This window comes from Nitrosomonas marina, assembly GCF_900110145.1.
In the GTDB taxonomy this organism is placed as follows: Bacteria; Pseudomonadota; Gammaproteobacteria; order Burkholderiales; family Nitrosomonadaceae; genus Nitrosomonas; species Nitrosomonas marina.
In genome coordinates, this window is sequence record NZ_FOCP01000006.1 from 115,344 (window position 1) to 173,014 (window position 57,671).

The 57,671-nt window shown below is 48.2% G+C and carries 46 protein-coding genes (2 of these 46 cut by a window edge); 25 read left to right on the forward strand and 21 right to left on the reverse strand.

Annotation, left to right across the window (positions count from 1 at the left end; all coding sequences use genetic code 11):
• Together BMX44_RS06025 and BMX44_RS16770 are read right to left on the reverse strand one after the other, a co-directional pair.
• Positions 1 to 2,799, reverse strand: the 5' portion of a protein-coding gene (locus BMX44_RS06025) for a beta strand repeat-containing protein (RefSeq protein ID WP_143056894.1). The gene continues 810 nt to the left of window position 1, outside the view; 2,799 of the gene's 3,609 nt are visible here — the first part of the coding sequence; its start codon is at positions 2,797 to 2,799; the stop codon falls past the left edge of the window.
• 507 nt (positions 2,800 to 3,306) lie between these two features.
• Positions 3,307 to 3,474: a hypothetical protein gene (locus tag BMX44_RS16770; RefSeq protein ID WP_177167689.1), complete on the reverse strand. Its 168-nt coding sequence runs from the start codon at positions 3,472 to 3,474 to the stop codon at positions 3,307 to 3,309.
• An 87-nt stretch (positions 3,475 to 3,561) separates the two neighbouring features.
• On the opposite strand from BMX44_RS16770, the gene BMX44_RS06035 reads away from it, so the two are divergent.
• From BMX44_RS06035 to BMX44_RS06090, 12 genes are all read left to right on the forward strand, one after another.
• On the forward strand, positions 3,562 to 4,314 hold the full coding sequence (locus BMX44_RS06035; RefSeq protein WP_090629737.1) for an ABC transporter permease: 753 nt from the start codon (positions 3,562 to 3,564) through the stop codon (positions 4,312 to 4,314).
• Positions 4,304 to 5,623, forward strand: coding sequence for an ABC transporter ATP-binding protein (locus BMX44_RS06040; RefSeq protein WP_090629517.1), 1,320 nt, complete (start codon positions 4,304 to 4,306; stop codon positions 5,621 to 5,623). The genes BMX44_RS06035 and BMX44_RS06040 overlap by 11 nt, the downstream gene beginning before the upstream one ends.
• A gap of 8 nt (positions 5,624 to 5,631) precedes the next feature.
• The gene (locus BMX44_RS06045) at positions 5,632 to 6,615 is read left to right on the forward strand and encodes a GNAT family N-acetyltransferase (RefSeq protein ID WP_090629520.1); all 984 of its coding nucleotides are present in this window, start codon (positions 5,632 to 5,634) and stop codon (positions 6,613 to 6,615) included.
• Between the two features lie 41 nt (positions 6,616 to 6,656).
• Positions 6,657 to 7,709, forward strand: a complete 1,053-nt coding sequence (locus BMX44_RS06050) for an acyltransferase family protein (protein ID WP_090629524.1) — start codon at positions 6,657 to 6,659, stop codon at positions 7,707 to 7,709.
• 204 nt (positions 7,710 to 7,913) lie between these two features.
• Complete coding sequence (locus tag BMX44_RS06055; protein ID WP_090629528.1) at positions 7,914 to 9,011, forward strand: glycosyltransferase family 2 protein; 1,098 nt, start codon at positions 7,914 to 7,916, stop codon at positions 9,009 to 9,011.
• 35 nt (positions 9,012 to 9,046) lie between these two features.
• Positions 9,047 to 13,654 (forward strand): rhamnan synthesis F family protein, encoded by a 4,608-nt coding sequence (locus tag BMX44_RS06060; RefSeq protein WP_143056895.1) that lies wholly within the window; start codon positions 9,047 to 9,049, stop codon positions 13,652 to 13,654.
• Between the two features lie 168 nt (positions 13,655 to 13,822).
• Positions 13,823 to 15,931: a glycosyltransferase gene (locus BMX44_RS06065; RefSeq protein ID WP_090629537.1), complete on the forward strand. Its 2,109-nt coding sequence runs from the start codon at positions 13,823 to 13,825 to the stop codon at positions 15,929 to 15,931.
• A 64-nt stretch (positions 15,932 to 15,995) separates the two neighbouring features.
• Complete coding sequence (locus BMX44_RS06070; RefSeq protein ID WP_090629540.1) at positions 15,996 to 16,940, forward strand: glycosyltransferase family 2 protein; 945 nt, start codon at positions 15,996 to 15,998, stop codon at positions 16,938 to 16,940.
• Positions 16,930 to 17,820: an NAD-dependent epimerase/dehydratase family protein gene (locus tag BMX44_RS06075; protein WP_090629544.1), complete on the forward strand. Its 891-nt coding sequence runs from the start codon at positions 16,930 to 16,932 to the stop codon at positions 17,818 to 17,820. Before BMX44_RS06070 ends, BMX44_RS06075 begins: the two co-directional genes overlap by 11 nt.
• Positions 17,821 to 17,890: 70 nt before the next feature.
• Positions 17,891 to 19,684 carry a type I secretion system permease/ATPase gene (locus tag BMX44_RS06080; RefSeq protein ID WP_090629548.1) on the forward strand — a complete coding sequence of 598 codons (1,794 nt, stop codon included), beginning with the start codon at positions 17,891 to 17,893 and terminating at the stop codon, positions 19,682 to 19,684.
• Positions 19,685 to 19,740: 56 nt separating this feature from the next.
• The gene (locus BMX44_RS06085; RefSeq protein WP_090629552.1) at positions 19,741 to 21,093 is read left to right on the forward strand and encodes an HlyD family type I secretion periplasmic adaptor subunit; all 1,353 of its coding nucleotides are present in this window, start codon (positions 19,741 to 19,743) and stop codon (positions 21,091 to 21,093) included.
• 57 nt (positions 21,094 to 21,150) lie between these two features.
• Positions 21,151 to 22,443, forward strand: a complete 1,293-nt coding sequence (locus tag BMX44_RS06090; RefSeq protein ID WP_090629740.1) for a TolC family outer membrane protein — start codon at positions 21,151 to 21,153, stop codon at positions 22,441 to 22,443.
• Here BMX44_RS06090 and BMX44_RS06095 read toward each other — a convergent pair whose 3' ends face one another.
• Positions 22,444 to 22,650, reverse strand: coding sequence for a DUF6447 family protein (locus tag BMX44_RS06095; protein WP_090629555.1), 207 nt, complete (start codon positions 22,648 to 22,650; stop codon positions 22,444 to 22,446). It lies immediately after the preceding gene.
• A gap of 61 nt (positions 22,651 to 22,711) precedes the next feature.
• Entirely contained in the window at positions 22,712 to 23,185 is a 474-nt protein-coding gene (locus BMX44_RS06100; RefSeq protein ID WP_245738848.1) for a DUF5658 family protein, read from the reverse strand.
• A gap of 261 nt (positions 23,186 to 23,446) precedes the next feature.
• Between BMX44_RS06100 and BMX44_RS06105 the strand changes: the two genes are divergently transcribed.
• Positions 23,447 to 23,995, forward strand: coding sequence for an LPS-assembly lipoprotein LptE (locus BMX44_RS06105; RefSeq protein ID WP_090629562.1), 549 nt, complete (start codon positions 23,447 to 23,449; stop codon positions 23,993 to 23,995).
• 9 nt (positions 23,996 to 24,004) lie between these two features.
• Positions 24,005 to 25,033 (forward strand): DNA polymerase III subunit delta, encoded by a 1,029-nt coding sequence (gene holA / locus BMX44_RS06110; protein ID WP_090629566.1) that lies wholly within the window; start codon positions 24,005 to 24,007, stop codon positions 25,031 to 25,033.
• Positions 25,034 to 25,109: 76 nt separating this feature from the next.
• Here the strand turns inward: holA and BMX44_RS06115 are convergent, their stop codons facing one another.
• Complete coding sequence (locus BMX44_RS06115) at positions 25,110 to 26,627, reverse strand: protein adenylyltransferase SelO (RefSeq protein ID WP_090629571.1); 1,518 nt, start codon at positions 26,625 to 26,627, stop codon at positions 25,110 to 25,112.
• Between the two features lie 213 nt (positions 26,628 to 26,840).
• On the opposite strand from BMX44_RS06115, the gene BMX44_RS06120 reads away from it, so the two are divergent.
• Together BMX44_RS06120 and BMX44_RS06125 are read left to right on the forward strand one after the other, a co-directional pair.
• The gene (locus tag BMX44_RS06120) at positions 26,841 to 27,428 is read left to right on the forward strand and encodes an NAD(P)H-dependent oxidoreductase (RefSeq protein WP_090629574.1); all 588 of its coding nucleotides are present in this window, start codon (positions 26,841 to 26,843) and stop codon (positions 27,426 to 27,428) included.
• 211 nt (positions 27,429 to 27,639) lie between these two features.
• Positions 27,640 to 28,023, forward strand: a complete 384-nt coding sequence (locus tag BMX44_RS06125; protein ID WP_090629581.1) for a hypothetical protein — start codon at positions 27,640 to 27,642, stop codon at positions 28,021 to 28,023.
• A 101-nt stretch (positions 28,024 to 28,124) separates the two neighbouring features.
• On the opposite strand, the gene BMX44_RS06130 is transcribed toward BMX44_RS06125, so the two are convergent.
• The 3 genes from BMX44_RS06130 to BMX44_RS06140 form a co-directional block, all read right to left on the reverse strand.
• Positions 28,125 to 29,591: an amidohydrolase family protein gene (locus BMX44_RS06130; protein ID WP_090629585.1), complete on the reverse strand. Its 1,467-nt coding sequence runs from the start codon at positions 29,589 to 29,591 to the stop codon at positions 28,125 to 28,127.
• Positions 29,592 to 29,793: 202 nt separating this feature from the next.
• Positions 29,794 to 31,584, reverse strand: coding sequence for an ABC transporter ATP-binding protein (locus BMX44_RS06135; protein WP_090629745.1), 1,791 nt, complete (start codon positions 31,582 to 31,584; stop codon positions 29,794 to 29,796).
• 376 nt (positions 31,585 to 31,960) lie between these two features.
• A complete protein-coding gene (locus tag BMX44_RS06140; RefSeq protein ID WP_090629590.1) occupies positions 31,961 to 32,785 on the reverse strand; it encodes an NAD-dependent protein deacetylase in 825 nt (274 codons plus the stop codon).
• 164 nt (positions 32,786 to 32,949) lie between these two features.
• Between BMX44_RS06140 and BMX44_RS06145 the strand changes: the two genes are divergently transcribed.
• On the forward strand, positions 32,950 to 33,363 hold the full coding sequence (locus BMX44_RS06145; RefSeq protein WP_090629594.1) for a surface-adhesin E family protein: 414 nt from the start codon (positions 32,950 to 32,952) through the stop codon (positions 33,361 to 33,363).
• Between the two features lie 380 nt (positions 33,364 to 33,743).
• Here BMX44_RS06145 and BMX44_RS06150 read toward each other — a convergent pair whose 3' ends face one another.
• Together BMX44_RS06150 and phnD are read right to left on the reverse strand one after the other, a co-directional pair.
• A complete protein-coding gene (locus tag BMX44_RS06150) occupies positions 33,744 to 36,104 on the reverse strand; it encodes a putative bifunctional diguanylate cyclase/phosphodiesterase (RefSeq protein WP_090629598.1) in 2,361 nt (786 codons plus the stop codon).
• Complete coding sequence (gene phnD / locus BMX44_RS06155; RefSeq protein WP_090629601.1) at positions 36,101 to 37,009, reverse strand: phosphate/phosphite/phosphonate ABC transporter substrate-binding protein; 909 nt, start codon at positions 37,007 to 37,009, stop codon at positions 36,101 to 36,103. The genes BMX44_RS06150 and phnD overlap by 4 nt, the downstream gene beginning before the upstream one ends.
• A 696-nt stretch (positions 37,010 to 37,705) precedes the next feature.
• Between phnD and BMX44_RS06160 the strand changes: the two genes are divergently transcribed.
• Together BMX44_RS06160 and BMX44_RS16520 are read left to right on the forward strand one after the other, a co-directional pair.
• Entirely contained in the window at positions 37,706 to 38,473 is a 768-nt protein-coding gene (locus BMX44_RS06160) for a sulfite exporter TauE/SafE family protein (RefSeq protein ID WP_090629605.1), read from the forward strand.
• 175 nt (positions 38,474 to 38,648) lie between these two features.
• Complete coding sequence (locus BMX44_RS16520) at positions 38,649 to 38,864, forward strand: hypothetical protein (RefSeq protein ID WP_143056896.1); 216 nt, start codon at positions 38,649 to 38,651, stop codon at positions 38,862 to 38,864.
• Here BMX44_RS16520 and BMX44_RS06165 read toward each other — a convergent pair.
• The gene (locus tag BMX44_RS06165; RefSeq protein WP_090629610.1) at positions 38,816 to 39,970 is read right to left on the reverse strand and encodes an acyltransferase family protein; all 1,155 of its coding nucleotides are present in this window, start codon (positions 39,968 to 39,970) and stop codon (positions 38,816 to 38,818) included. The two genes, BMX44_RS16520 and BMX44_RS06165, sit on opposite strands and share 49 nt — an antisense overlap.
• 589 nt (positions 39,971 to 40,559) lie before the next feature.
• Between BMX44_RS06165 and BMX44_RS06170 the strand changes: the two genes are divergently transcribed.
• Entirely contained in the window at positions 40,560 to 41,351 is a 792-nt protein-coding gene (locus tag BMX44_RS06170; protein ID WP_177167690.1) for a formylglycine-generating enzyme family protein, read from the forward strand.
• Between the two features lie 648 nt (positions 41,352 to 41,999).
• Here BMX44_RS06170 and BMX44_RS06175 read toward each other — a convergent pair.
• Positions 42,000 to 43,319: an ammonium transporter gene (locus BMX44_RS06175; RefSeq protein WP_090629618.1), complete on the reverse strand. Its 1,320-nt coding sequence runs from the start codon at positions 43,317 to 43,319 to the stop codon at positions 42,000 to 42,002.
• Between the two features lie 272 nt (positions 43,320 to 43,591).
• Positions 43,592 to 43,765: a hypothetical protein gene (locus BMX44_RS16775; protein ID WP_177167691.1), complete on the reverse strand. Its 174-nt coding sequence runs from the start codon at positions 43,763 to 43,765 to the stop codon at positions 43,592 to 43,594.
• Between the two features lie 94 nt (positions 43,766 to 43,859).
• Here BMX44_RS16775 and BMX44_RS06180 point away from each other — a divergent pair, with 94 nt between their 5' ends.
• Both BMX44_RS06180 and BMX44_RS16780 read left to right on the forward strand, forming a co-directional pair.
• Positions 43,860 to 44,597: a UPF0149 family protein gene (locus BMX44_RS06180; RefSeq protein ID WP_245738849.1), complete on the forward strand. Its 738-nt coding sequence runs from the start codon at positions 43,860 to 43,862 to the stop codon at positions 44,595 to 44,597.
• 229 nt (positions 44,598 to 44,826) lie between these two features.
• Positions 44,827 to 44,979 carry a hypothetical protein gene (locus tag BMX44_RS16780; protein ID WP_177167692.1) on the forward strand — a complete coding sequence of 51 codons (153 nt, stop codon included), beginning with the start codon at positions 44,827 to 44,829 and terminating at the stop codon, positions 44,977 to 44,979.
• A gap of 18 nt (positions 44,980 to 44,997) precedes the next feature.
• On the opposite strand, the gene BMX44_RS06185 is transcribed toward BMX44_RS16780, so the two are convergent.
• The 3 genes from BMX44_RS06185 to hisI all read right to left on the reverse strand — a co-directional run bounded on the left by BMX44_RS06185 (position 44,998) and on the right by hisI (position 50,501).
• Complete coding sequence (locus tag BMX44_RS06185) at positions 44,998 to 48,075, reverse strand: eCIS core domain-containing protein (RefSeq protein WP_218143925.1); 3,078 nt, start codon at positions 48,073 to 48,075, stop codon at positions 44,998 to 45,000.
• Between the two features lie 611 nt (positions 48,076 to 48,686).
• Entirely contained in the window at positions 48,687 to 49,790 is a 1,104-nt protein-coding gene (locus BMX44_RS06190; protein ID WP_090629627.1) for a CobW family GTP-binding protein, read from the reverse strand.
• Between the two features lie 210 nt (positions 49,791 to 50,000).
• Positions 50,001 to 50,501: a phosphoribosyl-AMP cyclohydrolase gene (hisI, locus tag BMX44_RS06195; RefSeq protein WP_090629631.1), complete on the reverse strand. Its 501-nt coding sequence runs from the start codon at positions 50,499 to 50,501 to the stop codon at positions 50,001 to 50,003.
• Between the two features lie 134 nt (positions 50,502 to 50,635).
• Between hisI and BMX44_RS16525 the strand changes: the two genes are divergently transcribed.
• Entirely contained in the window at positions 50,636 to 50,896 is a 261-nt protein-coding gene (locus BMX44_RS16525; protein WP_143056897.1) for a hypothetical protein, read from the forward strand.
• 26 nt (positions 50,897 to 50,922) lie between these two features.
• On the opposite strand, the gene thrS is transcribed toward BMX44_RS16525, so the two are convergent.
• The 5 genes from thrS to BMX44_RS06225 are packed head-to-tail and all read right to left on the reverse strand — an operon-like array spanning position 50,923 to position 56,373.
• Positions 50,923 to 52,947, reverse strand: a complete 2,025-nt coding sequence (gene thrS, locus BMX44_RS06205; RefSeq protein WP_090629641.1) for a threonine--tRNA ligase — start codon at positions 52,945 to 52,947, stop codon at positions 50,923 to 50,925.
• Positions 52,947 to 53,591, reverse strand: coding sequence for a 6-pyruvoyl trahydropterin synthase family protein (locus BMX44_RS06210; RefSeq protein ID WP_090629645.1), 645 nt, complete (start codon positions 53,589 to 53,591; stop codon positions 52,947 to 52,949). The genes thrS and BMX44_RS06210 overlap by 1 nt, the downstream gene beginning before the upstream one ends.
• A 2-nt stretch (positions 53,592 to 53,593) precedes the next feature.
• The gene (yidD, locus tag BMX44_RS06215) at positions 53,594 to 53,839 is read right to left on the reverse strand and encodes a membrane protein insertion efficiency factor YidD (RefSeq protein ID WP_245738850.1); all 246 of its coding nucleotides are present in this window, start codon (positions 53,837 to 53,839) and stop codon (positions 53,594 to 53,596) included.
• Positions 53,836 to 55,245 (reverse strand): cysteine--tRNA ligase, encoded by a 1,410-nt coding sequence (cysS, locus tag BMX44_RS06220; protein ID WP_090629649.1) that lies wholly within the window; start codon positions 55,243 to 55,245, stop codon positions 53,836 to 53,838. The genes yidD and cysS overlap by 4 nt, the downstream gene beginning before the upstream one ends.
• Positions 55,246 to 55,257: 12 nt before the next feature.
• Positions 55,258 to 56,373 carry a CobW family GTP-binding protein gene (locus tag BMX44_RS06225; protein WP_090629758.1) on the reverse strand — a complete coding sequence of 372 codons (1,116 nt, stop codon included), beginning with the start codon at positions 56,371 to 56,373 and terminating at the stop codon, positions 55,258 to 55,260.
• Between the two features lie 206 nt (positions 56,374 to 56,579).
• Between BMX44_RS06225 and BMX44_RS06230 the strand changes: the two genes are divergently transcribed.
• Both BMX44_RS06230 and BMX44_RS06235 read left to right on the forward strand, forming a co-directional pair.
• Positions 56,580 to 57,485: an all3515 family Zur-repressed PEP-CTERM protein gene (locus BMX44_RS06230; protein WP_090629654.1), complete on the forward strand. Its 906-nt coding sequence runs from the start codon at positions 56,580 to 56,582 to the stop codon at positions 57,483 to 57,485.
• Position 57,486: 1 nt separating this feature from the next.
• Positions 57,487 to 57,671: the 5' portion of a hypothetical protein gene (locus BMX44_RS06235; protein ID WP_218143926.1), read on the forward strand. 25 nt of this gene lie beyond the right edge of the window; only the first 185 of its 210 coding nucleotides appear in the window; the start codon lies at positions 57,487 to 57,489; its stop codon lies beyond the right edge, outside the window.

The window sequence follows — 57,671 nt, forward strand, 5'->3', positions numbered from 1 at the left end:
TTGCGCGTTCAGCGTACGTGCATCAATGGTTACACCCGACTCCGCACCTGTGCCAGCCGTATCGAGCCAGAATGTTCCGGTTGAAACACCAGACTGGTCGTTGTTGGCATCGTTGTCGTTGATGATGTTCAACATGCCGCCACCGTTGGCCTGAATCAGGTCGTTGGTCAATGTCAGGTTGTATGCGTTCTGTCCCAGCAATGTAGAAACCGGAGCAGCACTTGTTCCAATGATCTGCAGGTGTTCGAAATTGCTGACATTGGTCCATTCAGACGCGCCCAGTGAAATACGTACACCGGTACCATCGATCACCAGCGTGTCATCGCCATCGCCTGCATTAACGCTGTCAGAGATGGTCAGGCCTGCACGGGTACCGTTGAGGTTATCAAAGATTACCGTATCGTCACCCGTACCTGTTGAAATATCCTGCGCACCGACCGGAGACGCTGCATTGGTGCCAACACGCAGAATTACATCAGCTGCCGAACCGCTTGCGTCGATGGTCGCCGCACCCAGTCTGACCTGTGTCGCTACGCCGCTGACATCGAAGAAGTGTCCTGCTGTTGCATCAACCGCGGTTCCGTCTGTATCCAGGCCAAGCAGACCTTGCTGAACTTCACCGGTATCGGCCGTAGCGCCAGCGACGTTTGTACCGCCATCACGAACCGCAGTAAGGTCCGCGCCTGCTGTATCAACGTCAAGGTTAAAGAAGTCACCCGCTTCACCACCGGTGATGGTAACCGTGCCGGTATGTGCTGCAAAGCTGGTCAGCTCAACCGAGTTGGACTCGGTATCGTCATCACCCAGTGTTACATTTTCAATCGCTGACGGATTGCTTGGCAATGCTGTCACAATCGAGAAGTTAAAGCGTGGATCGACGTTGGTACCGTCATTCAGCGTAATACCCAGTGTGTCGTCTGAGGTGTCACTCGCAACAGCTGCATTGATAATGGTATTCTGAATCTGGTTGTTCGCTGTGGTTGCGTGATGAACGGTGATACCTGTCGCCTGCGTATCGGTCAGATTTGTCAGCGTGAATGACACTGGCGCATTTGCCAGGTTTTCAAGTACGGCGTCCAGATCGCTACCGGCATCGGTGAATGTTCCGTTAGGTGCGAGTTCCGTGCTGATGTTTCTCAACGATACTGCTGTCACATCCGGCAGATTGTCAAAATCAGCCGCGAGGTTACCAATTGAGCCATCACCAAACATGCTCGCGTTATCGATATTGGCCGCCATGCTGTTCAGGGCAGAACCTGAGTAGAACAGCAATGTGTCGTTGCCGCCGGCGCCACCGTCAATGGTATCGCCTGTTTGAACCACATCGTACAACACAAATGTATCGTCGCCGTTACCACCGGTAACGGTTACATCCTGATCAACACTGGATGTACCGGCCTTGCCGACATCCAGAATGTTATCGAGCACAACGGTGAAGTTACCGTCCAGCGCAGAAGCATCGATTGTCGCGATGCGGCTTCCAGCCTGTGCAATACCTGTACCCGCGACAAACAGATTTTCGACCTCAACCAGGGTATTGTTATTAACGTTGACAGCATTGATTGACGCGCCCAGTGTCAGATCGGTATCACCGGTGATGGTCAGCACGCCGGCTGTGCCGGTATCCATTGGAATATTGAACGTACCGATTGCGTTCGTTGCGCCGGTGCTGTTCAGGGTAATGTTTTCATAACCCTGCGTGCCCACGCCTCTGGCTGCAATACCGGACGTATTTTGACCGATATTCAACGCAGCAACCTGAACGTTATCCACTTCCAAAGACACTGAATTGTCACCAGCCAGTGTACCTGCACTGTAGGAGAATTCTACGATGCCGGCATCGTTTGCGTTGGTGTCTCTAACGGCAAGATTGTTGACTGTTGAATCTTCGATGTTTCCGATCTCGGCAGTATTGACTGCTTGTGATACACGGTTGATATTAACGGACATCAGGCCGTTGGAATCCTGCATATCCAGTGCTGTAACCGCGCCACCACCTGAACCTGTGAATGAGGCATTCAGTGTTTCGAGACCGATAAGTGTCGGGGTAATAATTGTAGCGCCGTTATCGTTTGCGTTACCCAGAGTTGCGGTCAGGCTTGGGTTAGGACCTGCGCCCGTCAGGATGTCCTCATCCTGCAGTGCATTGATACGATCGTTACCACCCGGTGTGAAGACCAGACCGGATACGAAATGATTCGCTGTTGCAATATCGGTCTGATTCGTCAGGGTAAAGCTGTCAGGGATGCCGACACCTGCATTGGCCAGAACCTGATCGATGTCGTCCTGTGAAATAGGGCCGGAACCGTTGATCAGTGGATCATCAAGTACGGCCTGCATGGTCGCCAGATCGGAGCTTGACGCTTCCGCATTGTATGCTGCAGCTACAGCCGCCTTGTTATCCAGCAATTGCGCCGTTTCAGCAAATTCTGCAGGCAGATCCGAACGCATCAGGTAAACGACTGCCTGGTACACCAGCGTGCCTATTTCAGTACCAGCATCAATACCGTCTTCAAAAAAATCAATTGCCTGCGTTGCGGGGCTTCCCTCAACGCCATCCGCCGTCAAACCAAAGTTACCGGCCAGTACGGCAGCCTGTTCTGCTGAAGTGGTTGCAGAACCCATTACACCGTCCGTAAATTCCGTTTTGGTGGTCAGGATATTCAACACTTCAGGAATTGACAAACCATTATCGACAGCATTTTCCAGCTGCGCGTTGATCTCCATTCCTGCAGCAGCGTCAAAAAGCCCTATAACACCTTTCAGAAGTTTAGTTTGGTCTTCACTAGATATAGCCATGGGAGCTCCCTTGTTAAAAAAATTAAAAAACATTATTTACTTCAATATAGATAGTAAATCACTTGCAAGCTTTTCACTTATCTTTTAAATCCATCATTCAGACCTCGGATTTATATCAGCAATATTGCCTCTCTGTTAATTAGCTGCCTGTTAAAGCTTTGTAACAATTCTGTAATATGAGATTACTATATAGCCAATATTAACCCATAAGCCGAGTCAAGCTGAATTCTGCACAAAACCGGCCTAGTTTGCAAGTAAAATACCCTAGTCGCCATTTTTAGTTGTTGCATCTTTACAACAACCTGACAATCTGTAACTGATTATCTTTTGACAGGTCGATCAAATTAGAAAGCGGTTTATATTTCAAAACTAATTATCTGATTACACGCCACAACACTGAACAAGCCACAGCGATCATTGAATCCAGCCGTCACACAACACACCGAAATAATGATTATTTTGCCCGCCACACACGTTACGAAAAATGTGATTATTATCCCAAAACAATTACAAACCCATGATATTTAGAATCATTATTAAACTTACTGTTACGCCGGCAGCTGGCAGCATTGATATGACGCCAGCATTCAGCAGTTGCTTGACATAATACCGCAATAACAAACCTGCGAAGCCCGGTTTCAAATCTGCGATAATTGTTTTTTTCAATTCAACCATTTTATATATCTCTTGCATCCCGGAAGAAAAATCACAATTCTTGATATATTTTTATGCCTGACACAGCATTATCAACTGGCACTGCAAATGATCAGGCGCGAAATAATCAGCCGTTACCGCGGCTCGATCCTCGGCCTGCTCTGGTCTTTTGTCACGCCATTACTAATGCTGGCCATTTACACATTTGTCTTTAGCGTGGTATTCAATGCCCGGCTGGAACTTGCGGATGGCACAGACAACAGATTCGAATTTGCCATGGTCCTGTTTGCCGGCCTGATCATATTCAATTTATTTTCCGAATGCATGACTCGCGCACCCGCACTGATTCTGAACAATGTCAATTATGTCAAACGAATCATTTTTCCGCTGGAAATTCTCCCCTGGATTACCCTGGGCGCAGCGCTTTTTCACACCTGTATCAGTTTTCTGGTCCTGTTTGCGTTTTTATTATGTATCGGTCAACCCCTGTTCTGGACGGCCCTGCTGCTGCCTGTTGTCATACTCCCTTTCATACTGCTGACAATGGGGCTGTCCTGGTTCCTTGCATCTATCGGCGTTTTTGTCCGCGACATTAGCCAATTCATCGGTCTTGTCCTGACCATGCTGTTATTTATGAGTCCTATTTTTTATCCTGCCTCCGCCCTGCCGGAATCGGTCCGCACCTATTTGTTCCTGAATCCGCTGACATTTATCATAGAACAGACACGCGCGGTTGTTCTGTTCGGACAATTACCGGACTGGACGGGCATGGCCGTTTATTATGCAGTCGGTTTTCTGGTTGCGTGGAGCGGCCTGGCATGGTTTCAGAAAACCCGCAAAGGTTTTGGCGATGTCTTGTGATACCGGTTTAGAAGCTGCATCCGGCCCGGCAGCTTCACAAAAAAATTTCGCAACAGCGATACAGGCAACGGGCCTCTCCAAATGTTATCAGCTGTACAACAACCCTCGCGACCGGCTCAAACAGTTTTTGTGGCGCGGCCGACGGCAGTACTATCGTGAATTGTGGGCGCTGCATGATATCGACCTGACAGTGTCTCACGGCGAGGTTGTCGGTATTGTGGGCCAGAACGGCTCCGGCAAATCCACATTGCTGCAGCTGGTCTGTGGCACACTCACGCCAACCAGTGGAAAAATCAGTGTTGAAGGCCGCGTTGCGGCTTTGCTTGAACTCGGCGCCGGGTTCAACCCGGAATTTACCGGGCGTGAGAACATTTACATGAATGCAGCCATTCTGGGCCTGAGCCAGTCGGAGATAGAAGACCGTATCGACCGTATTATCGATTTTTCAGGCATCCACGATTTTATCGACCAGCCTGTCAAAACGTATTCCAGCGGCATGTTTGTGCGCCTGGCTTTTTCAGTTGCAATCAATGTAGATCCTGAAATTCTGGTCATTGACGAAGCCTTATCTGTCGGAGACGGTGCGTTTTCACGCAAATCCTTCAACCGCATCATGGAATTGCGCGACGCCGGCAAAACCATTTTGTTCTGTTCGCATTCCATGTTTCAGGTCGAATCATTGTGTTCTCGCGCCATCTGGATTGATCAGGGCAAAATGATGGCGGATGATGAAGCAGCCAGGGTTGTTGCTGATTACCAGGCATTTCTGGACAAAAGCGCGGCAACCCAGAACGGCGGAACCGTCACAATAACACCGCCTGCCGGGAAAACGCCTTCACCGGCAGAATCCGTTCAGTTTTCTCCCGGGCGCGCCCGCCTCAATACAGTCAGAATACTGGCTGACGGCCAGGATTACAAAAACGCGCCCATCGTCAGCGGCCAGTCCACGCTGTCGGTTCAAATCACATTTTTATCGGACCCTGGGCTACCATGCCCGAACATCGCCGTCACCATCCACAGTATGGATGCGCGTACCATCACCAGCGCAGCAACCTGGGAGGACCATATCACACCGGCCCGCCAGCAGGATGGCACCGGCGGCATCTGTCTGACGATTGATCAGTTGCCCCTGCTGAAAGGCGAATATTTTGTCAGCGTACATTTATTGTGCGAGCGCGGCATTCATATTTATGAGTCCGCAAAAGCCATTGCAACTTTTCAGGTTGACCAGGAAGGCCGTTTGCAGGGTTACTTCAGACTGGCCCACCGCTGGGAAAAAGACACGCATTTCCCACACGACAACCCTTGACAGATTTCATGGAAATACTGACAGACGATCAGCGCAAAAAAAAATGGCAGTGCCGCTGGGCTGCGCAGCAGGACCAGGACGCACTGCTCGCACTGTTCAAATCCGCATTTGGCCGCCCCATGCCGGACGGGCTCTGGCAATGGAAATATGCCTGGCAAAACAAACCCGGCATGCTGGCTTATACCGAAGACGGAATCATTGCCTATTATGGTGGCATGCCCCGTACATTCTGTCTCAATGACAAAGTTATCAAGGCGGTGCAAATCTGCGATGTCATGGTGGCACCACAAATGCGCGGCATTCTGACACGCAGAGGTCCGTTTATGCAGACTGCCGATACTTTTCTGAGCGAGCAGGCGGGCACAGACAAGCCTTTTCGTTTTGCGTTCGGTTTTCCTTCGCACCGGCATGCCAAGCTGGGCGAAAAAACCGGATGGTACACACGCTCAGATACGTTTCTTGAAACCACCTGGCCAGCCAAGCGCGTTCGGCCCTATTTATCCGCATGGTTCAAAACCAGACCGCTGAGTCCGCATGATTCAGCCACGGTGAATGCGCTCTGGCACATCATGCAATCAACACTTCCGGACTGTCTGATACCCCGGAAAGATGCCGCTTTTTTCAACTGGCGTTACTACCGGCACCCGAGCCACACCTATATGACCTATGTCGTTTCGAAACGATGGAAAAGCAAACCAGTGGGCATTTTTACACTACGCGACCATGGCGCCGGTTCCGATATGGAGCTCATGGACCTGCTTGGGCCGCCTGATATACTGCCAATCCTGCTGAGCACTGCGCTGCGTATCACTAAAGTCGCTGGCCGAAAGCGGTTATTCAGCTGGATGACTCCAGCAGTTTTGCAACAGCTGCCGGTACCCGAAACCGCACAGGAAATATCCGGCGTATATGTGACGCCCGATTACAAGCGAAAGATTGAAGAACAGCGTCTGCACTGGTGGCTGATGTGCGGGGACACTGATTTTCATTAGCAGAACCTGACTAACGGCTCGAAAATCTCGATACTTGCTTTATGAATGACTTCCACCCAACCCGGGGAATCAATATATCGATCGAACTGTTACGAGGCGTCGCCGCCGTTATGGTCATGCTGTGTCATTATGCCGTGATACTCCAGGGGACTGAACGTGGCTGGTTGAATTTTTTCTATACCGGCGTCGATTTTTTTTTCGTCATCAGCGGATTTGTTTTTGCTCCAACACTGCTTGCGCCAGCCCGGGAAAATGCGGCTGCATTTGCTATCAGGCGCGTTTTCAGAATCTATCCGCTGTTTCTGGCTGCGATTGTTTTTTACGCCCTATTACCCCATAAAACCTGGGACAACAGCATTATTCTGCAGCACGCCCTGTTTCTTCATACCACTGTTTCCAAAGAAATTGCTTTTTATTACAACCCTGCATTCTGGTCTCTCCCTGTAGAAATGGAATTCTATATGCTTATCGCTTTATGTGTGTTGCTCAGAATACGCAGCACAGCATTTATCATGCTTTTCCTGTTTGGGTTTTCGCTTCTGGCCGGGCTCATGGCACATCAATTTCTGCCGGCCGATTCGCACACACAACTGGTACTATCCCATCATTTGCCGACTATTCTTCCAGAGTTCCTGCTGGGGACACTGGCATATCAAATAAGTAGAAAGTGCGCCCGGTTGCCGGGTCTGGTTCTTGGTGTCGCAGGCCTGGTCCTGCTATTCATGCTTGGACAGGGTTTTGTTACGCACGGCGACACTATGTCTGATCTGACCTACGGTCAGTTTAATCTGTTATGCGCACTGGGTTATCAATTGATACTCATCGCGGCCGTCGTGCTGTTCAGCCCGGCCCGCGCCGACGCGCCTCTCTCACAGCTGGCAAGCGCTCTGGGAAATCTCAGTTACGGTATTTATTTGTTCCACAATGCAATACCCCCTTTACTGAATCATTTTTTTCAACTTGACGGCATGCTTTTGTTTACAGGTTCCATCCTGGGTACTCTTTGTATTGCCGCTGTCATGTACAATACACTGGAAAATCCCGCACGCAACTATGGCAGACACTTTGCCCGGCAACTCTACAGACCCGAATGACCCGATTCACGCAAACAGCACGAAGACAGCAGACAGCGGCTCATCCATCGGCTCGTTCTTTAACAACGCTCCGCTTGCCGGATATATATTCTGGAAGTTATATTGCAACTGCCAGCACACACAATCGCACATCATTGCACATGATTGCGATTGTCAGTTATTTAAGGCTGCTACTGTTCAACCACTTACTGCCCGGGCTTAACTATGATTTCGGTCATTCTCGTCAACTACCACGCTTCACGTCTCGCGACTAAAGCTGTTGCTTCCGTCATCGATCAGGTGAATATCGAAAAACCCGAGATAATCGTGATTGACAACAGCACGAGTGAATCTGAGCATGTTTTCATGCGCTCACATCTGCCTGACGAAGTCACTTATGTCATCAACCAGCACAACACCGGTTTTGCCCAGGCCTGCAATCAGGCCTATAGCCGTTCCAGCGGCAAATTCATACTGCTGCTGAACCCGGATGCACGGCTGTTGCCAGACGCTTTATCACGACTCTCGGATTGCCTTACAAAACATTCGGACGCAGGCGCTGTCGGCCCACGTGTTTATTGGGACGACGATTGCCGCTTTTTTATGCCTCCCAGCACATTCCCATCCATCACAGGTTTTTATAAAGAAGCCGTGTCCAGACTGCATCCATATCTGGCCAGCTATCCATCACTCGATTTCCGCAAAAAAGCGCTGCAGTCCTGGACCTGCACTGCACCGATAACCGTGGAAGCATTATCCGGCGGTCATGTACTGCTTCGCCGGGATGCGATCGAACAATGCGGCGGCCTGTTTGACGAGCGTTTTTTTATGTACTGGGAGGACAGCGATCTGATGCATCGATTGAAAAAAACAGGCTATCGCCTGTATATGGAACCAACAGCGGGCTGCCTGCACTATTACGAACATACCAGCACAAAAGATGAACTGATCGCACGGGGATGGCCTGCTTATCTGGACAAGAATCTTGCCCATACAACAGGTTTCCAGATCGCCAACTGGCTCAATCAGCGATTGCCCCCTGCAGCAGTACCTGACATTGAACCGCTTTCATGCCACGATGAGAAACTGAGTTTTCCCGTTCCGACGGAATTATGTAACGCCTGGCTTCTGGAACTGGGAACAAGGCCGCAGTTCATACCGGCTATCGGTTTGTTTGGCAACGGCCCTGCGGCGGAAGTCAGCACGGCATTATTCAAAAGGCTGCGCGATAAAACCTACTATGCACGTTTATCCGCACCCAATCCCAGGCCGGATTTGGTATATTATTGGCAGTGGCAGGGCCATTCGCCAGACACGCACTAAAAATAACAAACCACCGTATCTTCTCAACTAGTTCATTGGAAAATTTACTTATTCCCTTCCAGGCCGTCAGAAATATTTCCGGTAATCGCATTTTGGTTTTGGCACCTCACCCCGATGACGAAGTGTTTGGCTGCGGCGGCGCCATTTTGCGACATATCGAACGGCATGACTCCATACAGGTCATTATCGTCACGAATGGTGCCCACGGCGTCGATGATGCCGACAAATCCAGCTATATTCATCAGCGTCAGCAGGAAAGCCTGGCTGCAGCAGCCATTCTGGGCTATGGCAGCCCCGTTTTCTGGCATTATCAGGACCGCGAACTCTGTTATGGTGAAAAACTGGTCACCGATATTCTTGCTGCCATCCAGCAGGCTGATGCTGAGCTGATATACGCACCGTCTGTTTATGAAATCCATCCGGATCATCGCGCACTGAGTATGGCTGCGATTGAAGCGGTACGTCGATCCGACCACCCGGCACACCTGGCCATGTACGAAATCGGTCAGCCGGTGCGACCCAACCTGTTACTTGATATCAGCGATCTGGCTGACCGCAAAATGGAAGCCATGCGCTGTTTCGCATCACAACTGGCCAAACAGCGCTACGACCTGGATATTGCTGCACTTAACCGTTACCGGACCTACACGTTGGCGGCCGAAGTAACGGCAGCGGAAGCCTACATTCTGACCGGCACTGCAGAGCTGGCCAGTGACCCGCTCGACCTGTTCCAATCCGAACATACCCGGCAACAAAAATCGGGGCTGGCCATTGATACTGAAGACCTGCCGCTTGTCAGCGTGATCGTACGCAGCATGGACCGGTCCACGCTGGCAGATACACTGGATTCGGTTGCACTGCAAACTTACCCCAATATCGAGGTTGTCATTGTCAACGCCAAAGGGACCGACCACAAAAAACTGGATCCATGGTGCGGGCGTTTTCCATTACGGATGACAATCAATGACGAACCACTTCACCGCAGCCGGGCCGCCAACCTGGGGCTGCAAACAGCAAAGGGAAAATACCTGATATTTCTGGACGATGATGACTTTTTCTATCCTGAACACGTCAACAATCTGGTTATCGCATTACAAAACCGGCGGAATGCCCGGTGCGCATACGCTGGAGTGCGTGTCGAACACTATACCGGCGCTGTGCTTGATCAGGTTACCGAATTCAATGAACCCTACAATCATCACAGGCTTTTAAGCAGAAATTTTTTGCCGATTCATGCCGTGTTGTTTGACAAGTCACTTGTTGATTCCGATCATTGCATGTTTGATGAAAGCCTGGATGTTTTTGAAGACTGGGACTTCTGGATTCAGATCTCACTCTGTTGTGAAATCGTGCATATCGACAAAATCAGCGCCGTTTATCGTAATTACGGCGATTCGGGCCTGGGGCGCGGCCTGGATAAGATTTTTCTGCGAAAAACACGCAGCAGGGTCTATGAAAAATGGAAATCCCGGTTTTCCGGAGAACAACTGGAGGATATGGTTCTTTACTGGGAAGACAAAACCGAATCGTTGACGACGCAGCTCGCTGCCAGCACAACCCGGGTTCACACGTTACAGACTCGTGTCGACCATTTGGAGAATGAAAAACAATCCAATACTCAGTTCATTCAATTACTGCAAAACTCGATTCATTCACTGCAATCGCATAATAAACACTTGACCGGTGTTATTGCCAGCTTCACACAATCTACTTCCTGGAAAATCACGGCACCTTTGAGATTTATATCGCGTATCGTTCACGGTCAATACCGCGAAGCGTGGAATGGTTTGCGCAACAGAATGCTGCCGTTCGCAAAAAAAATATACAGAATCCTGCCTGCTCGATTGCGGCAGCGCGTTGTGACAATCGTTTACCGTTTTGCAGGTCCCCTGTTTGCCGGCACCGAGCACTATGAGCTATGGTGCATCGAGCAGCAATATGCCAAAAACCCGATGCCGATTCATGAAAATACAGCGCTGACCGGCTTGACTGACATATCTGAAATTGAACCGCTGGCGGAATTACCTTCCGGACGTATTGCGATCCACGCGCATATATTTTATGCAGACCTGGCCAATGAATTTGCCATGCTCTTGAAAAATATGCCTTACCCCTATGATCTGTTCGTTTCGACTGCCAATGAAACAGACAGGGACACATGCCAGCAGGCTTTTTTACGTTTGCCACAACTCAAACAACTGGTTATCACCGTAGTACCAAATCGCGGACGCGATATCGCGCCTTTTTTCTGTACATTTGGCCAAAGACTGCAGCAATATGACTATATTGCCCATATTCACAGCAAAAAATCACTGTATAGCGACGGCAAAGCCGATGGCTGGCGCGAATACCTGCTCAATCATCTACTGGGTAGTCCACTACAGATTCGGAAGATTTTTTCATTGTTGACAGGAGATCAAAACGCCGGTCTGATCTATCCGCAGAATTTCACTGCCCTGCCGCATTGGGCAAATACCTGGCTCTCCAACAAAACCATTGGATACCGGTTATGCCGGAAACTCGGCATCGCGCCAATTCCTTCCGGCTATTTCGATTTCCCGGCAGGCTCTATGTTCTGGGCACAGTCCAAAGCAATTCAACCCTTATTCAATGCAGGCTTCAACATTGAGGATTTTCCAGAAGAAGCCGGCCAGAACGATGCCACGCTTGCACACAGCATCGAGCGCGTTTTTGCCCTGACAACCCGGCAATCCGGATTTAGCACCATCATTCTGCAGGACAAGCAATCACAGAGCTGGTCGCGCTGGCGCATTGACCGTTACATGTTGTATCAACAGGAAATCATCGAAACCACACTGCGGCATCCCGATGTACGCGTGGTGGTTTTCGATATCTTTGATACTTTAGTGACACGTCCGTTATTAAATCCGGAAGACATCAAAAAAATTATTGCTCAAAATGCGTCAGGTGATGTGGCTGAACGTTATCTTGAGTTTCGCGCCATGGCTGAAAACCAGGCGCGTCAGGGTGCGGAACGCGATGTTGGCCTGGATGCCATTTACAGGGAAATGTCGGTTTTGACGGGCCTTTCTGCGGATGTAGTTGGGCAACTACGCACACTTGAAGAAACTATCGAGTCCTCTGTGGTATCACCACGCCCGGAAGCAATTGCCTTGTTTCAGCTTGCCAAAAACATCGGCAAGCGCGTGATTCTTGCCAGCGACATGTATTTGCCCAAACCGATTATCGAAAGCCTGCTGGCACAATGCGGCATCAGTGGATGGCACGCTTTTTACCTGTCGTCCGAGAGTGGATTACGAAAGGATACAGGCGGTTTTTACCAGCGGCTGCTGGCGGACGAGAATGTGTCTCCACACGAGATCCTGATCATTGGCGACAACGAGCAATCCGATGTGCAAAAACCCGGTGACTTTAAATTCAGAGTTACGCATGTGATGCGACCTGTCGAACTCGCACGCGCGACGCCACGCTTTGAACCGTTTATTGAAAACGCCTGCAATCTGGACTCCCGGGACGATCTGAATACGCAGTTAACTCTGGGAACAATCGTTCAGGCAAATTTTCAGCCTTTGTTTTATCCAGATTTCGACCCGGCCGAGTTCGTCCCTGCGACACCCTGGTCGATCGGATTCACAATCGCCGGTCCGCTGATACTGTCCTTTGTGCAGTGGCTGGCCAAAAAAGCCGCGGACGACGCAATGCAACGCCTGTATTTTGTCGCACGTGAAGGCCAGATACTCAAAATAGCTTATGATTTGTGGACATCCGATGACGGACATGCGGTCCCATCTGAATATCTCGTGCTCTCGCGCCGGGCCATTACCGTGCCGATGATTACTAACCTAGAGGACATTTATAAAATTGCCTGCACAGACTATGCACCCAATCGCATGCCGGATTTCATTTTTGAGCGGTATGGCATCGTTCTGTCAGATGAAGAATGCGAAACACTCGCAAAGCGCAGACTATGGCCAAATAAAAAAAAGGTTTTCGTGGAAAATGAAAATATCGATCATTTGAAACCGCTGTTGCAGGCCCTCGAGAAACGCATCCTTGAGCAGGCCATGCAGGAACGGCCTGCACTACTGGCTTATCTGCAGAACACGGGCCTGAATGCGGACAATCAGAACGCCATTGTCGACGTTGGTTATGCAGCAACAACTCAGGGATACTTAAACCGGCTGTTACAACAAAAAGTTCACGGTTATTACCTGATCACACTAGACACAGCCGAAAAGGTTGCCGCGACACATCAGGTCATCACGCAGGGTTATTATTATCATTTCACCAAACCAAGCACGACCGAACCGGTCCTCTACAGAAAAAGTTTTACCCTGGAAAAAGTTTTTAGTGCGGATGATGCGCAGGTTGTCCGTTACCGGACATCGGAATCCGGTGAAACTGTCCCCGAGTTTCGCCTGCTATCGGAAGAAGAGCGGCAATCTGCAACGACTCGCGCCGAAATCCGGCGCGGCATACTCGAGTTTATTCAACAATCGATTAAAATCCGAAACAATTTAGTGAACGATTTTGCAGTTCCTGCGCCCCTGGCGGAAGCGCTGTTTTTACAGTTCATCGAGAACCCTTCCGAATCCGAACTTGGTCTGCTGCGTTCAATTGTACTGGACGATTTTTACTATGGCCACGGCCTTGTGCGTTGATAATCAATCATCACAAAAGACATGATAAAATAACCACAAATCATTTATTTCTCAGTATAAATGTACAAGAATTCAGTGCATTTCAATTATAATGATCCGCTGACTAACCGCAGTTCCAGACAGTCGAACAGTTTTTGTACGTCTTAACCCATACAATAGAAACGTCCAGTGATACATTTACTCAAGTATTTTCCGGTCGCACTCAGTATTCTGAAAACACAAGGTCTAAATGCGCTGCTCAGGCGTATAGCCAAAAAACTGTTTTCGCCATCGCAAACAAAACACATACCGGAAATTCGTTATTCCGTTGCACGCCAGCATCATCACCTTTGTTTTCAGGAAAACTCCGATCCGGAGATATCCATTATTATCCCGGTTTACAACAAGTCCCTGTACACGTTTACCTGCCTTGAATCAATCCATGAAAACAGCGGCGGCAATTTATATGAGGTTATCGTTGTAGATGACGCCTCCAGCGATGACACATCCCAGATGCTCAACAATATCACCGGAATTACAGTGATCCGCAATGCCGACAACAAGGGTTTTATTCGCTCAAGCAATACAGGTATTCAAGCGGCAAAAGGCCGGTATATCGTGCTGTTAAATAATGACACGATCGTAACGAAAGGCTGGCTGGACGCATTAACACATACATTCAGACGCTTTCCGGACGCTGGAATGGCCGGCGCCAAGCTCATTTATCCCGATGGCAGGCTACAGGAAGCAGGCGGCGTTGTCTGGCAGGATGCCTCCGCCTGGAACTATGGACGCTACGACAATCCCGACAAACCCGAATATTCCTATTGCAGAGCGGTCGACTACTGCTCAGGAGCATGCCTGATGATACGGCGACAGGACCTGATTGATCTCGGCCCTTTTGACGAATATTATGCGCCTGCTTACTACGAGGACACCGATCTTGCGTTTCGCGTCAGAAAAGCCGGAAAAAAAGTCTACTATCAGCCCGGCGCACTGGTTGTTCATTTTGAAGGCGTTTCTTCCGGCACCGATGTTTCAAAGGGAACCAAGCAATATCAGGTGGTTAATCACAAAAAATTCTTTAACCGTTGGAAGGATACGCTCAAATTTCACCGCTCGAACGGTGACAACCCACAGTTCGAAAAAGAGCGCAGCGTTAAAAAGCGGGTACTCATTATCGACGCACTTGTTCTCAAGCCTGATAACGATTCCGGTTCATTACGCATGTTCAATCTGCTGGGAATTTTCCAGAATTTAGGATACAAGGTGAGTTTTATTGCCGCAAACGAACTCACTTATCACGATATCTATACCCGGCAGATGCAAATGAACGGCGTTGAGTGCTTTTATCGGCCTTACCTTGAGTCTGTATCCGACCACCTCAAATCCCATGGTCATCTTTACGATGTGGTTTTACTCAGCCGGGTCAATATCGCGGAAAAACATATCGACGCTGCTCGAACATACTGCATGAATGCGATGATATTGTTTGATACTGTGGATCTTCATTTTTTACGTGAACAGCGGCAAGCTGAACTCAATCAGGACAAGCTGCTGCTGGCCACGGCCAGAATGCGTAAGCAACAGGAGCTGACAACGGCGCGCAAAGCGGACAGGACATTACTGGTCAGTCCGGTGGAAATCGAATTATTCAAGCAGGTTGCGCCTGACGTTCCGGTAGCGCTATTATCGAATATTCATCAGAATCAGGACACGGCTATCGGTTATCAGGAAAGAAAAGACATTCTGTTTATCGGTGGCTTCGAGCACCTGCCAAACGTAGATGCAATGGAGTTTTTTATAAACGAGGTTTTTCCGGTGCTTCACACATTAAAACCTGACATCAGACTGCTAATCGTCGGTTCTCATCTACCCGATAAAATTGCATCCTACGCATCCTCTCATATCATAATAAAAGGCTTTGTACCCGATATCAAACCTGTTTTTGATCGCGTCCGGCTGTCTATCGCACCACTTCGATACGGCGCCGGCGTTAAAGGCAAGATTAATACCAGTATGACCTACGGGGTACCGGTTGTTGCTACAAGTGTGGCCGCAGAAGGTATGAAACTCGAGCACGACAACGATATTCTGATCGCTGACAAGCCTGAAGAATTTGCCAGACAAATTATCCGGGCATACGATGATGAGCTGCTGTGGACGAATCTATCCAATTCCGGTAAAGCCAATATAGAAAAACACTTCTCATTTTCCGTCGCTGAACGTCAGCTCAATGAAATTCTAGCGGACCACCAGCTTCCCCGAGAAACTGTCGATCAGGCGGTAAATGCGTAAGAATACTGCTACGATCAATTCACCGTACTATTTTCACTGCCGCAACGTATAACCTTTTTTGCAAGTGACCGCACAGCATACCAATCCAGCCAATCATGACAATTCAGGAAGACTCCCGGTATCGGTTGTCATTGTCAACTATAACGCAGGCACGCTGCTGGCGGAATGTATTGCGATAATACTCAATTCAGTCGACTCGATTATTATCGTTGACAACGCATCAACCGATTCAAGCCTATCGACACTGACCACCCGGTTCCGCAATGAACCGCGACTCAATATAATACGCAACAACGCCAATTTGGGGTTTTCCGCTGGTTGCAATATTGGCCTGGACGCGTCTGATGAACCCTATGTTCTGTTTCTGAATCCAGACTGCAAACTTGAACAACGGTCGTTAATCCGTATGTTGCGGGTGCTCCAATCCGACCCGGAAATCGGCATGGTCGGTGGATATCTGGTCAATCCGGACGGAACTGAACAGGGCGGCGGACGCCGTAGAATACCCACGCCATGGCGTGCTTTTGTACGTGCCTCCGGCCTGTATCACCTAAGCACGCGCTGGCCCGGATTGTTCCCCGATTTTCACTTGCACAAGCAACCGCTTCCTGACAGCCCCGTTGCAGTGGAAGCCATCTCAGGTGCGGCGATGCTGGTGCGGCGCCATGCCATTCAGTCAGTTGGCAAATGGGACGAACGCTATTTTTTACATTGCGAGGATCTGGACTGGTGTATGCGATTCAGGCAACGTGGCTGGAAAATCATATTTGTTCCGGATGCAAGGATCGTTCACTATCAGGGCACATGCAGTCGATCGCGACCTTTTTTTGTTGCCTGGCACAAACATAAAGGCATGGTCTATTTTTACAGAAAATTTTTTGGACAGCAGTATCCCGGCATTTTAATGGGCCTGGTCGCCACTGGCGTCTGGCTGCGTTTCTCAATGACGGTGCTGTACTACCTTTTTTACAATTTTACAAAATTACTTAGGCTCAAACATGGATCATAAGCATGTTGGCCTACTTGGCGCCACTGGCCTTGTTGGCGCATGCATTCTGCAGCAGCTTGTCTCTGATCAATGGCGGATTTCGGCTTTTACCCGCAAACCGGTACCGCCTGAACGCGCGATAGGCCAAATACACTGGCAACAATTGAACGCTGCGCATACACTTCACGATCAATCCAGAAAAGGCCCGTCCTTGTGGATCTGCGCAGCGCCGATCTGGACATTGCCGGAGCATTTTTCATTGCTATGCGCGCTTGGAGCCCAAAGAATCGTGGTACTCTCCTCAACGAGCCGTTTGAGTAAAATAAATTCGAGCAGCGCATACGAACAGGCCATCGCTCAGCGGCTCGCCGATGCCGAGCAGGCATTCAGGCGCTGGGCTGATGAACAGCACATTGAATGGATTATTCTGCGGCCGACGTTGATATACGGAATGGGCAGCGACAAAAATATTTCCGTCATAGCCCGGTTTATTCTTCGCTATCGCTTCTTTCCACTATTAGGCGCTGCAATTGGCCTAAGGCAGCCTATTCATGTAAAGGATGTATCGACAGCATGTATACTTGCACTTAATACTTTAAATATCAAAAATCGTACATATAATCTGACTGGTGGTGAAACATTGACATACCGGGAAATGATCAGGCGAATTTTTTCAGCACTGACTATTACACCCCGTTTCATCGAAATACCCCGCTGGCTGTTTCAATTAACCATATCCGTGCTGAACTGGCTGCCGCAATACCGGCACTGGACCCCGGCAATGGCGGATCGCATGAATCGGGATCTGGTATTTGACAGCATTAAGATACAACAGGATCTTCAATTCCGGCCCGGCCCGTTTATCCTGTCAGAAGAAGATATGCCATCGAAACAAAACTGATTCCAAAATAAGCAGTCACATGCTTATTCAGCATACAGCTTGTATATTGAATACACATAATCGTAAATGAATGAAACCAATAATTAAAGTTCCCCAGAATGAAATCATGGAAGTCCTGGCCAGCTTCAAGAAGGCCTTTAATACTATCGGTGTCTTCAGTGCCGTGATAAATGCCCTGATGCTCATGCCGGCGATTTATATGCTGCAGCTTTACGACAGCGTACTGACCAGCCGCAATGAAATGACATTACTGATGCTGACTTTAATCGTAATCGGGGCCTATATTTTTTTAGGGGCGCTCGAATACGTACGCAGTTTCGTCCTGATCCGTGTCGGCGCCAAGCTCGACATGAAATTAAACAAACGGGTATACACGGCCGCTTTCGAACAAAGCCTCAGACAAGGAGGGGGCAATGCCGGACAGGCTCTGAAAGATTTAACGAGTATCCGTCAGTTCATGACCGGAAACGCTTTATTTGCATTTTTCGACGCACCCTGGTTCCCGATATACATTTTTGTCATCTTCATGTTTCACCCCTGGCTGGGTATTTTTGCGCTGTGCGGAACCACAGTATTGATCATACTGGCTTATGTAAATGAAAAAATCTCCCGAAAACCGCTGGATGAGGCCAACACCATGGCGGTAGCATCTACCAATCTGGCATCCAATAATCTGCGTAACGCCGAAGTCATCGAGGCCATGGGCATGCTACCCAATCTCCAGTCGCGCTGGGATCAGTTCCATAACCGGTTCCTTAATCTTCAGGCAGATGCCAGCGAAAAATCTGGCGTTGTCACTGCAATATCCAAGTCAACCACCGTGGCACTGCAGTCACTGATGCTGGGACTGGGTGCGTTGCTCGTACTGGAAAATCAAATTTCACCCGGCATGATGATCGCCGCGTCGATATTAATGGGTAGAGCGATTGCGCCGGTCCAGTTGTTGATCAGTGTATGGAAACAGTTCGGCAGCACACGTAGCGCATACGACCGTCTGACAAAACTGCTGGAACTCAACCCCGCCCGCGAACAAGGTATGTCGCTTCCCAAACCCACAGGCGCCATCACTGTAGAGAATGTCACAGCTTCACCACCAGGATCACGCGTGCCTGTGATTAAAAATCTGAGCTTGTCCATAGCGGCCGGTGAAGTGCTGGGAATTATCGGTCCCAGCGGTTCTGGAAAATCCACACTCGCACGGCTTCTAGTCGGTGTATGGCCGGCAGCGGCCGGCAAAGTACGCCTGGACGGTGCCGATGTCTACCTGTGGAACAAAGAGGAACTGGGACCCAATATCGGTTATCTTCCACAGGACATCGAGCTGTTCAGCGGTTCTGTATCGGAAAATATAGCCCGCTTTAGTGAAGTTGACTCGAATAAAGTGATTATGGCTGCTCAGCGCGCCGGTGTTCATCAAATGATCCTGAACATGCCTGAAGGCTATGACACCAGACTCGGCGACGGTGGCGCGGGACTCTCCGGCGGCCAGAAGCAGCGTCTGGGTCTGGCGCGCGCCATGTATGACGATCCGGCCCTGATTGTGCTGGACGAGCCTAATTCCAATCTTGACGACGTTGGTGAGCAGGCATTACTCAATGCGCTGATTGATTTACGCAAGCGCGGCAAAACTATTGTTCTGATTACTCATCGTACCAGTATCATTAGTGTTACCGACAAATTGCTGCTCTTGCACGAGGGCGCAGCGAAATTATTTGGACCGACCAAACTTGTGCTGGATGAGTTGAAAAAACAGCATCAGAGACAACAGGGAGTACCACCGCCGCAGCAAAAACAGCAACCGCAGGCTTCAGAGATACAGCAGAAACCAATTACAACTGTCAACGTCGTGGATGAGGACAACTGAGCTCAATCTGCAGGAATTGGTAATGAAGCAATGACGTGAATACAACAGGAACAAATATGAAGTTGCAGACAGAAAATAATGCAATTGATACCGGTATTGGGCCGGACAATCAGGCGTACCAGGTCAAAACTGATGAAACCGTTCATGCCCGGATCGGCTGGTGGATTGTACTGGCCGGCGTAGGCGGTTTTGTCCTGTGGGCATTCTTTGCGCCTCTGGATAAAGGAGTGCCATTGAGTGGCACGGTAACAGTAGACACCAATCGCAAGGCAGTACAACATCGCACCGGCGGAATCATCGATCAGATCTTCGTCAAGGAAGGTGACCATGTCGAAGCCGGACAGATCCTGGTCCGCATGAACGATGTTCAAGTCAAGGCACAAGCGGAAATTACACGCGCTCAGTTGATCACGGCACGCACAGTCGAAGCACGCCTGATTGCCGAACGCGATGAGAAAAACACCATTGAATACCCGGCGGACCTGCTGGAATCCCAGGACAATCTTCGCGTCAGAAACAGCATGATGACACAGAACCAGCTGTTCAAATCCAGACAGCTTGCCATGCAGCATGAAATTGCAGCACTTGACGAAAATATTGCGGGCCTGACCATACAACTCCGGGGCCTGCAGTCTTCCCTCGCGAGCAAAAAACAACAGCTGGTCTTTTTAAAAGAACAACTCGACAGCCTGCGCGGACTGGCCAAAGACGGTTTTGTGCCGCGTAACCGGGTACTCGATCTGGAACGCACTCATGTTCAGCTAAACGGTGAAATTTCAGCAGAAACCGGTGAAATCGGACGCATTCAAAGTCAGATTGCCGAATTAAAACAGCGCCGGATACATCGTTTCCAGGAGCAACAAAAGGAAGTGCGTCAACAACTGGCTGATATCCAGCGTGAAGTGGATGCTCTCAGCAGTCAGCTAATCGGACAGGAGTTTGAACTGGCCAATGTTCTGGTCAAAGCACCAGTCGATGGAACCGTGGTTGGCATCAATGTATTCACAGAGGGCGGTGTCATCTCACCGGGATTTCGTCTAATGGATATCGTGCCAAGAGACGATCCGCTCATGATAACCGGCCGCGTGCCTGTTCACCTGATCGACAAAGTACATCCCGGGCTTCATGTCGATCTGATTTTTTCAGCATTCAACCAGAACAAAACTCCCAATATTCCTGGCGAAGTACTGCAGGTATCGGCAGACAGGCTGACCGATGAACGTACTGACGAGCCCTATTATCAATTAAAAGTTCGTGTCACGCAGGAAGGCATGCAACTGCTCGCACATCATCAGGTACGTGCAGGCATGCCGGTGGATATTTTTGTAAAAACAGGCGAGCGTTCTTTAATGAATTACCTGTTCAAGCCCATTCTTGATCGCCTCCATGCATCCATGAGTGAAGAATAAATGACCCCGATCCGCATTTACTTCAAAATCGTCTCGTCGTTTTTTATACTTTCCGTCATGGTCAGCTCCGTTCAGGCGCTGAGCCTGCTGGATGCCTATGAAGCGGCGCTGGAGAATGATCCTCTTTTTCGTGCAGCCGTCTATGAAAACGAAGCCGGACAACAGGCCGAAAAAATCGGCCGTGCTGGCCTGCTGCCGAATTTATCGATAACCCATACAGACAGCGAGAACACGGGAACGCGCCAGTTTTCCGGGCAACCGCAATCCCCTCTGAATTTTCACAGCCAGGTTAGTGCATTATCGTTACGACAGCCTATATTAAACATGGAAGCCGTCGCCAGCTACCGTCAGGGAAAAGCGCAGGCCAATACCAGTCGCGCTCGCTTTAACGGACAGAGTCAGGAGTTGGTTATCAGGCTGTCTGAAGCATATTTCTCAGCATTACTTGCGCAACATCAGGTACGGCTTGCGCAAGCGCAGCTCGATTCTCTCGCAGAACTGAAACGCGTCAACGAACACATGCTGCTCAAAGGGGAAGGTACGACAACCGATGTACTGGAAACCCAATCCAGGCATGCACTGGCAGAAGCACGCCTGATCGAGGCACAAGACGAGATGGATGTCGCGCAGTTAACACTGGAATCCATCATTGGCCATGAAATAACACAATTGCACCATCTGTCGAATGTTTTTCAAGCAGAAATGGTTCATTTGCCCAACTTTGATGATTGGCGCTCTCTGGCACTGGATCGTAATGCAGAGCTCGTCACCCAGCGGCATGCACTTCAATCGAGTAAAGAGGAAATTCGCAAAAGTTACGCCGGACACACGCCACGCGTAGACCTTGTCGCAAGTCTTAGCAGAAACAAATCTGCGTCCTTTGTCACTTCAAATCAGAACGTTGAATTAGCGTCTATCGGCGTTGAAGTCAACTTGCCGTTATATGCGGGCGGACGTGTCATGGCCACCACAGACCAGGCCAAGGCCAATTTCGCACGGGCGGAAGCCGAACTGGATGCTGCCGTCGATAGTGTGCTCGTTGAATTGCGCAAACAGTATCAATTGGTCTTAAGCAGCGTCAAACGCATCAAATCATTGGAACTGGCGGTTAAATCAGCAAAACTGCTTGTTCATGCCACTGAGAAAAGTATACAGGGAGGAATTCGGATCAATCTGGATTTACTGGATGCGCAGCAACAGCTTTTTAACAGCCAGATCGACCTGGCAGAAGCCAAATATAATTTTCTGCTTGCGTACCTGCGACTCAATTTCACTGCAGGCACGCTTGTACTCGAGGATCTGAAACGAATCGCCGCTTATTTCACACCCGAGAACCCTTTATCGGAATAATCAGTGCGTATCAACTGGCAATGCGTTCTTCAACGCATGCTGATATGCAATCTTTGCCGTACTCGCAATTGCCAGTTTTGCCTTTAATTGCGCTATTTCATTTTCAACAACTCTCAAATTTGTAATTTGGGTCTTGGCCTCCTGGCTCAACGATGACAAAGCATATTCAGTACCATCGATGATGACTTTCTGTTCACTATCCGCCATATTTATCCTTGAATATAATCAGTTTTAATCAAATCGGTCTATTTTAACCACTACCAGCACACTACAGCTTTCCAGCCAGATTGAGCAAACACAACTCGTAGCCTATTAAAGCACTGTAGCCCGCCAGAATGGCATATTTTACATGCCTCACCCGCATTGTATAAATAATTCTCACATTGTGATGTATCACCAGCAAAACCAGTGCCAGCGCAGTCAGCGCCATTTTAACAGCCACGAATTTACCGACGCTTTCATCGATCAGAACCGCCATAAACCAATTCAGCTCCTCTCCGCCGAGTGCGAGAATCTGTAGCGTAAAAATCGCGTCGCCAATACTCAATAAAAGAATCGCGATCACACATAGCATTAAATGGCTTGCGTAACAATCCACGTAAGCAGGTTGCCAACGCGTCGACCCTGATCGCCGTTCGTTCATCCGTCTGCCGGGCCTGAACCCCATATGGTACGAACAAAAAAAAGGAACGGCCCTGCGGCGCTCGCGTACACGCGCATCCTCAACCATCGTCATACTCATCATCATTCCTCCTCGATTCAATACAGGCCCAATCAGTGCTAAAGCACCCTGACAATCTCAAGCAGAATTGTTTCTGCGCTCAATCATTTTTCGCCTGTCGAAGTTTATTCAAGTTATGTCGCACACATCAACAGTATGCCGTTCAGGTGTCCAGACTATTAAAATCGTTCAGTCCGGCATACTGCACTTTCGTACAATATGGCACAAATGCGGTAGAATTTCGTGATACTAATTTTTACCTTGCCCCAAGACTTAACACTCATGAATGCTGCTCAAACTACAAATCCACCGCTCAGGCACTGGCTGATCGGACTCGCGGTTCTGCTTATCCTGACCGCTTGCGGCTTCAAACTGCGTGGACAGATCTCTTCGCTGCCGTTCGAAACATTATACATTGCCGCACCACCGGGTCATACCATCGGATCAGACCTAAGGCGCGCCATAGACGCCACCACAACGACAAAAATAGTCGACGCTGCTGATAACGCCGAGGCCGTGCTTCAGGTACTCAACGCGAACAACGAGCGGAGAATTCTGTCGCTGTCAGGTGGCGGACGGGTGCGTGAATTTGAATTGATTTTCAGAATAACCACGCGGCTGATTGACAGCAAGGGAAACGAAATCGTACCGGAAAACACGATTACACTGTTACGTATACTGCCGTTTCTGGATGCACAGATTCTGGCCAAAGAAGCCGAAGAGCAAATGCTGTATCAGGATATGCAGGCTGATGCGGTGCAGCAGATAATCTGGCGATTGTCGACCTTGCAAAAATCCAGATTCAAACCCGAAGCTGCATCGATTCAATAAATGTAAGAAATGCGTATAAACCAGGGGCAGCTAGACCGGCAACTGTCGCAGCAACTTGCATCGTTATATGTAATTACCGGCGATGAAATGCTGCTTCTTATTGAAACTGCCGACCTGATCCGGCAGCATTCGCGCCAGCGGGGTTTCAGTGAATACGTGCTGTTTACTGTCGACCAGCACTTCCGCTGGTCAGATCTTTTCACTGCCAGCAGCAGCCCATCGTTATTCGGTGACCGTCAGTTCATCGATCTGCGTATACCATCTGGCAAACCCGGCAAGGAAGGTGGAAAAGCAATCGAATCTTATTGTCAATCGCTACCGCAGGATACAGTGACACTGATTACTCTGCCCAAACTGGATAAGCAGAGTCAATCCACGCAATGGTTCAAGGCAGCAGAAAACGCCGGTATCGTAGTTCCGATTCAAACAATCGGGCAGGCACAGTTACCGGCCTGGATCAAACAGCGCCTCGGTAAGCAACAGCACACTGTTGATACAGAAACGCTCGGGTTCATCGCCGGCAACGTCGAAGGCAATCTGCTGGCTGCACATCAGGAAATACAAAAGCTGGCTCTGCTCTATCCACCCGGCCAGCTGACTTTTGAGCAGGTTAAAAATGCCGTCCTGAATGTTGCCCGGTACGATCTCTATCAGTTAACAGAAGCCATGACCAGTTTCGATCCCGTTCGCTATGCACGTATTCTGTCTGGCTTACAGGGCGAAGATACGGCCCCGCCACTCATTCTCGCCACAGTGGCCGGACAGATCCGTCAATTGATTGTACTGAGAACAGGACTGGACCAGGGACTACCACCTGACCGGCTGTTCAGGTCGGCACGTATCTGGGGTAACCGGCAAAACATGCTGTTATCGGCAGCCAGACGCATTCCAGCCGAACGACTTAGGCAAAGCCTGGTTCATGCGGCAAAGATCGACCGTATCAATAAAGGTGTCGCCGTTGAAAACAGCGCCGACGCATGGAATGAGCTGTTGCAACTGGGCCTGAGCATCGCGCAGCCAAAGTTGCAACCAAAATAGCCAAACAATTCAGAACGAAACCGCAATTGTCAGTTACTTCAACAGCGCATCCGCTATGCAGTATCCGTCATTCAGGTTATGTACCGCAGAAAGTTTGCCGCACACGTTCGGAAGCTGTTGGTGGCGTCCGGTACTCGTTATACTCCGATGCATCGATATAAGGATCGGATACAGCGGCCAGCAAACATTGCATTTCGCTGTAATCGCCATGATCTGACGCCGCAGTCAGCGCCGCCTCAACACGATGATTGCGGGGCAGCAAGGCGGGATTATTTGCTTGCATTACGCTAAAAGCAACTGTCCTGGATTCAGACTGGCGCGCCAGGCGTGCCTGCCACTGTGCATGCCATGCAATAAACGCAGAATCTTGAAAAAGTGCATCGTCAGGAAGCCGCTCGGCAGCCAGTGAGCGGAAGGTATTGGTATAATCGGCATGATGCTGGTGCATGCACATCAGCAGTGCTTCAATCAATTCGACATCGCTCGCTTCCTCATTTATTAGCCCCAGCTTTTTTCGCATACCGTTTAACCAGTATTGCTGAAAAATATCAGGAAAAGCATTCACCGCTTCTTCCGCCAGCGTCAACGCCTTGTCCTGCGCCGAGTCCAGCAGTGGCAACAATGTTTCCGCAAATCGTGCAAGATTCCATTGCGCCGCGCGTGACTGATTATGATAACCGTAGCGGCCATGATCATCGATCGAGCTGAACACAGTGTACGGATCGTATTCATCCATAAAGGCGCACGGACCATAATCAATTGTTTCGCCACTGATGGCCATATTATCCGTATTCATCACTCCGTGAATAAACCCGACCAGCAACCACTGCGCCACCAGCGATGCCTGACGGTCAATCACTCGGTGCAACAGCGCCAGATATGGATTAGCGGTTTCGAGTAGATCAGGATAATGGCGCCGGATAGCATAATCAGCCAATGTTTGGACATGCGCCCCATCTTTGAGCCTTGCAGCATATTCGAAAGTGCCTACCCGTATATGACTCGCTGCGATGCGAGTCAAAACCGCGCCAGGCAGCGGCGACTCCCGTAACACTGTCTCTCCCGTGGTCATGACGGCCAGACTGCGTGTACTTGGTATACCCAGTGAATGCATTGCCTCGCTGATGATATATTCACGCAACATCGGCCCCAGCGCCGCGCGGCCATCGCCTCGCCGTGAAAATGGCGTATGCCCGGAACCTTTAAACTGGACATCCACCCTGTCACCTGCCGGCGTCACGTGCTCGCCCATCAATATCGCCCGCCCGTCGCCGAGCATGGTAAAACTGCCAAACTGGTGACCGGCATAAGCCTGTGCAATCGGTTCTGCAGTCTGCGGTAATAGATTCCCGGAAAATAATTGCGCGGCATCCTGTTCGGACAATACTTGAAAATTCAACCCGAGGGACTCCGCCAGCGCATGATTTAGGATCGCTACACGCGGCGCACGTACCGGAACAGGCGAAATACGGACATAAAACGGCTCCGGCAGTCTTGCATAGCTGTTGTCAAACCGCCAGCCCACTTCCTCAACAGTAAACTTCTCTTGCGGTTTTGTGTGCGTTTTCACGTCAATTTTTGTTTCTGGCTTCATAATCAGTGTTCTTTATAGTGAGAAACTTCAGACAGTTGCCGTGTTCGTATGTTCAAATGCCAAAACGAATAGCGATTACGCCAGCAACGGGATTAAGGAAACTTTGGCAATATTCTTGATGACAGTCAGATGTTTACGGAATAAACTCTTCCTTAAGGGAGATGCTAGCATAGCACAAATCCTGTCAATTATAAGTCTTGCATAAATAACCTTATGGTCAGACGAATAACTGTAATCCAGGGCCACCCGGATTCAAAAAGCCATCATTTTTGCCATGCACTGGCGGATTCTTATATCAACGGGGCGCGCAACAGCGCATTTGAAGTACGACTGATTGATGTGGCTTCATTGGATTTTCCCTTGTTACGATCAAAAGACGATTTTGAGCACGACACATCAGTAGAATCGATCAGGCTGGCACAGGAAGCAATCCGTTGGGCTGATCATCTTGTTATCATCTACCCTTTATGGCTTGGTACCATGCCCGCACTGCTCAAGGCTTTTTTTGAACAGGCATTACGACCAAGCTTTGCGTTTGATTACACTCAATCCGCAGGGCTGCCCAAAAAACACCTGGCTGGAAAATCGGCACGTATTGTTGTCACCATGGGTATGCCTGCATATATTTACCGGTGGTTTTTTTTCGCTCACGGCGTCAAAACACTGGAACGTAACATTCTCGCATTTTGCAGCATCAAACCGATTAGAACCAGCCTGATCGGATCAATAGAGAACCGGAGTGAAGCACAGCGAAAAAAGTGGTTGAGCACGATGCAACAATTCGGAGAAACAGGCCGCTAGTTGAAGCGTCATCTATTTAACCAGAACAATCCTTCAGCAAAACAACATTCCTTTGCCCAGCCTCGGGTTCACTCTTTAGTGAATTGAATTTCAGTCATTTTTAATAATAATGGTTTCGCTTAGATTAATATAATGGCTACCCCAATATACTTATTGACCTGATTTAACTATTATTTCAACCATGAAGAAGTTAGTTAAAGGAACGATAGCCATGAAAACCCAAACATTACAAAATTTCACCAGAAGTGTGATTGCAGCATTTATTGTTTTCGCGTTACCGATGAGTGCATTTGCGGCAGAGCAAAACGCGCAGTCTGATCGTGTCGATCATGATGCACTGGTACAGTACTATGAAGCGCAAGCAGATGAGATGCTGGCAAAAATTGATGAACAGATTGATGCGCTCAAACATAAATCACGCAGCAGTTTTTTTGGTAAACATGGCCAGGATATTAAAAACCACGTGAAATATAAAATCCATGAATATGAGAAAGCCGCTGAAGAAAGTATGGAGAAAGCTGCTTATCATAAACAGATGGCCGAAGAACAGGAATACAAACCAGTTTTTGCAGGCTCTGGCAACACTAAAAGTTAATCAGTCACTTATCTGTCCAAAAAACCCACTTCGGTGGGTTTTTTATTATCAGAACCACCCGTAATAAAGTCCGGATTCAGCAGGCGTCTTTGATTCGACAGTTAACCGGGTTTTCCTTTTTGCGCTTCGATTATCTCAAGGAAAGCGCCCCGCGTTTTCGGTCCTAAGGTTTCGAAGCTTGGATTGGGCGATTCACCATAAAGGGTTTTGAGATGAGAAATGCTGTCGTTATGCAGCATTGTTTGCAATTTCGGCAGATCAAACCCGTAAATTCTGGCGGCATTCAGGCCAAATATCTGCCTACGCATTTGCGGCGTAATCGCAGAATATGCATATTGATCCTGGAAAGTATCGCTGATTTGAAAACTGCGAAATGCCTGAATCTGGTCCTGCGGGCTGCCATACCACAGCGCATCGGTGCCCCAGCAGATACGTTCAGCACCAAAGTATTTGATCAGCTTACCCAATAGATGTGCTGCCTGGTCAGGCTTGCTCATGCAATAACGCCACACGCTCCCAAGTTCGGCGTACAGATTGCCTGCGTCAGGACGAAAACCGTTTTCCTGATGCGCCTTGATCAGCCGATCTACACCCTGCGCATTATCCGGTCTATACGGGCCTTCTTCAATGCCCACCTCAAAACCCGAGTGATAACAGATAAAATTCACATCGGGATACAGTTTCGCGGCCCGGGCTATATCGGCGGGATCTGAATATCGATAGTCCATACCGCCAAGCGGAAGCCCGCGGTGCGCACTGATGATTTTAACGCCCAGATCTCGTGCTTTCTCAATCAATGGTATGCCGTATTTCGCATCATCCATAAAATAACCCGTTCCGTTCGGCCCCCATTGCGGGTAGGTTTTCCATGCCGCAACGCCAAATTCCCTGGCTTGTATTTCCATAAACTCGAGTCCACCCGGCTCATTCGGCATCACACCACCCTGAATCAGAATCCGGTGGCCAGCACCACCCGCTGCTGCAAGCAGACGTGCTTTTTCTGCGTAGTCCATTGGCGTTGGATTGCTGTCCCGCCCGCCCCAGAGGGCTGATACCACCGAAACGTGCGTGTCACTGTCCAGAAAAACTTCCTTGATCATTTGCTCGGCCGAATAACAATCAAATTCTCCAGCCGCACATTTTCGCCGCTGCCCAAAAACCTGATTCAGCACCGCCATCCAGCGCTCCCCGGATTTACCTCGAGCCCATTTTCCGGATGGATCCACACAATGATTCTGAACATCGAAAATGAATTCATCGCCGCCGATACTGTCCGCAGCTGCCGCCACATCGAATGCCGCCTCTTTTTCGATGGAAAAATAACCGCCAGTCTGACCTGCCCGTGCAAAAGCCTGGTTGAATGCCAGCAGTGTCGCGGCAGAACCGGCCAGTGTTTTTAGAAAATCCCGCCGGCTTTTCTTTATCGCTTTGGCCGCCTGTTCAACACAATGATGCGCATGAGAATTGGCTTCAATTTCGGTTGCCGTCAACGGACGCGGACAATACTCTGCATTGGTTGCCGTATCAACCTTGATCGGCAGACGCTTTCCTTCCGGGTCGAATTCCATCAGACGTACCTCAAAACATAATATGGAAAATTATGGTACAGCATTATTGAAGCAGATTTCGTAATTTGTAAGTAAATTGTGTCACAGTAAAAAGCGAAGCACAATATCACCAGTCCAGGCTGATGATATATCATCTTACTGATTTACATAGTTATTCATTCAATCATTCAGCATTCCATTTGACACAAGGTATTGCAGACCATCAGGCTTGCCCGGTTTGAACCCGCCACTGCGCAGCGTAGATACCATCCCTCTCCAGCAGCTGCTGGTGTGTTCCGGATTCAATTATCCTGCCCCCTTCAACCACTGCAATGGCATCCGCATCCACGATAGTTGACAGACGGTGGGCAATCATAATCACAGTACGATTATGGCCTATACGACGCAAAGAGCGCTGAATCGATGCCTCAGTTTCATTATCAACAGCGCTGGTAGCCTCATCAAGCACCAGAATTGGCGGATTCTTCAGCAAGGCCCGGGCCAGGGACAATCGCTGACGTTGACCGCCCGAAAGGCGAATGCCGCGTTCACCAACCTGAGTATTCAGACCCTCCGGCAGCATTTCAATGAATGCCCAGGCCTCGGCAGTCTTCGCAGCGTCAATAATTGCAACCTCCGGTGCATTCGGATCGCCGTAAACCAGATTGTCGCGAATACTGCCATCGAACAAATACACATCCTGGCTGACAAGACCGATGGCGCCACGCAGAGACTGAAGACAGACAGATTGAATGGGCTGCTCGTCTATCAGAATATGGCCATGAACAGGATCATAAAAACGCAGCAAAAGTTTGATCAGTGTCGATTTGCCCGATCCGGTAGCACCAACCAGCGCCAGCGTATTTCCTGCAGGCACATGTAAATCAATATCCCGTATTCCGGCCACACCATTGGGATAGTAAAAACTGACTTTTTCAAAACGAACGTCCCCTTTTACCGGTGTTTCCAGCAATTTTCCGCCTTCATCGTCTACATGAACGGGTTCTGCAAGAAGATCGAGGATTCGACGTGTGCTCGCCATGGCGCGTTCAAACAGATCGATCACTTCGGCAAGTCCTGTCAACGGCCACAGCAGTCGTTGTGTCAGAAATACCAGAACACCATAGGCACCTACGTTCAAAGTACCTTCAAGAGCCATCATTCCGCCCACGGTAAACGTCGCCAGGAAACCCGCCAGAATAGCCATGCGTATCACCGGAATGAATGCTGAACTGATACGGATGGCCCGGCGATTTGCCTCCACATAGGCCTCACTGCTGGCCTTGAGTCGCTGCGCCTCCCGTTGCTCGGCTGTAAAACTTTTGATGGTGGCAATACCTCCCAGATTGTTGGCCAGGCGACTGGAGAGATCGCCCACCTTCTCACGAACGTCGGCGTACAGCGGGCCGGCCTTGCGCTGAAAGTAAAACGCACCCCAAATGATCAGCGGGATCGGGGTAAATGCCAGCAGGGCAATAAGTGGAGAGAGCACAAAGAAAACGGCCCCTACAGCCACTACCGTCACCAGCACCTGAATCATGGCATTGGCGCCGCCATCGAGAAAGCGTTCAAGTTGATTGACATCATCATTCATTGTCGCCACTAACTGGCCAGAACTGCGAGCCTCAAAAAAACTCATGTCCAGACGCTGAGCATGTTCGTAGGCATCCTGGCGCAAGTCCGATTGCAGACGCTGCGCCAGATTTCGCCATAAAATCTGATACAGATACTCAAACACGGACTCGCCGGCCCAGATAAAAAAGGTGAGAATCGCCAGAATGGTGATCTGCTCCCGCGCGGTCTCAAATCCCAGGCCAGCCACGAAACTCTGTTCCTGATTGACCACCACGTCGATGGCCACACCGATCAGAATTTCCGGCGCAATATCAAACAGCTTGTTAATAGTAGAACATATAGTGGCCGCAATAATATGTCGACGGTAGCCGCGAGCATACTTCAACAGGCGAATCAGTGCAGCAAAACTGCTGGTAGTATTATGAGTAAAACCAGACATAAAATTTTCTGAAATGGAAAACAGGCCCAAGAGTAGCCGGTAACAAGCAAATTTGGAAGCAGACTGCTTTAAAACGACATGCACATACTACAGCTCACTTGGCTTTTGTAGCAACCGGTCATCCGCCGCTTAAGCCGAACGCATGCAGTTAAACCGGCAGTTTTTGAATTGGCTTCCAGTTTTTCGCCCTGCGCAGATTATTACTATCAATCACAACGGACACCGCCCTATGAAGCAGCAACATGTAATTTCTTCCAACCTGTCCAGAGAACACCGCAAAAGCATGATAAACCATCAACGCTCGTTCAGTTGTGACAGAACCTGGAGAGCCAGAAAAAAATTAATTTAAACCAACTACAAACAATGCCATACGGATTCAGGCTACCAGTGCCGTTAATACTGTCTGGCAGTCCTGCCCGATCTTATGATCAACAATATCGTCTGCACGGGTTCTGCCCCGATTAATAATCATCAACGGTTTGCCGTCCTGCTTTGCCAGTTTGCAGTAACGAAAACCGGAGTACACCATTAGTGATGAGCCAATGGTCAGGACACCATTGCATTGCTCGTACAATCGTGCAGCTGCGAGGTGGGTTTGTTTTGATATTGCCCCCCCAAAAAAAACGACATCAGGCATTAAGATGCCGTCACAAGCCAGACAGTTAACAAGCTTCATTCTCCTGGTGATCTCGTCTCTCACATGAGCATCGCCATCGGGAGCCAGCGTCGCGGTGAGCGGCGCCAGAAATGAATTGAACTCCAGCAGGCGAATCTGCAACTGCTGCCGGTCCTCAAACTGTCCGCACTGTAAACATCGCACCCGGTCAAGCCTGCCATGCAGGTCAATCACATGCTGCTGCCCTGCTCTCTGATGCAGTCGATCGACATTCTGCGTAATCAAGCCTGCGAAATAACCACGCCGTTCCAGTTCTGCAAGCGCATAGTGCGCATCATTGGGCAACGCGCGTTCGACCGGTGGCCAGCCTACTGCGCTTCGTGCCCAGTAGTGTTTTCGCTTGTCTTCATACTGAATAAATTCATGATGCTTGATCGGGTCGCTGCGCAGCCAATCGCCATTGTCATCCCGATAAGTCGGAATGCCGGAGTATAAACTGACCCCCGCACCCGTAATGACCAGCCACGGCTTGTGTTTGTCGAGTATCGGTCGCAGTCCGGATTGATCGTGTCGCAGTTTCATCATGCAAGTTTTTCAGACAGCATTGGCATTACCAATCAAAGTATTAGACCAGGCCAGCAATGATATCGTTGTGCAAAACGTCCGAAATATCGCATATTCATGGCTTTTATGGAATAATTCTTTTGAAGTGCTTTTCAGCATTTATAAACAACACAGGATCCATCTCTATGAAAAAACTGTTATTGACCATCATGTTGTTTTGCCTCAGCACCGGTATTATGGCCGAGTGGACACAGGTGCACAAGCGCGACGACAAAGGCGGCTTCACGGTATATGCCGATATGCAAACCATCCGCAAAGTCGACAACGTAGCCAAAATGTGGGCGCTGCTCGACTATAAGCTTGAACAGGAAGACACCGGCGCTAATTTTTTATCCAAGAAAGTCCGAAAGAAGTATAACTGTCAGAACAGGCATACCAAAGAGCTGGCTTACAAGTTATACAGCTGGAACATGGGTGGCGGAGAACAGATTCGTTCATATAGCCAGCCGCAAGAATGGATAAAGATCACGCCCGGCAGCGTTGAAGAGGCCGAATGGATAGTAGCCTGCGGACACCCAGAATTAGACGATCAACGCTAACAGCCTGCCCACTGGAAAAAGTTGCCGGCTGCGCCGCCGGCAAACAGGCTGTTTTCATTGAGGTTACCTGTTAACAAGTCCGGTCGGGCGCAGCTCATCCAGCCAGTATTGGCAATACCCTGACCGGACAGAACAGGGATGAAACATATACTACACTTGCAAGGCAATTGGCCGAGCTGTGGTCGCGATGCCCCGCTATCAGGCAGACGGTAATAGTCGGTTGTCAGACGAACTGCAAATGAAAAAACCTGGGCCGCACAGTAGTTGCGGCGACTTTGTAAAATACATCGCTGCGCGGCGAATTCCAGAATGCAGTTGTCTGAAGCAGTCAGTAAACAAACCTGATTTCAGCTTTATTTTGTTCTTTTGGCCAGCAATGACTATAAAAATGCTTTATGCTGATCGGTGGGTTTGTCAAAATAATAACCCTGTGCGAATTGCACGCCAAGGCTTTTTAGAAGCGCCAGAGTTTCATCATTTTCCACAAATTCCGCAACGACGGATTTATTCAGTGCCTGCGCAATGTTCACCATCGCTTTTACCAATACCTGATTTTCATAATTTTTCGGCAAATCCCTGATAAACATGCCATCAACTTTTAGAATTTGAACATTTAGATATTTCAAATACATAAAGGTTGAAAACCCGTTTCCAAAATCATCCAGACACACGCGGCAACCAATCTGATTAATGGTTTCAATAAAGCGCTGCGCATCCTGAAAATCTGAAACGGCCTCGGTTTCAGTGAGTTCGAGGACCAAACGTTTGGGATCGACAGAACAGGATACTAATTGTTCGCGTATAAATTCAGGTAATGAAGGTTCATCAAAAGTACGTCCCGATATATTGACCGCCAGCGCGGGCACATGCGGATATTGCGCCAGTGTGGCTATGCTTTTTGCCAGTACAATGCGGTCTATTTCTGCAATCTGGGCGGTTTTCTCGGCGATTGGAATGAATTCGCCAGGCATGATGATACTTTGTTTATCCGCCGGGTCATACATGCGCACGAGAACTTCTAAATGACTCAAAGCTTGGTTATTCGTATAGTAGACACCCTGAAAATAAAGTATGAGCAGATCCTGCTGCAACGCCAGATCGATCCGTCGACTCCAGCTCATTCGTTCTACCATCATTTGCGGCGCTTTATGATCGTGATTATACAAAGCCCACCTGTTTTTCCCTTTTTTCTTGGCTTCGTACATCGCCGTATCAGCGTGTGATACCAGGTCTTCTACATTAACTCCGTGGTCGGGATAATTGGCTATCCCAATGCTGGCCGTAAGACGAATACTGGTGTCTTCAAACTGGAACGGGATTGAAGAAATGGCCGAAATGATGCGTTCGGGCAAAACACCCACTTTCTCCACCGGCTCAAATGCTGTAAGGATAGCAAATTCATCTCCGCCCACCCGTGCAAAGCTCTCAGTGCTTCTGATCAAAGTTGAAACCTGATTGGCAATACGACTCAACACACCGTCTCCGGTACCATGACCGAATGTATCATTGATATATTTAAATTCATCCAGATCAAAATATAGCAAGGAAAACTTGCCATTCTCACGACGACACTTCTCAATCATCGAATCCATAGATTTCTGAAAACTGTGCCGATTCAATAGCCCTGTCAATGCATCATGTTCGGCGAGATACAACAATTGCTCGGCTGTCTGGCGCTCGCTTGTAATGTCTTCAAATGTCCATAAGCGTCCCAACAATCTTTTTTTGCCATCCAGAACCGGATAGAAGGACTGTTTCAAAATCCGGTTATTCGTTACTTTAATTTCCAGGTGTTTTCTAATTCCATGTGTCTTTTGTTCGGGCAAACCACTATTGGGCGGATGCTTGGATTCGGAGTAGCCATGCGGCGATTCGTTCAATAATTGATTGATTGTCAAACCTGTTAATGGTTTGTCTTTATCTATTTCCCACATACCCCTGAATGCAGGATTGACATACTCCACCTGGTTCTGACTGTCTTCAAGCAGGATACCAATATTCAAAGCGGACAATAGCGATGCCAGCCGGCTTTGCTCCAACTCCGCCAGCTCTCTCAGTTTTCGTTGCCTTAATTCGGCGTGATGCGTTTCAATAATCATCTTTCGAATATTCATAACCAGTGGAATGATAATGAAAGCAGCAAAGATAATCGTCCCTACAATAAGCTGGATTACAAAGGTTGTTTTATTACTGGATTCCGACAACAATACTGTATGAATATCTTCTCTTTCATTAATTAGCAACCGGCTGTATTGCTGCGTTCGAAGATCTGCGGATTGAATCTGGTCCGGTAATTGCCTGATACTTTCATCGCTTGCATCGTTCGTCGCCAATACACCGTTCATGATTTTGACAAGGTTGTTTATATCGTTCTCCATCCGTATCCGCGCGTTTTCGATGGCCCGATTCGGTTGCGCTTCCGTTTCGAGGCTTTTGGTTTCTCTTAAATAGCGGTCAATCACATAGGCAGTATTACTGAGCGCACGCACATATATGTCTTCATCTGCTACAGACAATTGGCGCAATCGATAGGAATAATTGAGACCCTGGATTGTTTCAGTCAGATTTTCAGTGTGATAGATAAGCGGATTATAGTATTGATTCAATTGGTCATTAATGCGTTGCTGCTGGTGTAAATGATAGGTGAGCAATACAGCTTTAAGAATCCCCATCAGCATCAGCAACGCAATTAGTAGATACACTCGTAGCAGTATGTTTTTTTTTTGAACCCCTGGTTTCATTGCATTTCCGATCGAAGCGTGCGGACAACATTTCTCAGCAGATCAAAATCGGCATCATGAGCGGGCAAAAACCCACCAGCGCCTGCTGATTCCAGTATGTGTTCGTGTTCGGGATTTAAAGGTGACAGTGAAAGAAAGGCATCCAGCAGGCGCACGCGCAGGGATGGTTCCATATCGGGCTGAATGGCCCAGACATAATCTGTATAGTCAGGCGTTTGCCACAGAATTTGTATATCTGAATCCTGCAGATCCCCTTCTCGGAGCATTCTTTTGATGACCTGACTGTTTGCAGCACCGATATCCGCTATGCCGTCACGTACCCAATAAGCTGTTTTATCATGGCTACCGGAATAAAGCACCTTGGAAAAAAAATTTTCAGGATGTATGCTCTGTTGGTCTAGAAAATACCGCGGCATTAGATGACCGGAAGTAGATTGCCTGGATCCAAAACTAATGACAGCGTCTTTATAATCTCTCAATCGTTTTTCGATACTTCCCGGTCGTACCAGAAACACTGTATTGAAATGCAAATCGTTATCCCGCAGCACCAGCGGTTCTGCTCCGGCGCCTTGTTGAGCCAATATGAAAGTATAGCCTCCAAAAAAAACAGCATCTAATTCTTTTTCTTTAAATTGATTCAACAGATCCAGATAGTCTTTTGACTGTTTATACTCAACCCTCAGGCCTGTTTCGTCTTCAATATAATGCAGTAAGGGACCAAAGCGACTGTCCAGAATTTTTTGGGCGCTATCAGGTAACAACCCTATTTTGAGCGTTTCCTCAAAATCGTCAACATTGTCGGCAAAAGCCTGGGCCATCAGGAAAAAAACCAGCAATCCAATCCGGCACAATGTATTAAGGACTGAGACCCAGCGGTAATGAAGAAATTGATTTGATCTTGTCATTTAGATTCCTGTTCAGGTATCCAGCCGCGATCATTTAATACACACCATGAAAAGCGACGATGTGCCTTGTCAATGTAGAAAACCCTTTTGCAAAAGTAATAAATAATAATTTACACGGCAACACCGATAATAATATGTTTGGTCTCAGCAAGCCAGTGCAGGACAACTTGTTGACGTAAATCTTGCAAAAAACCGAATTAAACTGCAGACAGTCAGAGATAAATTGTTTTCGCATCGACTTCGCCATGGTACTAATGCCCAAACATATCTGGCGCGTACACATAAAAAAAGCACCTCGATCAACTGAGGTGCCTAATATAAGGAAAGATGAGCAGACTGAACAAGGGAGAGAGAAAGCCTGCTGGATAACATTCTACAGATTGAAGTCAAAAATGATTGATTAAAAAGTCCATGATAAACACGTTATTTCATTCGATTGTTTCCCAGGAATGCTGTACCTTTCCCTGCGACCGGTAATATACATCCGTTACCTTGAAAACTGCTGCATGCAAACTATTCGTCGTTACCCAAACATTCAATCGCTAATTTACAAGCAGACGACAATACCTGGCCATACCATACAAGCTTACTCATTTGCGCTTTTTAGCGTGAATAGTCTATGTATAAAAGTTATATAATTCCCTGTCTAAAAAAACATCTAAACACAATAAATATTTTCAAGAGAGCTTGCGAACAATGGAATGGGGCATAGTTAGCCTGGCCGGATTTCTCGGTGGAATGTTAAACGCAGTCGCAGGGGGAGGTAGTTTTATTACGTTACCCGCATTGATTGCTGTTGGCGTTTCTCCTGTTTCAGCCAATACAACAGGTACTGCGGCTCTTCTTCCCGGGTACATCGCAGGCGCATGGCGATTCAGGCATGATATTGACTTTCCCGCTGGCTTAAACATGCTATTCATAACATGGATAGCATTGTTCGGCGGCACGATCGGCGCTGCTATTCTGTTGCTGACCGATGAACAATTATTCTCAACGCTAATTCCCTGGCTAATTTTTTTTGCCATGATGGCATTTATAGCCGGACCGAGGCTTCTTCGAAGAAAAAATACAGTTACAAAAAATCCAGGGTACGATCTCTATTCTTCACGAAAGCCAAGTATAGCCGCCTGCCTGCTCTTGATTACGGTCTGTATATACGGTGGATATTTCAATGGGGGGTTAGGAATAGTATTGTTGGCTGCGCTGGGCTTAATGGGTCAAACCAGCTTACACAGCATGAACGGGATAAAAAACATTATCTCGGCATTACTAACCATGGTTGCCGTTGCTGTTTACGCCCTAGGTGGCGCAATCGCATGGAACTATCTTGTGCTAATGAGTATAACGGCAATTGCTGGCGGTTACTTTGGTGCAGCATTCGCATACCGTGTACCTCAAAAGATAATGCACAGCTTTATCGCGCTTGTTGGCTGTTTAATGTCTATAGTATTTTTTTTGCGATAACGGTGATACAGATAACACCAGGCACGTTGTTCAGCAACAGTCGAAAAACAAAAAAATCATCTATTATGTTGTTTAACAATGAGCAACTCTAGCGATCACCAATAAGTGTCAATTTCTGACGATGTTGTTATTTTTTCGCTGAAACATTCGAAAATTCCGAGAATATAAATTAATTATGCTGACAACATGGCACCGCCGACGCAACATGAACATCAGCACACCTGAGACAGCCCGTCTTAAACGTTCAATTTCACTACCACTGCTTATTTTCTTCGGTATCGGGACCATGGTCGGCGGTGGCTTCTATGCGCTGGTTGGGAAAGTTGCCGGTATCGCCGGCATCTATGCACCGTTATCAGTCCTGGTCGTCGGACGCCCCCCAACCAAATAGCTGAATGCGCCCAATCGGTTAGCAAAACGCCAGAGCATCCAGCTGAAAAGATAGACCACAGCAAGTAATAGAAAAAACTCGACCCACCACGGCCATGATATCTGTGCGATCAGCGCAAGCCCCACGAGTGTAATTGGGAAATGCAGGACGTAAAGTGGAAAGACTGCGCGATTGAGTTCAACCACCAGAGAACTGGGTCTATTCAAAAATTTTGCAGCCAATCCGAGGGCTGTAATACACCACGCCCAGGCAGTAAGCGCCTCAATGACAGAAAATGCAGTTGCATATTGCGGCTCTAAACCCAACGGGACCCAACCACCTGCCGCCAGCGCTTCGCCCGTTGGAAAATCAGCGATAAGAACGAAGGCCAGTAGCGTAGCCTTGATCATAAAGAGAGCAATCGCTGCAGCCAATAAAATCCATACATTGCGTTTTGCGAAGTCCAGGACGGTTTGATGTCGCGCCCCGATCATAAAACCGCCGGCAAAAAATACCAGATAATATGCAAACTGGTATCCATCCCCGGCAAGTGCTGCGGCATACGGTTTCACGATGACAACCGCCAGCGCCGAAACACTGATCAGACCAAGAATAAGCAAGACCGGTGATAGGCTTCGGTTCTCCAAATGCTCACGCAGCGTAAAAATAGGCCAGCAGAGCAGCGTATAAATCATGAGACTAAAAAGAAACCAAAGATGCTGTACCTGACGCGGCACAGGATTAAACAGCCAGTCTGACCAGAATGAGATAAAGCGACGCGGATCATCTGTCATCACAGCAATGGCATAACCGCCAAATGCGTTAAGAACAAAAAAACCGAAAACTGCTGGAATCAAAAGCCGACCGATTCGACTCGCCATGAATTGAAACCCAATTCCACTGCGTGTCAGGAAATATGTTCCAATCCCTGAAATTAGAAAAAGTGATGGCAATCGCCAGCTATGGCTCCAGTATATGAACAGCGACATACCGCCACCCGCCAACTGATTATTTACAAATCGGTAGATGTCGACGCCCCAGTCCACAAAACCAACAGCAACATGATGTGGTACGAGCAAAGCAAACAGCAAGACGCGCAACCAGTCCAGATCATAGCGACGAACCATCAGAATCTCCTTGTTACAAATACTAATTTCAATAAAGCAACTGTGACAGCACAATTACCTGTGTTGGAAACGTATATCTTGCATGAAACTCGATGAGAACCGGTAGTGACCGTATAAAAAAATTAACGACCAATTTGTCTTGATTACTGGAATTGCAATCCGCAACCTGCCCGTTCTTAGTTTTCGCAAAGCCTCATCGTTCGACTTCAACAGTGGCATATCCAAGAATTAAAAACTTCCTCGACCAGGGCCAGGGCTAAAACCTGCGGATCTTCCAATTTAGCAGCCCGTCATTTGAAATTTATAAGCCATGTCTCCAATACTAATACACGGTTTTTTGCGTTTTGAAAAAAATGTGGTTAGTCTAAAATCGATGAATTCAGTATATTGGATGCCATTTAAAAAACAATCTGGGCAAAAGCTTACCGTATAATTATCTGAAAATATGAAAAGACAAAATATTCTGGAGAAAAGAAGCTTATGGCTAATATTGTTTCGTAGATTTTTGTGGGTCTCGGTCATTGCGGTTCTGGCAATAACGAGCGTGCCTTTTGTAAAGTCGGTTTATGACAAAATCGCCCGGAGTGATATGACTTCTGATCCAACTTCGGCGCAATCCGATGAAATAATTCTTCCTGAGCTTGTTTTGATCCCGGCTGGTACTTTTGATATGGGAGAACAGAATACTACATTTATCAAAAATCTTGAGGCTGGAGAAAGAAAATATTTTGGCGTACCCAATAAACACGTCGAAATAGAACGGCCATTTTACATTAGTAAATTTGAAATCACCAACGAACAGTTTGACAGCTATGTTCGCGCACAAAAGCTCAGTAACCCGGCAGGAAAAAACCTGGTCATTCTGTCGAGTGTCAAAGAAAATGCGAATGGCAGTTTACCGGTCGTGGAAATCAATTGGCGCAGGGCGATGATCTATGCAGCCTGGCTTGGAGAACAAAAGCAGCTTGACTGCCGTTTGCCAACCGAAGCGGAGTGGGAATACGCCGCACGGGCAGGACTCGACACCGCTTACCCGTGGGGTAGTGAAGCCGGACATAACAATGCCAACTGCAGTACATGCGGCAGTCGGTGGGACAACCGTCAGGCAGCCCCGGTAGGACAGTTTAAAGCGAATCTTTATGGGCTGCATGATACCGCTGGCAACGTCTGGGAATGGACCTGTTCGGCGTGGCGTGATAATTACGATGGACAGGAGCAGCAATGTGCCCGCATCGAAGAGGGGGGCACACGTGCAGTTCGAGGTGGGTCCTGGGCCTATGATTCAAAATATATACGATCCTCTGCTCGCGGTGAATTCGATGCAAGTATTCGATACAACGGCTTTGGTTTCAGGGTAATGTGTATTTATCCTGAAAAGTAGCCGCGCATTTTCAAGCAGCACTTCCTCTGCTGCATCTTCAACCTCATAGAATTTGCAACATTTTTGCACGCAAGTATATGATAATTTGATATATTCTCTGGATGCTAAAGCATAAGATTTACAACGACTGGATTTCATGCAGGGCAACAGAATGATTCCATGCGACAGATCAATCATTCCAGGGTGGTTTGCGGAAATATGCTAATTTCATTACGGTCACGCAATCGATCAAAAAAATACCAAGCCGACAAAAAAAGCACCCCGGTCAATTGAGGTGCTTTCAGGAAAGAAATATCTAGCAGACGATTAGGGAGAGAAGGAGCCTGCAGGATAACATTCTACAGATTGGGGTAAAAAATGATCGTTCAATCAATCAGTGATTGATGTCTTATTTCAATTGATAGCATCAGGCATGACACTGATCTATTGCTGTTCCATACTGAACTGATGCAATTCCTTTGATTTGGTCGGCCCTGAGGGCCGACCAGCAAACCTGCACACATCAGACTAGCACATTGGTTTTGCTGTTTATACAATATAACAGCACAGACCAGATGCGCATATGTTCTTAACCAAAATTTGCGTATATTTGGCCAAATCAGTCTGACCTCACCGCGCCCGTGCAAAAATATTGTAATTTTTTCTGCACTAGCCTTGAGGTGCAGGCTTGTCTGGTTCAGTCCTAAACTCAGACAAACCTGCTTGTGCCGTAGATTGTTGCGTTGTTGATTGATTTTCCAGGGCTTCGATACGTGCCTGTAATTTGGCAACTACGGCTTCAGCTTCGGCTTCCGGGCCCTCGGTATGGGTAAACTCAACACTGTCTTCGTAAGGTTCACGTGTAGTACCTGTCAACTTGACTAACATGCCTGCGATGAGTCCACCAGCTATAGCGATCAGCAGAGTTATTCCAATACCGGCAAGTTGAGCTGTTGCAACACTCGGCGGGATGATAAGAAATGCGCTGAACCCACCTAATAACCCAGGCATACCATGCAGATTATGAACCCCACAGGTATCATACAACTTGAATTTTGTTTCAAGTGCTGGCAGCAGATACCGGTAGCCGAGAACAGAAATGGTGCCAGCAAGCAGACCGATAGCAAAAGCGCCTGCAGGGTTTGCAACATCACAAATTGAACCAATGGCAACACCACCTGCCAGAGCCGCATTTGCCATATCAACCATTGATGTTTTACCTTTGTTGACCATGGTACTCACAAAATAGGTCGCGATCGTTGCGCCACTGAGCGCAAGCAGTGTGTTTACAACAGTCTGCGGCATTTGCTCGAGAGGAACAAGGGCAGTAGCAAAACTCGGCCAGAAGAGCCACAAAACAACTGATCCCAGCATAGCATAACGGTCAGAAGTCGGATCCGACTCAACTGGTTGACTGCGTTGATATGCAGTAGTCAGTACAATAGACATGGCCATCCCAAAATAGGCGCCAAAAGCATGGATTACGATCGATCCAGCTGTATCCTGGAATCCTGTCGTAATTCCCAATGCATCGTCCAGAACAATCCATTCATTCAATAAATACAGGGGCACAACCAACAGCGCCAGCAATGCATATTGAAATACCCGCAGGCGTCCAAGTACCGCACCCATAGCGATTAACGCAGTAGCTGCTGCCAATTCCGCAAATAGTAATGCGTCCAGCGTATGCGGCTCAAGCGCATGTCCAAAAATTCCGTTGGCGCGAAGTAAAATATAGAGTGGCAAACTGACCGCAACAACCAGATAAGTACCGGTTATCGCGCCAAACCCATATCTTCGAATGAATACCATGAGAAAACCAAAACCGATCAGCAGCATCGCCAGAATATGAATGATATAGTTGTATTGTGCGACTACCTGCGCGTCACTGACATCAGGTGCCAGTTCAACGGCACCGGCCAGGCCACTGAAACAAAGGGAAAACAAACTTGCTATACTAAACAGTATTAAACGTAAGTCCTTGTTCATTTGATTGTTCCTTATTTTATTAGTAAATGGGTTGCCCCGCTCGCTAGTTTGAATCTTAATAACCATAAATACAATAGTGATATATCAGAAATAATGAACTTTTAATGACTTGCCGCCAGCGGTGTCGCAACTGCGTAGTCCGCACACAGTTTCAGCCAATCGACATTGACACGGTATTTGGGAATACACACCATATTAGTCATCCATCATTGAGAATGAACAGCATCTCGTAACAGCAGTCTTGTTCATCCGGTGCTTCGAACATGGAATGCCTATTCATTGCAGCGGGTTTCAGCTACACGATCAATCATGCTGCCGTCCTCTTCCATTACAATCGCGCAGTCATGCCGGTTATAACTGCGGGGTTCGCCCATCAAGTATCTGTACAAACCGAATTCAACCGGATTACGTATATCTGGATTGTGATGACCTAGAGCCCTGGTCAAATGGTGGGCAAGTGATTGACTAGCTGAATGATTGCTTTAATTCGCTTCCGACAATCAGTAGAATGATTGCCTTTAAATCACTATATTTTTGACTGTGGCCACTCTATCAAAGTATGCATCTCCATTCACACCACTATCTCAGGACGAACTGGATGAGCTTGATAATTTTCTGATGTCCGATCAAACATCGGATGAAACTATGGGAGTAACCTCATTAGATGGGTATTTGACCGCTATTGCATCTGGCCCGGCAGTTTTAAAACCAAGTGAATGGATGCCGGGTATATGGGGCCCGACTGAAGACGATCGACCTGAATTTGAAACGATGACCCAGGCCGAATATATTACAGAATTAATCATTCGTCACTTTAATGCAATTATTTTCCTGCTGCAGAATGATCCCGATGCAATAGAACCCGTCTTCGACGATCATCGTTATCAATCAATATCTTACATTGACGGAGAAATGTGGGCTTATGGATATATGAACGGTATTGAATTATGCCGCAATCAATGGCAGCCACTTTTTGATGATCAAGACGGTTGGAATGCTCTACGCCCTATTTATCTGTTGGGCGCTGACGATGTTACGCCAGAAGAAGAAGCATTGACCCAAACACCACCGCAACGTGAAAAGTTATCCAAACAGATTCCAGCCAGTATTGTCAGGATATACAGGTTTTGGCGGGCCTATCGTGATGCTGTTGCCGAACGTGCGATAGCCAGAACGTTTCAGAGAAACCATCCTAAAATAGGCCGCAACGATCCGTGCCCATGTGGTAGCGGCATGAAATTCAAAAAATGCTGTGGATCGGCGGCAACATTGCACTAAACCATCACGACCCGGAATCCAAAAGACAATTTTGGCGCGCCAATCTCAAGAATGCCAGCATCTCGGTGGATTGCATGTTTACCTTATAAACGGTACCCAAAGCTTTGACTTGCTGAATAGTCAGTAAGCCACCCGTAAAGTTGCGCATGACATTGCTCTCGGTAACGTTCTTCGCTCCAGTTTACTCAATACCCTGACTGTCGTCGGTATCGCCGTGGTGATTCACCCCATGACCGCGAAACCGGAAGTTTCTAACCGCGACATGCTTGTCATGAGCGTATTGATAATGACGGGGACAGAATCGGACGCCTACTTCGATCCTTTGAAACACGGATATTTACAGCGAGACGACCCGGTATATCGAATGCCCCCTATTGTTTGAGTGCACAAACATTGTGCTTTACAACTTATCCGGGATCTTGCCTACAATCTTGCTACCGAGCCCATTGCGCATGAGGAGGGTTCGAACCTTGACAGCTTCGGCAAGTGTTAACATCATTTCGTAGACACCTGAATTGTGGTTGATGTCGACCTGAATATTATCTCCTTCCCACTCGAACGCGACTTTTGTAATCGTCTCGAGTGATATTTCAGATTGCCGTAATTTCTTGACGCCTAGCTGCGTCGTATATTGCCTTTCAAGCTTCAGATTTTCGGCATCCAGGATGAGCGTATGGCTTCCGCCACCTTCGGTATCGGAAATGGTGGTTTGACGGGAATATTGATTAACATAGTTTTTCAAAGACGCAATAAAACCTGGGGCCTCATTCTTGGGCAGGACGAGCATATAATCGCCTGAGCTTTTATTGATCGTAATTTCGATATTGCCATCATCTTCTTCGTATTCCAAGGTGGCCGTTCGTAATTCTTCAAACGGGATGGTAACAATTCTGGATTGAAAACCTCCGGTTTGCCGGGGTGTGGTATTTTTGATGATCAGTTTATTGGAGTCATGCGCGAGCGCCGTGGTGCCACTTATTCCAGAAGCATTTTTAAATTCCATAGCGGTATTCAGGAGGGCTCGAAATTCCAGGACTGAAGCGACCATCATCTGCCCGGTGCGGGCTTGCGCATAACCGATATGGAATGGCGACATTTTGTCCTGTATGGCTGGATCCGTCATGATTTCCTTGAAAGCGCCCGTGGCATTGCAGACGCCCTTTTTATTCCGGGCTTTTATTCCTTCCTGGTAACCTTCCCGAATCATTTTACCGGTGCCTTTCCCTTTTTTATAATCCGCATTGGTATTCAAGTTGAGCGCATCCTGCCCGTCATTAAGACCCACTTCGAAACCCTGTTCGTATTCCTGGCCCCCAAAAGCCCGCTTGGCCGCTTCCAGAAGATTTTCCACGGAATCTTCCCCAATGATCGTTTTCTGTCCTTGAATATTTTGATAACCGCCTTTGGCATGATGCTCGATTTCAACCACCCATTCGGGACGAATATGCGCCAGAAACAGCTCGCGCGCATGGGCAGCGCTTTCCTTGTATTTGTAATTATAAGGATTGGGTTTATGAGATTGCATTGTGGAATAATCCGGTTGATTCATATCGCTGACACCGCCTTCGGCATAATGATTCAACAAAAGGATATCCTCAGGAACGCGAGCCAGATCGATTTTCAACTTGAAGCCTTCATCTGTCCGGAAATTGCCGCCCGTATTGGCGTAGGTAACGCCCACTTTGGGCGTTGCAGTCAGACTGACGCCGCGCTGTTCAGGCAAACTGCCGTACATCTGGTGTGCGACGGCCACCTGCGTATCGGACATCTGGGTTTGCGTGTTCGGTTGGACAAGCGGAACATTCTCAATCATCTGCGTAGTGAACTTGTGTACACCCGGCTTACGCTCGGCTCCCGCCAGCATATATTGCTGAAAACGGCCTGTCATATGCCCTGCCATGAAAAATTCCATCATTTGATAATAGTTTTTCTCCACATAGGCGTAGCGGCGCGTCATGGCGCCCCGAGAGTCCTTTACATATTCCTTCTGGCTTCCATCGCTGGTCCTCAAATCCTCCAATCCCTTTTTATGATAGACCTGCCGCGGTTGATTCGGTGTCGGCTGATGCTGGACCGACACATAGGCATTACCGCCCTTCCGAAGGTCAGCAATGACTATGTCACCGTTCTGGTGATGGTAGATGATCTCGTTGTTGTGCAGGGATAATTGATTTTTTTTGAATGCGGTGGATACTTTCAGTAAATCCTCCTCGTCAGGAATCTGATCGGTGAGGCTGTCAAAATAGACCTGGGTAAGGCCTCCGCTTTTTGGGTTTAGCTGGATGTCCTGCTGAAGCTGCGTATCCGCGAGATTCTTCTGCGCTCTCAAATTCCCGGTTTGTTGATTGAGCGCAACAATCTGATGATCGCGCATTATTCGCCCGATAGCCTGACCGATCAGCTTATTTTGATCAGGAACCTGTGGTGCATTTCCTAGATTTTCGAGGCGATACTGACCGCCAAAAATCCCCATACTTTCGTTATCGTGAAACAGCTGGCTTTTTAAATTATTGATCCGATCAATGTGATTCTGCAACGCTTGGTCGGCTAAATCCTTGGCCTGATATAGCTGAGGCCGGTTGCGGCGGTCGTTTTCCGCTTCCAACCGATTGATGGTTTGTTGATCCCCTTCTTTCATGGCCTTATCGTAGGCAGCCATATCCCGACCTATGCGCTTTTTTTCCGCTTTACGTAACGCACGCGCCTCTTTCCAGGCCGCTTTCAATAAGACAATCCCCTCCTCAATGACCTGTTGGCGCTGTTGGCCGGGCCGTTTCTCAAAAGCAATTTTAGTACCGCCCACACCCTTCAGCTGAATAACGCCAAGACTGCCTGTGAGCTGAACCGGGTTTTTAGACACGCTGCTATTGGCAGAATCCGTCCGCAAGGACAGCTTATCCATGAAATTGGCTTCTCTTACTAGTGCATCGTCTTCATTGGCTTTGGGAGCGTCTTTCATTTGCAACGCCGGCTTCACTCTCCCTTGCTTTTGCTGCACAACGTGCCAGGCTTCGTGCGGTAGATGTTGTTGCTGTCCGGCTGCCAAGTGAATCGTGTTACCTTGTGTAAAAGCGTTCGCATTGCGTTGAACGGGCTTATCCGAATTGTAATGTACCCTGACATCATCCATCGCGCAGCCGGAATAACGCTCAAGGCCCAATTTAAGATTATCGGGCAAACCTGTGTTGCTTACTATTTTCTGTATTGTCGGTTGGACTGCCAAACGATTATCAGCCTCCCCCTGGAACTGGGCAAATTCTTCGGCTCTGCATGTATTATTGGCCATTTTATGAAAAGCTCTCAACTGTATTGCTTGAGGGCTGCAACTCGCCATATCCTGTAATTTTCTGTTCACAACAGCTTCAGGCCGGTTGTCCACAAAATGAGATGCAGACCCGCCGTCGCTTTGTTTTGATGAATCGTTACGCTCAATCGATTTGCTATTGTTGTCCGGCGTTTTGTCGGTATGTGTCTTCATTCCAGCTTTCTCTATATACCTAAAAATCGTCTTGCCTCGGGCATGTGATAACGCTCATATCAACTTCATATTCGACGGAATATTTTATACTGAATATACAGTTAATTCATTGTAATTAGATGCCAACTAATGTTTTCTCTGAACGGCCAATCATTGTCAGGTCATTATACTTAATAATTCAGATTTGATTGATATCGGAGGCATTATTATGCCCGTACACCAACCTGAAACTTAGAAAGAGGTATATAGTTCAAGAAGTAACGTATTGCGTTAAACCCAGATTTCCCATTAGAAAAATTTCTAATGGAAGCCAATAGAATAAATTGTTGAAAATAAAACTATTTTTCTAATTCATGATTGCTTGAGATAAGCATAATTTTATTACAGGGAAATTCATGGGTTTGAGCTTCGATTTGCCGAAAAAGAGATCACTGCATGGGGTGGAATGGGGTTGATGAAACGGGCGCATGATCGGACTGGCTTTATTCAGCACATCAATGGCTGAATTGCGTTATTGGTATCATAGTCAGGCTTGCACCCACCGCGCAGAATAATGTGGCAGTCTTCATTATTGTTACCTTTACGTTAACGCTTCGTACAAGACAGCCTCTTTATTTGCGCTTCGGCATATGCGTGATGGTCTTAAAAATATGCTCGACTGTTTCCGGTTCGATATCGCGGGTGATGAAGACGATTTTTGAACGGCGATCTTCATTTGGCCAGGCGGGTAATGGCATGAGGGGATGGAGTATGTGCTGCACTCCATGTATGGCCATAGGCCGGTCGTTGCCTTCGATGTTCAAGATACCCTTGATACGCAGGATGCTGCTGCCCATGTAAAACAGCAGTTCCAGCAAGGTCGGGTAGATTTGTTCGCTGACTGGTTTATCCGTGGTGAAACAGTATGCACGAACATGATCGTCATGGCGATTGATGTCGTGCACATGATGATCGTGACCATGGGGATCATCTGTGAGTTCATGATCGTGATCATCATGGCCGGGCTCATGGGCAGCACTTGCTGAATAAGCTTCTTCCCGAAGCCAGTGTGTCACATCGGGTATTTTTTCTTCGGTTGAAAATAATCCCAGATTCAACAATTTTTCTGCTTCAATCTGACCATGCGCCACCTGCCAGCATGGAGCAGCCGGGTTGATTTTAGTCAACCGCTGGAGTAAGGCGGTCTTGTCGTGAGGTGCCGCCAGATCAGCCTTGGTCAGAAGCAGGCAGTCTGCTATCGCCGCTTGCTTGATTGCTTCATTATACGTGCTCAGGGTTTTATTTCCAGTAGCCATATCGATAGTTGCCACGATCCCGTCTAACCGGTAGTGTCTGGTTATCTGCGGATCAGTCATCAAAGTATGGATGATGGGTGCAGGATCAGCCAGACCGGTCGTTTCGATCAGAACACGATGAAACTGCCTTTCTCCATTGCGAGAGAAGCGCCAGGTAATGTCTTGCAGTGTCTTAACCAGATCGCTGCGGATCGTGCAGCAGAGGCAGCCGCTGCCCATTTCCATCACCAAATTTTCAGTACTATGTACGACCAGCAGGTGATCTAGTGGGATTTCCCCGAATTCATTGATAATCACCAAGGTGTCCGCCATGGTGGATTGTTGCATGATGTGGTTGAGCAATGTGGTCTTGCCGCTACCTAAATAACCGGTCAGCAATGTTACAGGAATCATCGAAGTGTTAGGGGTAATAGATATCATGGTGAAACGTCTTTGTTGCGTGAAAGCTAGTGCTACTTTAGCACGCTGAACACAACAAATACATTGTTGAACAGAACGAAAGGAATGGCGTTCTTGCTCGTGCAGATTACTCGTTATCTAATCGTGACGCTATTTCAGAGTGTCGTCTTTTGGCTCTCGGATCCCTCGGTGGAGAATGGGGGCAAATGTGTTTCAGGTCGACTGACTATTCTATAATACAGTTGGGTTGGGCACATCGCCATACACGGATTTGGGATCGAATGTTTTGTCCGCTTCTACGAATATGAGGCAAGAATCAGCCTGATATTCATTACCCACAGGCAATCGTCGGTAAAAACATGATCGATATCCCACATGGCAGCTGGCGCCGCTACCTTGAACCCTGACACGTAACCAAACAGCATCCTGATCATCATCAATCAAGAGTTCTTCAACATGTTGCAGGAGTCCGCTGGTCGCACCTTTGCGCCAAAGCACCTGACGAGAACGGCTCCAGTAATGCGCTTCGCCGGTCTCAATAGTCCTGGTCAAGGCTTCAGCATTCATGTACCCCACCATCAGTATCTCGCCTGAGGAAGCATCCTGTGTGACGCACACGATCAGCCCTTGATCGTCAAACTTTGGCGCCAGTTGATAGCCTTCTTCGACTTGTTCGATAGATTCTCGTGGGTAGAAAACGACTTGCGGTGATCCTTTAAATGGTTTTTTCATGGTTTTTTTGCATAAAAATGTTATAAAAATAGTTAAGTAGCATTGCGTGATTCAAGAAATCATATCGGTTTGTCTTTGGGCATGCGACTGCAAACCAGCTCGTCTCGAACGACGACATGGCCGCAAACAACAGTATGAGTCGTCGGCCAGCCGGTGACATGCATGCAATCATAGGGTGTTCAGCCGCACAAACTGGCGATCGAGCGGTAGCTGATTTCACGCTGGGCAGTACATGTAAACCCGTCGCCGCAATGGAGGTCTCTGCCGTCCAACTACCTGCCAAGTCACCCTGCAATGATGCGTCCTGCACTACAGGCAATGTCGATAATTTCTGCGCCATTTGGAGTGAGCACGGTTCCGCCGTGTATGAGCAGATCCGCATGACGGCGTTTTGAGTGTAAGAATGCATCTTTCGGATCTTTCATGGATTCAACTCACGTGTGACAGCCGGGGTGTCATTGCCGTCAATGGTGTTCATGCGTTCAAGCAAGCCAAGCTGGGTAACATCACGCCCGGCCAGATCGGGCGCGCGGGTTTCTTTCACCAGCAGATCGATGGCATCGGTGATGTGCAATACCCCAAGATTCTGACCTTCCCGGGTACGAATGGCAATTTGGCCGGAATTTGCCTCCCTGCTGCCGACCACCAGTAGAAAAGGAATACGAAGCAGCGTATGTTCTCGAATTTTATAACCGATCTTCTGGTTGTTGACATCGACTTCGGCGCGCAGACCACTGCCCTGCAGCGCACGGGTCACGTTTTGCGCGTAATCCGCGACCTGCTCCGTAATAGACAAGACCACCACCTGAAGCGGCGCGAGCCAGGCTGGCAGCTTGCCGGCATGCTGTTCGATCAGGATACCGGCAAAACGCTCCAACGATCCAAATAATGCACGATGCAACATCACTGGATGTTTGCGCTGGCCGGCTTCATCTATGTAGACAATATCAAAACGCTCGGGCAGATTCATGTCAACCTGTAAAGTGCCGCATTGCCAGTCACGTCCAATCGCGTCGCGCAGCACGAATTCCAGTTTTGGTCCATAGAAGGCGCCTTCACCGGGGTTGATCTGGTATTGCAGAGCCATGTCGTTCAGGGATTCAATCAATGCGTTTTCAAGCAGATCCCATGTGACATCGTCACCCATACGATGATCAGGCCGGGTCGAGAGGTTGATGTGCACATTGGTGAAGCCGAATTGACGGTAAATATCGAGCACGAGGGCGACGATTGTCCGGCACTCTTTGTTCATTTGCTGTGGTGTGCAGTAAATATGTGCGTCATCCTGCGTAAAATGACGCAAACGCAGCAAGCCGTGCAGCGCTCCGGAGGGTTCGTAACGGTGTACTTTTCCAAATTCGGCCATTCGAATCGGTAAGTCGCGGTAACTTCTGAGCGCATGCCGATACAGCAGAACGCTGCCCGGGCAATTCATTGGTTTAAGCGCCAATACGCGATCATCTTCGGTCGTTGCGGTAAACATATGATCACGATAGTTGTGCCAGTGACCCGAAGTTTCCCAGAGGCCGCGATCCATAACATCCGGCGTATTGATTTCAACATACCCGGCATCCTGTTGACGGCGTCGCAGGTAGGCAATCAGTTGCTGAAACATCGCCCAGCCGCGTGGATGCCAGAAAACGGCCCCTGGGGCGCTTTCCTGAAAATGAAAAAGATTCTGCTCACGTCCAAGACGACGATGGTCGCGTTTTTCTGCTTCTTCAATACGCTGGAGGTAAGCGTTAAGTGCTTTTTTATCCGCCCATGCCGTGCCATAGATACGTTGCAACTGTTCGTTGCCGGCATTGCCGCGCCAGTATGCACCGGATAGTTTGATGAGTTTAAAATGTTTAAGAAAACGCGTGTTAGGCACATGCGGGCCACGGCACATGTCCACGTATTCCTCATGGAAGTACAGTCCCATCTGTTGTTCGTCCGGCATGTATTCGACCAGCCGCAACTTATACTCCTCGCCGCGCTCACGGAAAATGCGGATTACCTCGTCACGCGGCAGCATCCGTTTGATGACGACATAATTTCTGGCAATCAACTCACGCATGCGCTGCTCGATAGCGGCCAGATCCTCGTGTGTGAAGGAGCGTTCATACGCGATGTCGTAGAAAAACCCTTCGTCGATGACCGGGCCGATCACCATTCTTGCAGTGGGAAACAACTGTTTGACAGCATGCCCGATCAAATGAGCGCAGGAATGGCGAATGATTTCCACGCCTTGCGGATTCTCAGGCGTAATGATCTGTACACTGGCATCACAATCAATAATATCTGAAGCATCGACCAACTGGCCGTTAACAATGCCAGCTACTGTTTTTCCAGTCAGCCCTGCACTGATCGACGCCGATACGTCGAGCACGCTGACAGGCCCTGGATAAGTGCGCGCAGATCCATCCGGCAAGGTAATGGTGACGGAGTTTTTAGCAGCATCCATCACGATTCGGTGCAGGTTTTTGATATGTTTCGAGTCATGAGTATCTTTTTCTCAGGATCGTGATTTCTGGACTGTCGTAGAAAAATCCGATCATATTGTTTGAGGTTTTCAAATAACTCAATGTCCTGCCATGATCGGGTTATTGTCGCCGAGAACGCGATATCGGAAAGCTCAATCAGGCCCATGCGAGGATTGCAGGCATCTTCTCGAAAACACTGGGCATAGCCGGATTCGGTCTCATGGACAATCACCGAATGAAGTTGAACATCGGCTTCACCATTAGCCATTGCTGTATGTCTCAACAGCGTATCAACAAGTCTGAAAAGTATACGGGACAACTGTTCTGCACTGGGTGAAACAGGCAGCAATATCCAGCGTTCCGAATGCTTTCGCATTGTAGCCAGGTAATCGGGATCATCTCCAGACCATAATGAAACTGCATGATCGAAGGCATCGATCAAATCGCGAACATTATTTTTGAGTAATCCGAAGTCATAAACCATTTGACCATTGTCGAGGGCGTGCGCTTCCAGCAGTAATTCAGTTTTATAGGAATGACCATGAATCGAATGAGAGCAGCGACGCGTGCTACATCCGCGCACTCTGTGTGTATTCTCGAATCGGAAAAGCTTGCGAATCAGCATATTTAATTCTTCTGTTTGTGTTTTATCGGTGGAACGGGATCATGGCAGCCCGGATGTCGAAGATGGCAGTGCCCAATTCGACGGATTGCAAACCAGCTTCCCCTTATTGCACCGTGGCTTTGAACAGCCTCCAGTGCATACTGCGAGCAGGAAGGATAAAAGCAGCAGTTGCTGCCGAGCACTGGGCATTGATAAATCCGAATCAGGAAAAGAAGACACCTAACTGACCACTGTTTCATATCAATCATGTTTTAATCTGTCGCCATGTGGTGCCTTGCGGGGTATCGGCAATTAATACGCCGGCTAATTCCAGTTCGGCCCGGATCGCATCGGCGCGTTCGAAATCATGCGCTTTGCGCGCCTGGTTTCGTTCTGCAAGCAATGTTTCTATACGCGCTGCCGGAAGTACCGCCGACTCTTGTTTAAATTGAAGTGCCTGCAACGCTTGCAATGGTTCCTGTTGCAAAAGTCCCAGCAGTCCGGCGGATGCCAGTAATTGACCTTTAGCTATTGCTTTCGCCGCGCCGCTGTCAGCAGTATCCAATACGTTTGCCAACTCATGTAAGCGGGCAATAGCCAGAGGCGTATTGAGATCATTGCATAGTGCATGCAATAGCGTTTCATCCGCTTCGCTTTCGTTGGCGGATTCAATCGACGCCACTTTAGCAAGACTGGTATAGAAACGCGATAATATTCTACGGGCGGTGGCGAGTCGTTGCACACCCCAATCCAGTGGATGGCGATAGCGTGTCGACAGCAAGGCCAGGCGAATTGCTTCGCCGGGGGCTTCGTTCAGCAGGTCGCGTACCAGCAAAATATTACCGAGCGATTTCGACATCTTTTGTCCGTCGACGGTAACGAAGCTATTGTGCACCCACGTGCGGCAATAAAGACGGCCATCATGTGCACAGGTGCCTTGCGCAATTTCATTTTCGTGATGGGGAAATATCAGATCCTGTCCGCCGCCATGAATATCAATAGTGTCGCCGAAGTACCGGCCGATCATCGCCGAGCACTCAATATGCCAGCCTGGGCGACCTCTTCCCCAGGGACTATCCCAGCCTGGCTGATCTGGCGTTGACGGTTTCCAGAGTACAAAATCCAGCGGATCTCTTTTGTAAGGTGCAATTTCGATGCGAGCACCGGCCTGCATGTCTTCTGGTTGACGGCGTGACAACTGCCCATACTGCGGATAAGAAGACACATCAAACAATACATGCTCCTGCGCGACATATGCATGGCCTCGGGTGAGCAGACGCTGTATCAGATCGAGAATATCAGGAATATGATCGGTAACACGTGGTTCGTGATCAGGCGGAAGAACACCCAATGCCTGCATATCATCATGGTACGCATCGATGTAGCGGGATGTGATTGTCTGAATGGGCAGTCCGGTTTCAGCAGCCGCCGCATTGATCTTATCGTCGATATCTGTGAAGTTGCGGGCATACAACACTTTTTGAAAATACCCGCGAAGCAGTCGTGCCAATACATCAAAAACCACCGCAGGTCTCGCATTGCCGATATGCGCATAGTTATAAACCGTGGGGCCGCATACATACATCGTAATACGATTGGGCCGCGCTGTTTCTAAACGTGTTTTGCACCGGGTTAACGTGTTATAGAGCTGAATAGGAGGTGTAGAAATATTCATGCTATGATTGTTTTAACTGCGAGAGGGCGTATTGGAAATGTACTTAAAGATTTGTTCCACTGCTTCACGCTCGACGTCCCGGGTAATGAAGACAATTCTGGAACGCCGGTCTTCTCCAGGCCAGGCTGACAGCGGTGCGGGTGGATGAAATATATGCTGAACACCATGAATAACCATTGGGTAGTCATAGCCCACAATGTTCAGGATACCCTTGACGCGCAGGACGTTACTGCCCACAAAAACCATCAATAAATCCAGCCATGCCAGATAGCTTTCTTTGGTTATCGGTTTGTCTATACTCAGGCAAAAAGCGCGGATATGGTCGTCGTGACGATTGACGTCATGAGGGTGGTCATGAGGATGAGGATGATGGTGCTGTCCGTGCCCATGGTCATGGTCATGGTCATGATGGTGATGAGGCTGGTTTATTAGCCCGCTGTCGGCATTGATTGCATAGGCCTCCTCTTTAAGCCAGCGCGCAACATCAGGGACTTTGCTGTCTGTCGAAAACAAACCCAGATTCAATACATGTTCGGGATCCACCTGGCCATGTGTAACTTGCCAGCGGAGTGCAGATGGATTGATGCTGTCCAGGCGTTTATGCAATCGGCTGTAATTCTCAGTTGCGACCAGGTCGGATTTGGTCAACAGAATGCAATCCGCAACAGCTGCCTGTTTAACTGCTTCGGGATACTGATCGAGCGTGTGCTCTGCGGTTACTCCGTCAATCGTGACGACCACGCCATCCAATCGATAGCGGCTTGCAAGTGTGGGTTCGGTCATCAGTGTATGAATGATCGGCGCCGGGTCTGCCAGTCCCGTGGTTTCGATCAGTACCCGCCGGAACTGGCGCTTGCCCTTACGTGCGAAACGCCATGTAATGTCGCTCAGCGTCTTGACCAGGTCCCCTCTGATTGTACAGCACAGGCATCCGCTGCTCATCTCTGTAATGATGTTTTCCGTGCTTTGCGCTACCAGCAAGTGATCGAGCCCGATTTCACCAAACTCGTTAATAATCACCAGGGCGTCAGCCAGTTCGGGCTGACGTACCAGATGATTCAACACGGTTGTTTTCCCGCTACCCAGGAAGCCAGTCATTAACGTTACAGGAATTAGTGTGTTTATCATTGTTTTAACATCCAATACCGGAGTCGATACGAATGACATTCGATAATCTTCCAGCATGAAGTGATTTCATTATTTTGTAATATTGCCCACTAAAATGATATGTTATATCATAACTTTTTTCAATTCTTTTGAAAAAGAAGGTGCAACGAATATGTACCGATAATTAATGACACTTCCTCATATGAAGAACATTAGGAAATAAAACCATGATAAAAATTGATTCAGAATCGAAGCTACTGTCATTGCGCTGGTGTTGCACTGTTATCGCGATGGGATTCTTGTTATTGTCGTCGGCCAGAATTCATGCGTACACGATAAATACAGAATATTTCATTGGTGTTGATGGTTTATCGACCATCGGCAGCGGAGTTTATGCGGGTTTATCGAATCCTAACGCAGGCCGGTTGACATTTTTGTTTGGACATCCCAATGATGGTCAACCCAGCCTATCGCATTACCATAGCATTGGTGCTTACAGCTACTCCGGTCCACCTGATAACCCATCGATTAATCCGACCAATGTGAATAATCGCTTACCCGAAACATATTCCGGGCAAGCGCCACTACCACTGTCGTCCGGTACCGGTGTTCATTCCGGACGTTTGATCAGCCAGGCACTTCCAGATCTCGAGTACAGCAACCTTCAGATGCAATCAACACAGAGCCTTGATGGTTTTGCAGCAGGCACAACAGAGGATTACTTGTTCCACAGCTCAGGGAATCGCTGGTCTGGCGCATTAGATGGCGCTATGGTCGGATTACAGCTGGTTAGCATCACGAATGGGTTGTATATTGCCAATGAACTGGGCGATACAATTTTGGCATCACTGAATGACGTTTATAACCTTGGCTCGGGCAACAATTTATTATTTACACCTACTTTTTTTACAGCAAGTAATGCGGCTGATGGCATCTACTCTGCATCGTTCAGACTGGTTGATCTGAATGGCAGCTTGCACGAATCCGGTATATTTAATTTTGATTTTCAGGTTTCACGTCAGGTGTCTGAGCCTGTTACATTATTATTATTGTTTGCTGGCCTGGTCGGAATTCTTATCGTTCGCACATTTGGATTTTCATCTTTCTCCAGCTATAACATAAAGGTTAATTAGTATGAGCGCCGAAATACCTGAAACATTTGATGAGTGGCGGTATTGTATTGAACAGGAATGTAAAATCATTTTGACGCGTAAATATATCGAACAGCGGCTGACGATATTAACCGCGTTAGATCATGAGGAAACACAGCGATTTATCCGCCTGTATGGCGATCATCACTGGCAACAGGTGGTGAGCTG

What these genes read in the sequence shown, in the direction of transcription:
- BMX44_RS16770 (WP_177167689.1), bottom strand. Translation starts at nt 3,474, where the DNA reads ATGGTTGAATTGAAAAAAACAATTATCGCAGATTTGAAACCGGGCTTC.
- BMX44_RS06035 (WP_090629737.1), top strand. Translation starts at nt 3,562, where the DNA reads ATGATCAGGCGCGAAATAATCAGCCGTTACCGCGGCTCGATCCTCGGC.
- BMX44_RS06040 (WP_090629517.1), top strand. Translation starts at nt 4,304, where the DNA reads ATGTCTTGTGATACCGGTTTAGAAGCTGCATCCGGCCCGGCAGCTTCA.
- BMX44_RS06045 (WP_090629520.1), top strand. Translation starts at nt 5,632, where the DNA reads ATGGAAATACTGACAGACGATCAGCGCAAAAAAAAATGGCAGTGCCGC.
- BMX44_RS06050 (WP_090629524.1), top strand. Translation starts at nt 6,657, where the DNA reads ATGAATGACTTCCACCCAACCCGGGGAATCAATATATCGATCGAACTG.
- BMX44_RS06055 (WP_090629528.1), top strand. Translation starts at nt 7,914, where the DNA reads ATGATTTCGGTCATTCTCGTCAACTACCACGCTTCACGTCTCGCGACT.
- BMX44_RS06075 (WP_090629544.1), top strand. Translation starts at nt 16,930, where the DNA reads ATGGATCATAAGCATGTTGGCCTACTTGGCGCCACTGGCCTTGTTGGC.
- BMX44_RS06080 (WP_090629548.1), top strand. Translation starts at nt 17,891, where the DNA reads ATGAAACCAATAATTAAAGTTCCCCAGAATGAAATCATGGAAGTCCTG.
- BMX44_RS06085 (WP_090629552.1), top strand. Translation starts at nt 19,741, where the DNA reads ATGAAGTTGCAGACAGAAAATAATGCAATTGATACCGGTATTGGGCCG.
- BMX44_RS06090 (WP_090629740.1), top strand. Translation starts at nt 21,151, where the DNA reads ATGGTCAGCTCCGTTCAGGCGCTGAGCCTGCTGGATGCCTATGAAGCG.
- BMX44_RS06095 (WP_090629555.1), bottom strand. Translation starts at nt 22,650, where the DNA reads ATGGCGGATAGTGAACAGAAAGTCATCATCGATGGTACTGAATATGCT.
- BMX44_RS06100 (WP_245738848.1), bottom strand. Translation starts at nt 23,185, where the DNA reads ATGAGTATGACGATGGTTGAGGATGCGCGTGTACGCGAGCGCCGCAGG.
- BMX44_RS06105 (WP_090629562.1), top strand. Translation starts at nt 23,447, where the DNA reads ATGAATGCTGCTCAAACTACAAATCCACCGCTCAGGCACTGGCTGATC.
- holA (WP_090629566.1), top strand. Translation starts at nt 24,005, where the DNA reads ATGCGTATAAACCAGGGGCAGCTAGACCGGCAACTGTCGCAGCAACTT.
- BMX44_RS06115 (WP_090629571.1), bottom strand. Translation starts at nt 26,627, where the DNA reads ATGAAGCCAGAAACAAAAATTGACGTGAAAACGCACACAAAACCGCAA.
- BMX44_RS06120 (WP_090629574.1), top strand. Translation starts at nt 26,841, where the DNA reads ATGGTCAGACGAATAACTGTAATCCAGGGCCACCCGGATTCAAAAAGC.
- BMX44_RS06125 (WP_090629581.1), top strand. Translation starts at nt 27,640, where the DNA reads ATGAAAACCCAAACATTACAAAATTTCACCAGAAGTGTGATTGCAGCA.
- BMX44_RS06130 (WP_090629585.1), bottom strand. Translation starts at nt 29,591, where the DNA reads ATGGAATTCGACCCGGAAGGAAAGCGTCTGCCGATCAAGGTTGATACG.
- BMX44_RS06135 (WP_090629745.1), bottom strand. Translation starts at nt 31,584, where the DNA reads ATGTCTGGTTTTACTCATAATACTACCAGCAGTTTTGCTGCACTGATT.
- BMX44_RS06140 (WP_090629590.1), bottom strand. Translation starts at nt 32,785, where the DNA reads ATGATGAAACTGCGACACGATCAATCCGGACTGCGACCGATACTCGAC.
- BMX44_RS06145 (WP_090629594.1), top strand. Translation starts at nt 32,950, where the DNA reads ATGAAAAAACTGTTATTGACCATCATGTTGTTTTGCCTCAGCACCGGT.
- BMX44_RS06150 (WP_090629598.1), bottom strand. Translation starts at nt 36,104, where the DNA reads ATGAAACCAGGGGTTCAAAAAAAAAACATACTGCTACGAGTGTATCTA.
- phnD (WP_090629601.1), bottom strand. Translation starts at nt 37,009, where the DNA reads ATGACAAGATCAAATCAATTTCTTCATTACCGCTGGGTCTCAGTCCTT.
- BMX44_RS06160 (WP_090629605.1), top strand. Translation starts at nt 37,706, where the DNA reads ATGGAATGGGGCATAGTTAGCCTGGCCGGATTTCTCGGTGGAATGTTA.
- BMX44_RS16520 (WP_143056896.1), top strand. Translation starts at nt 38,649, where the DNA reads ATGCTGACAACATGGCACCGCCGACGCAACATGAACATCAGCACACCT.
- BMX44_RS06165 (WP_090629610.1), bottom strand. Translation starts at nt 39,970, where the DNA reads ATGGTTCGTCGCTATGATCTGGACTGGTTGCGCGTCTTGCTGTTTGCT.
- BMX44_RS06170 (WP_177167690.1), top strand. Translation starts at nt 40,560, where the DNA reads ATGACTTCTGATCCAACTTCGGCGCAATCCGATGAAATAATTCTTCCT.
- BMX44_RS06175 (WP_090629618.1), bottom strand. Translation starts at nt 43,319, where the DNA reads ATGAACAAGGACTTACGTTTAATACTGTTTAGTATAGCAAGTTTGTTT.
- BMX44_RS16780 (WP_177167692.1), top strand. Translation starts at nt 44,827, where the DNA reads ATGACCGCGAAACCGGAAGTTTCTAACCGCGACATGCTTGTCATGAGC.
- BMX44_RS06185 (WP_218143925.1), bottom strand. Translation starts at nt 48,075, where the DNA reads ATGAAGACACATACCGACAAAACGCCGGACAACAATAGCAAATCGATT.
- BMX44_RS06190 (WP_090629627.1), bottom strand. Translation starts at nt 49,790, where the DNA reads ATGATATCTATTACCCCTAACACTTCGATGATTCCTGTAACATTGCTG.
- hisI (WP_090629631.1), bottom strand. Translation starts at nt 50,501, where the DNA reads ATGAAAAAACCATTTAAAGGATCACCGCAAGTCGTTTTCTACCCACGA.
- BMX44_RS16525 (WP_143056897.1), top strand. Translation starts at nt 50,636, where the DNA reads ATGAGTCGTCGGCCAGCCGGTGACATGCATGCAATCATAGGGTGTTCA.
- thrS (WP_090629641.1), bottom strand. Translation starts at nt 52,947, where the DNA reads ATGGATGCTGCTAAAAACTCCGTCACCATTACCTTGCCGGATGGATCT.
- BMX44_RS06210 (WP_090629645.1), bottom strand. Translation starts at nt 53,591, where the DNA reads ATGCTGATTCGCAAGCTTTTCCGATTCGAGAATACACACAGAGTGCGC.
- yidD (WP_245738850.1), bottom strand. Translation starts at nt 53,839, where the DNA reads ATGATTGATATGAAACAGTGGTCAGTTAGGTGTCTTCTTTTCCTGATT.
- cysS (WP_090629649.1), bottom strand. Translation starts at nt 55,245, where the DNA reads ATGAATATTTCTACACCTCCTATTCAGCTCTATAACACGTTAACCCGG.
- BMX44_RS06225 (WP_090629758.1), bottom strand. Translation starts at nt 56,373, where the DNA reads ATGATAAACACACTAATTCCTGTAACGTTAATGACTGGCTTCCTGGGT.
- BMX44_RS06230 (WP_090629654.1), top strand. Translation starts at nt 56,580, where the DNA reads ATGATAAAAATTGATTCAGAATCGAAGCTACTGTCATTGCGCTGGTGT.